The 45,365-nt window shown below is 64.8% G+C and carries 36 protein-coding genes and 1 pseudogene (1 of these 37 cut by a window edge); 21 read left to right on the top strand and 16 right to left on the bottom strand.

Annotation, left to right across the window (positions count from 1 at the left end):
• Positions 1-394 precede the first annotated feature (394 nt).
• Positions 395-1,303, top strand: coding sequence for a hypothetical protein (locus AC2A1N_RS08200; protein ID WP_484371979.1), 909 nt, complete (start codon positions 395-397; stop codon positions 1,301-1,303).
• Positions 1,304-2,105: 802 nt separating this feature from the next.
• Here AC2A1N_RS08200 and AC2A1N_RS08195 read toward each other — a convergent pair.
• On the bottom strand, positions 2,106-2,471 hold the full coding sequence (locus AC2A1N_RS08195) for a hypothetical protein (protein ID WP_100441045.1): 366 nt from the start codon (positions 2,469-2,471) through the stop codon (positions 2,106-2,108).
• A 293-nt stretch (positions 2,472-2,764) separates the two neighbouring features.
• Here AC2A1N_RS08195 and AC2A1N_RS08190 point away from each other — a divergent pair.
• The 3 genes and pseudogenes from AC2A1N_RS08190 to AC2A1N_RS08180 all read left to right on the top strand — a co-directional run.
• Positions 2,765-3,619, top strand: a pseudogene (locus AC2A1N_RS08190) (PA0069 family radical SAM protein); the annotation flags it as partial.
• 373 nt (positions 3,620-3,992) lie between these two features.
• The gene (locus AC2A1N_RS08185) at positions 3,993-7,139 is read left to right on the top strand and encodes a DUF6531 domain-containing protein (RefSeq protein ID WP_484371977.1); all 3,147 of its coding nucleotides are present in this window, start codon (positions 3,993-3,995) and stop codon (positions 7,137-7,139) included.
• Positions 7,140-7,155: 16 nt separating this feature from the next.
• A complete protein-coding gene (locus AC2A1N_RS08180; protein ID WP_484371975.1) occupies positions 7,156-9,375 on the top strand; it encodes an RHS repeat-associated core domain-containing protein in 2,220 nt (739 codons plus the stop codon).
• 717 nt (positions 9,376-10,092) lie between these two features.
• On the opposite strand, the gene AC2A1N_RS08175 is transcribed toward AC2A1N_RS08180, so the two are convergent.
• The 3 genes from AC2A1N_RS08175 to AC2A1N_RS08165 all read right to left on the bottom strand — a co-directional run bounded on the left by AC2A1N_RS08175 (position 10,093) and on the right by AC2A1N_RS08165 (position 13,388).
• Positions 10,093-10,803 (bottom strand): 2OG-Fe(II) oxygenase, encoded by a 711-nt coding sequence (locus tag AC2A1N_RS08175; RefSeq protein ID WP_484371973.1) that lies wholly within the window; start codon positions 10,801-10,803, stop codon positions 10,093-10,095.
• 108 nt (positions 10,804-10,911) lie between these two features.
• Positions 10,912-11,928, bottom strand: a complete 1,017-nt coding sequence (locus AC2A1N_RS08170; protein ID WP_061480468.1) for a class 1 fructose-bisphosphatase — start codon at positions 11,926-11,928, stop codon at positions 10,912-10,914.
• 257 nt (positions 11,929-12,185) lie between these two features.
• A complete protein-coding gene (locus AC2A1N_RS08165; RefSeq protein ID WP_484371971.1) occupies positions 12,186-13,388 on the bottom strand; it encodes an amino acid aminotransferase in 1,203 nt (400 codons plus the stop codon).
• 171 nt (positions 13,389-13,559) lie between these two features.
• On the opposite strand from AC2A1N_RS08165, the gene AC2A1N_RS08160 reads away from it, so the two are divergent.
• On the top strand, positions 13,560-15,653 hold the full coding sequence (locus AC2A1N_RS08160) for a TonB-dependent receptor family protein (protein WP_484371969.1): 2,094 nt from the start codon (positions 13,560-13,562) through the stop codon (positions 15,651-15,653).
• An 80-nt stretch (positions 15,654-15,733) separates the two neighbouring features.
• Here AC2A1N_RS08160 and AC2A1N_RS08155 read toward each other — a convergent pair whose 3' ends face one another.
• Positions 15,734-16,078, bottom strand: coding sequence for a hypothetical protein (locus AC2A1N_RS08155; protein ID WP_053496719.1), 345 nt, complete (start codon positions 16,076-16,078; stop codon positions 15,734-15,736).
• A gap of 146 nt (positions 16,079-16,224) precedes the next feature.
• Between AC2A1N_RS08155 and AC2A1N_RS08150 the strand changes: the two genes are divergently transcribed.
• The 3 genes from AC2A1N_RS08150 (at position 16,225) to ligD (ending at position 20,197) form a co-directional block, all read left to right on the top strand.
• Entirely contained in the window at positions 16,225-16,623 is a 399-nt protein-coding gene (locus AC2A1N_RS08150; RefSeq protein ID WP_049413394.1) for a hypothetical protein, read from the top strand.
• 163 nt (positions 16,624-16,786) lie between these two features.
• On the top strand, positions 16,787-17,707 hold the full coding sequence (gene ku / locus AC2A1N_RS08145) for a non-homologous end joining protein Ku (protein WP_154349999.1): 921 nt from the start codon (positions 16,787-16,789) through the stop codon (positions 17,705-17,707).
• A gap of 3 nt (positions 17,708-17,710) precedes the next feature.
• Positions 17,711-20,197 (top strand): DNA ligase D, encoded by a 2,487-nt coding sequence (ligD, locus tag AC2A1N_RS08140; protein ID WP_484371966.1) that lies wholly within the window; start codon positions 17,711-17,713, stop codon positions 20,195-20,197.
• Positions 20,198-20,272: 75 nt separating this feature from the next.
• On the opposite strand, the gene AC2A1N_RS08135 is transcribed toward ligD, so the two are convergent.
• From AC2A1N_RS08135 to AC2A1N_RS08120, 4 genes are all read right to left on the bottom strand, one after another.
• Entirely contained in the window at positions 20,273-20,665 is a 393-nt protein-coding gene (locus AC2A1N_RS08135; protein WP_242890326.1) for a hypothetical protein, read from the bottom strand.
• 127 nt (positions 20,666-20,792) lie between these two features.
• Positions 20,793-21,821: an alcohol dehydrogenase AdhP gene (adhP, locus tag AC2A1N_RS08130; RefSeq protein WP_242890329.1), complete on the bottom strand. Its 1,029-nt coding sequence runs from the start codon at positions 21,819-21,821 to the stop codon at positions 20,793-20,795.
• Between the two features lie 96 nt (positions 21,822-21,917).
• Positions 21,918-22,556: a bifunctional 4-hydroxy-2-oxoglutarate aldolase/2-dehydro-3-deoxy-phosphogluconate aldolase gene (eda, locus tag AC2A1N_RS08125; RefSeq protein ID WP_065186797.1), complete on the bottom strand. Its 639-nt coding sequence runs from the start codon at positions 22,554-22,556 to the stop codon at positions 21,918-21,920.
• Between the two features lie 111 nt (positions 22,557-22,667).
• Positions 22,668-23,258, bottom strand: coding sequence for a cysteine dioxygenase family protein (locus AC2A1N_RS08120; RefSeq protein ID WP_484371964.1), 591 nt, complete (start codon positions 23,256-23,258; stop codon positions 22,668-22,670).
• Between the two features lie 239 nt (positions 23,259-23,497).
• Between AC2A1N_RS08120 and AC2A1N_RS08115 the strand changes: the two genes are divergently transcribed.
• A complete protein-coding gene (locus AC2A1N_RS08115) occupies positions 23,498-24,553 on the top strand; it encodes a LacI family DNA-binding transcriptional regulator (protein WP_061480459.1) in 1,056 nt (351 codons plus the stop codon).
• A gap of 105 nt (positions 24,554-24,658) precedes the next feature.
• Here the strand turns inward: AC2A1N_RS08115 and phhA are convergent, their stop codons facing one another.
• Positions 24,659-25,552 (bottom strand): phenylalanine 4-monooxygenase, encoded by an 894-nt coding sequence (phhA, locus tag AC2A1N_RS08110; protein ID WP_053496712.1) that lies wholly within the window; start codon positions 25,550-25,552, stop codon positions 24,659-24,661.
• Between the two features lie 125 nt (positions 25,553-25,677).
• Here phhA and AC2A1N_RS08105 point away from each other — a divergent pair, with 125 nt between their 5' ends.
• Positions 25,678-26,163 (top strand): Lrp/AsnC family transcriptional regulator, encoded by a 486-nt coding sequence (locus AC2A1N_RS08105; RefSeq protein WP_005411782.1) that lies wholly within the window; start codon positions 25,678-25,680, stop codon positions 26,161-26,163.
• A gap of 39 nt (positions 26,164-26,202) precedes the next feature.
• Here the strand turns inward: AC2A1N_RS08105 and AC2A1N_RS08100 are convergent, their stop codons facing one another.
• Both AC2A1N_RS08100 and AC2A1N_RS08095 read right to left on the bottom strand, forming a co-directional pair.
• A complete protein-coding gene (locus AC2A1N_RS08100; protein ID WP_061480471.1) occupies positions 26,203-27,195 on the bottom strand; it encodes a patatin-like phospholipase family protein in 993 nt (330 codons plus the stop codon).
• A gap of 235 nt (positions 27,196-27,430) precedes the next feature.
• Positions 27,431-28,447 (bottom strand): TIGR00266 family protein, encoded by a 1,017-nt coding sequence (locus tag AC2A1N_RS08095; RefSeq protein ID WP_061480458.1) that lies wholly within the window; start codon positions 28,445-28,447, stop codon positions 27,431-27,433.
• A 160-nt stretch (positions 28,448-28,607) separates the two neighbouring features.
• On the opposite strand from AC2A1N_RS08095, the gene AC2A1N_RS08090 reads away from it, so the two are divergent.
• Positions 28,608-30,878, top strand: coding sequence for a TonB-dependent receptor (locus tag AC2A1N_RS08090; protein WP_154350002.1), 2,271 nt, complete (start codon positions 28,608-28,610; stop codon positions 30,876-30,878).
• Between the two features lie 131 nt (positions 30,879-31,009).
• Here the strand turns inward: AC2A1N_RS08090 and AC2A1N_RS08085 are convergent, their stop codons facing one another.
• Positions 31,010-31,849, bottom strand: coding sequence for an acid phosphatase (locus AC2A1N_RS08085; RefSeq protein ID WP_242890335.1), 840 nt, complete (start codon positions 31,847-31,849; stop codon positions 31,010-31,012).
• 263 nt (positions 31,850-32,112) lie between these two features.
• Between AC2A1N_RS08085 and AC2A1N_RS08080 the strand changes: the two genes are divergently transcribed.
• Positions 32,113-32,991, top strand: coding sequence for a hypothetical protein (locus tag AC2A1N_RS08080; protein WP_032128674.1), 879 nt, complete (start codon positions 32,113-32,115; stop codon positions 32,989-32,991).
• Positions 32,992-33,002: 11 nt separating this feature from the next.
• Entirely contained in the window at positions 33,003-34,205 is a 1,203-nt protein-coding gene (locus tag AC2A1N_RS08075) for a DUF4785 family protein (RefSeq protein ID WP_242890338.1), read from the top strand.
• Between the two features lie 130 nt (positions 34,206-34,335).
• Here AC2A1N_RS08075 and AC2A1N_RS08070 read toward each other — a convergent pair whose 3' ends face one another.
• Positions 34,336-35,157, bottom strand: a complete 822-nt coding sequence (locus AC2A1N_RS08070) for an ABC transporter ATP-binding protein (RefSeq protein WP_061480469.1) — start codon at positions 35,155-35,157, stop codon at positions 34,336-34,338.
• A 151-nt stretch (positions 35,158-35,308) separates the two neighbouring features.
• Here AC2A1N_RS08070 and AC2A1N_RS08065 point away from each other — a divergent pair, with 151 nt between their 5' ends.
• From AC2A1N_RS08065 to AC2A1N_RS08050, 4 genes are all read left to right on the top strand, one after another.
• Entirely contained in the window at positions 35,309-36,511 is a 1,203-nt protein-coding gene (locus tag AC2A1N_RS08065) for a DesA family fatty acid desaturase (protein ID WP_061480455.1), read from the top strand.
• A complete protein-coding gene (locus AC2A1N_RS08060; RefSeq protein WP_061480454.1) occupies positions 36,508-36,840 on the top strand; it encodes an EF-hand domain-containing protein in 333 nt (110 codons plus the stop codon). Before AC2A1N_RS08065 ends, AC2A1N_RS08060 begins: the two co-directional genes overlap by 4 nt.
• A 19-nt stretch (positions 36,841-36,859) precedes the next feature.
• Positions 36,860-37,672: a bifunctional DNA-formamidopyrimidine glycosylase/DNA-(apurinic or apyrimidinic site) lyase gene (mutM, locus tag AC2A1N_RS08055; RefSeq protein ID WP_061480453.1), complete on the top strand. Its 813-nt coding sequence runs from the start codon at positions 36,860-36,862 to the stop codon at positions 37,670-37,672.
• A gap of 104 nt (positions 37,673-37,776) precedes the next feature.
• Positions 37,777-39,381: an OpgD/OpgG family glucan biosynthesis protein gene (locus AC2A1N_RS08050; RefSeq protein ID WP_061480452.1), complete on the top strand. Its 1,605-nt coding sequence runs from the start codon at positions 37,777-37,779 to the stop codon at positions 39,379-39,381.
• 523 nt (positions 39,382-39,904) lie between these two features.
• On the opposite strand, the gene AC2A1N_RS08045 is transcribed toward AC2A1N_RS08050, so the two are convergent.
• Positions 39,905-40,525, bottom strand: a complete 621-nt coding sequence (locus tag AC2A1N_RS08045) for a thymidine kinase (protein WP_008264720.1) — start codon at positions 40,523-40,525, stop codon at positions 39,905-39,907.
• A 124-nt stretch (positions 40,526-40,649) separates the two neighbouring features.
• On the bottom strand, positions 40,650-41,321 hold the full coding sequence (locus tag AC2A1N_RS08040; protein WP_061479934.1) for an SEL1-like repeat protein: 672 nt from the start codon (positions 41,319-41,321) through the stop codon (positions 40,650-40,652).
• A 99-nt stretch (positions 41,322-41,420) separates the two neighbouring features.
• On the opposite strand from AC2A1N_RS08040, the gene AC2A1N_RS08035 reads away from it, so the two are divergent.
• The 4 genes from AC2A1N_RS08035 to AC2A1N_RS08020 all read left to right on the top strand — a co-directional run.
• Positions 41,421-43,397, top strand: a complete 1,977-nt coding sequence (locus AC2A1N_RS08035) for a UvrD-helicase domain-containing protein (RefSeq protein ID WP_061479933.1) — start codon at positions 41,421-41,423, stop codon at positions 43,395-43,397.
• 107 nt (positions 43,398-43,504) lie between these two features.
• Positions 43,505-44,245: a DUF3592 domain-containing protein gene (locus AC2A1N_RS08030; RefSeq protein WP_197467686.1), complete on the top strand. Its 741-nt coding sequence runs from the start codon at positions 43,505-43,507 to the stop codon at positions 44,243-44,245.
• 20 nt (positions 44,246-44,265) lie between these two features.
• On the top strand, positions 44,266-44,751 hold the full coding sequence (locus AC2A1N_RS08025) for a DUF3592 domain-containing protein (protein WP_484371957.1): 486 nt from the start codon (positions 44,266-44,268) through the stop codon (positions 44,749-44,751).
• Between the two features lie 91 nt (positions 44,752-44,842).
• Positions 44,843-45,365, top strand: the 5' portion of a protein-coding gene (locus AC2A1N_RS08020; RefSeq protein WP_242890352.1) for a GNAT family N-acetyltransferase. The gene runs 2 nt beyond the window's last position; only the first 523 of its 525 coding nucleotides appear in the window; it begins with the start codon at positions 44,843-44,845; the stop codon is cut by the window's right edge — 1 of its three bases falls inside, at position 45,365.

Raw genomic sequence — 45,365 nt, 5'->3', positions numbered from 1 at the left:
CGTAGTCTGCCCCAAAACCAATTGACCGCAGCAGGCTCGAGGTCTGCTGCGGCCTAGGGATGTTTATCAGGGATGGGGTGGATGTCTGCTTATGGCCGAAAGCGGACATCGCCAAGGCAGTGGATTAAGGTTGTTTATCGTGGCATGGGCATGGCACCTTTCGATCCAGAGCGGACATCAGCGTGAGCGCACGCTCTGCACCCTGGTAGCTCTCACTACACATCGGACTGTTAAGTGAACCACAGCCGTCCTAAAATGAGGCCGTATCAAGGGTCTAGTCCTCAAATCACGGGCTGCGGGTACTTCGTATAGCCCGACTCGAGGAGCCGACCATTGTTCATTTAGCACGGCGCAATCATTCTGGGCAGCGGACGGGGACGTGATGAAGCAAGACATGAAGGAAAAGCTCAAAGAAGCCGTGTTTGATGTCGAGCACGCTTTAGGAATGTACGCTTCTGGCTACTGCACCATTCCAGCAGAAGCAATCTATGACAAAGATGCGTTGGCTTCAGTCATGAGCGTAGTCAAAGATTGCCATATCTACCTTATTGGGCTCGTACCCAGGATTGTCCTTGAGAATGCAAAACTAGAGAACGACAAGCTGAGCATTTTTATGAGTGCTCTAGGACAGACTTACGAGGTCAAGTACCCGTGCCCAGAAGGGTGTCGGTTGCAGCTGGTCGATGACATATATCACGTTGTTGATGCATCGGGACGCTTGGGATGGCCAAGTCCTCAGGACCTACAGGCACGACTAAGCTCCATATCGCAGGCGATAGATTTCGACGTGAAGTACATCGGGCAGGCCTACGGAAAAGATGGATCACGCAATGCCTTAGACAGACTGCTGAAGCACGAGACGCTTCAGAAAATTGCCTTGAAAGGCATTCCTGAGACGCACAAGCTAACCCTGCTGCTGTTGACAGTTGTTCCCAACAGTCAGCTCTTCACGTTCTTCAATCCATTCGCCAAGAACAAAGATAATGATGGGACGCGCATTCGCGCGGGGCTGGAGAAGCTATACGAGACTAGTGAGCAAGAACGAATCACTCTCTATGAGGCATCACTTATCCGGTACTTCTCTCCCGAGTACAACATTGAGTTCAAAAACAGCTTCCCGTCCACCAACCTGAAGGTCCTTCAAGCCTGCTACGAGAAGGATTTCAGTGCGGTTGTGGCAGAGATATGCATCGACGAGCTTCCGTTCAGATTAAGATCTGACTGTGTAGCACCGGCGCACTATCACATAGCTAAGCACAACTTGCATAAAGAGAGTGACCGGCGAATATTCTTTGGACTGTAGTTCGGTGAATTCTCTGTCTGCTGCTGGCGGGAAGCTGTCGTGGGCTCGACATGGCAGCAACTGACCCAAAGCGGACATCCATCAGTGCTTGTCCACTGCTCTTGAAATGCGGCCTGGTCTGCTTGCTGGGTCCGGCTATGCCTCGGCTTGTCAGCCGGACCCAGCAGCCCTAAGATCGAGCCGCTGTCAGCGGGGATAGCCCACCATATGGTGGTATGTGGATAAGTCGTGTAACCGGACCCAGGGATCCGGCTACAAGGTAGTTAGGCAGCAGGGGGAGATGGTGGACAGCCGAAGTATCTTTGAAAGACTGACACGACCCGTGCCAATCAATCTCGCAGACCTCCCAGAAGAGTTCGGTATCTACGCTCTTTGGGACCATGAACGACAAATCCGGTGCATCGGTAGCACACCAAAAGCCACCGAGGGATTCCGCACCAGGATTTACAGCAAGCACGCCACTGGCAGCGAAGGTCGCAGCCACAAGTTCACGCAAGCGTATTGCACCGGCCGTATGTGGCGTTACTGCAAGAAGCTTGATCACCCAGCTGCCGCTCGCGAGCAGTCCGCCACAGATGCGGACGCAGCAAAGAAGCTGAGAAACGCCTTTATTCGTAAGCACTGTGGGGCGAGCTACGTATCCATACCTCGTAGCTATCTGCCAGAGCCATACTTCGCAAACCTCACTTCATTGGAGTTCCAGCTTCAGGCTATGGCACCTTCAAGCATGCGGGCGTGGGAGGGTATTGGGTTTCGGCCTCTACCAGAACCGGCACCTCTCGTGGATCGCTTGTTGGCTGAACTACCTCACTTTGCAGCAGGCGCTGAAAGGCAGCATGCCATCTATAAGGCGCATGTGCTTTGCACTGATGTCTAACAATTCATTGATACTCGCCTTCTCAACAAGCTGCGCAATCAATGCGCGCATGAGTGGGGAGATTTCCGCATTGCCCAACAGATAGTTGATACCTACATTGAGCCAATGACAATGAAACATGCGCTCAATGCTGAAAATGAGGTCCAACCGATCCTGTTCCCACCAAGCTGCGCGCCGAAGCAAGTGCTCGTCAGTACCCTTGCGGCGTTGATCACCTTTGCGAACCTGCTCAAGCCCCTTCTCAAAGCGGCCGTCACGGAGGGAACGGGTGACGGCATCTAACGATTCCAAGCCGAAGCCGCCTGATGGCTCGGCTTAGTTCAGGCGTTTGGCGGTGTCCGCTTTTGGCCGGAAGCGTACGCTGACCAAACGATGTTTTAGCCCGGCCACTCACGGGCCGTCGGGCGCTCAACGGGGCCAATACAGTGCCCCTGAGTCCTCGCCGCATTAGTCGGAACGCTAACCTCCCCTTCATTGCCATGGGCTAGGGGGGAATTTCTATCCTGAGCCGCGTTAGCCTTGACAGAGCACCAGTTCGATAGGGGTTGCGCTGAACACTTCCCCTCAAACACATATAGTGCTGGTGTTCCTACTGCTTCGCGCGCCCTTCGCATGCCTATCTGAACCTGTCGCCTGGCCTGGACTTCGAGACCAAGCTGTTCGCCAAGACCAATGCGCCTCAGCTGCTGCGCAAGGAACTGTCGAAACCCGGTTACGTGCCGCAGCCGATCGCGCTGGGCATCAACACCGATGCGTACCAGCCGATCGAGCGCAAGTTCAAGCTGACCCGCCAGCTGATCGAAGTGATGCAGGAAACCAGGCATCCGTTCTCGCTGATCACCAAGAACGCACTGGTCGAGCGCGACATTGATCTGCTCGCGCCGCTGGCGGCGGAGAACCTGGTCAGTGTGCATTTCTCGGTGACCTCGCTGGACCCGCATCTTTCCGCGAAGCTGGAACCGCGCGCATCAGCACCCCATGCACGGTTGCGCGCGATGAAGCGCCTGCATGACGCGGGTATCCCGGTGGGCGTGATGGTGGCGCCGGTGATTCCGTGGATCAACGACAGCGAACTTGAAGCGGTGCTGGAGGCTGCGCATGATGCCGGCGCCAGTACCGCGGGCTACGTGCTGCTGCGCCTGCCGCTGGAAGTGGCGCCGCTGTTCCGCGACTGGCTCGATACCCATCATCCCAATCGCGCCGCGCACGTGATGAGTACCATCCAGCAGCTGCGTGGTGGCAAGGACTACGACAGCCAGTTCGGCACCCGCATGCGCGGCCAGGGTGTGTATGCCGATCTGCTGAACAACCGCTTCAAGCTGGCGCGCAAGCGGTTGGGATTCAATGCGCAGAACAGCCATTGGCCGAAGCTGGATTGCAGCCGGTTCCAGAAGCCGCTGCCGCCGAAGAAGGATTCGCCGCAGGGGTCGTTGTTCTGAGGCCATCTCCGGCAGGAGTGATGGCCGTCGGTGGCGCAGCAGCGCCCACAGTTTCTTGCGGCGGAAAGTGCGTCTCTTTTGTCGCTTTCGGCATCCCAGCCAAGTCGCTGATGACATCTTCTTCGCTGTATCGATGAACAACAGCGGCTCACCCGCATCGCTGCTCTATGCAATGAGCTGAACATCAGATTAATATCCAAGGCCCTCAGCCGCATGCTCAGGCGCGAGTGGAAACCGATCCAGCAATTCGAGGAATACCAAGAGCATGATGCTCCGTTCGACAAGCACGTCCGCCGCCGCCCTTCTGTTGATCCCACTGACGATCACTACAGCCTGCTGGGTACCTGGCGCTTCTGCAAGGAAGGCACCTTGGGTGTTCTACCAGAACAAGGACGGAAACTCCGATATCAAGAATATGGACAGGGTCTACGCCATCCGCCCGCCCAGCGCAGCCGCAATCGCATCAGCGGGCGTGATCTCAATCGGCAAGGGCGTGTCCTACCACTCCGATATCTCCCTGCCTGCCAAAACGGCGCTGGAGCAGGAAACGGATGATCGCCGTGACGACTGCAACGAGCGCAAGGGCAATCCGGTCGTGCTCTACACCGGCAACAAGGTAGAGATTGAGCGTGACTTCACCGTCAATGGGGAAATGGGCCTGTTCCTCGAGCGCACCTACAATCACCACTGGAGCGCCGCAGGTCTGTTCGGCAATCACTGGATCAGCAACTTCGACTACAGCCTGGTATTCTCCAACGCACAGAATACGGCGTGGGCACAGCGGCCGGACGGCCGACGTATCAAGCTGATCTGGAATGAGGCCGAAGCACGATGGAATGAGGATCGTGCCAAGCCGATCGCATATCTGGTGAAGAACAGCGATGGAAGCTTCACGCTGAACAATGAGGAGCTCGGTAGCGAACGCTACAACGCAGATGGCTATATAACCGAACTCCGCAACGAGCAAGGTGTCTACTGGACCTTTGCCTATATCAACAAGTACCTGCAGACCGTCACTCATTCGTCAGGTCGTAGCATCCAGTTCACGTGGAACAATGGTCTGCTGATCCAAGCCAAGGACCCAGCTGGGAACGTCTATCAGTACGGATACACCGCCGATGTCTTCGGGGCAGGTCGCGCCCGCCTTGCAAGCGTAACCCTGCCAGGTGCGCCGCAGACGACCATTACCTATCACTATGAGGACGCGCGCTACCCGGGAGGATTCACCGGGAAGTCGTACAACGGCGTCCGATATTCCACCTTTGCCTACGATGCCTACAAGCGAGCGACGTTGTCGGAGCATGCTGGTGGAATCGAACGGCACACGTTCAGCTACGTGGTCGAAAGCAGTGCGCCGGTGGCCGCCCCCCCTGCGCCAGCCCGGCCCGGTGGCGTTCGCGGCAGCGAAGAGACCGGATGGTGTGAGTACAACCCGCGCCAGGGTCAGATCTGTATTCAACCCCGTTCCTTGCCCGGTGGCCCAATTCAACTCGCCGCTCGTAGCGGATCACAGAGCACGCTCTTGGCGGCAGCCGATGACCGGACACGTCCCATCAAGCTGAAAGTCAGCGAGACGAACCCGCTGGGACGCACCACCACGTATGCCTATGAGGACGGGCGCCAAGTGTCGGTGACCGGAATCAGATCATCCAACTGTCCGGCGAGCTACAAGGAGCGCACGTACGATGCAAACGGAAACCCGGACATTTTTCACGACTTTGTCGACAATCTTACCGACTTCGACTACAGCGCTGACGGCAACCTGCTGAAGAAGAGCGAAGCCATTGGAAGCTCGGCCGAACGCGTCACGCTCTATCAATGGGACACGGCAGGACGTCATCTGCTCAAAGAAACGATTGTTGGCGATAGCGAAACCACCTTCACTTACGATGGCAGGGGCAACATCAGTTCAACGACGAAGCGCAATCTGACGGCGGCCGGTGTAAACGGGCAGGCAAGAACCACGCAATACACCTACACCTATCATGCCAACGGGCTGACCGCCTCCATCAAGGAAGATGGTCCTCTGGCACAGGACGACATCACGTCCACATTCGACACGAAGGGCGATTTGTCCAGCGTCACCAACGCGCTCGGTCACACGGTTAGCTACTCCAACTTCAACGGACTGGGCTTGCCGGGACGCATCGTCAATGCGAACGGTGGTGTGCGGGAGCTGACGTATGACGGCCGCGGCCGCGTTGTGTCCGACAGAACCAGCTCGGGTACCGGCTGGGCGACCACATCCATTGGCTACACCGCTGCAGGTGACATCGCCTCGCTCACCCAGCCCGATGGCGTGACAGTCCGCTACGGCTACGATGCAGGGCGCCGCCTGATACAGGAAGTGCGTACGATGGGAGACGGCAAGTGGGCGTGGACGCGTCATAGCTATAACAATGCTTCCAATCGCACGCGCACTGAGATTTCACAGACAGACTATCCGATGGATACGGTGGTTACTGGAGTGATTGACGAAATCACCCATGATGCGCAATGGAACTGGTTTGTACGCGGCTGGGCCTGCTCCACTGGCTCGGCTGGGTCAATCCAGGTGGACGGTTACGCCGATGGCAACGTCTACCTGGGTAGCACTCAAGCGAGCCTTGCCAGCGAGCCGGGAGTTGCTGCGGCCTGCCAAGCATCAGGGAGCGCCTATAGGTATCAATTGCCCATCTCGCTAGCCCAGAGGCAACAGTTGGGCGGTCAGAAGTTCTCCATTTACGGCCAATCTCCGCAGGGCCGCGGCCAGGACCGACCGCTCGCGAACTCAGGCGTGTTTGCGATTCCGACAGCAAACATCGCTGGTGACATCGGCGGCGTGACCCAGGATGGCAACTGGAACTTCTTCATTGAAGGCTGGGCCTGCTCAGTTGGCGTGGACACCTCGATCGACGTACACGTCTATGCCGGTGGCGCAGCTGGTGGCGGTACATTCGTCGCTTCGGGCCGCGCCAACATGCCGACCGACGGAAACGTTGCCAACGCGTGCCAGGCACGTGGAAATGCCTATTGGTTCAAGATCCCTCTCGACGGCAACGTACGATCAAATCACGGAGGAAAAGCGCTGTACGTGCACGGTATTTCGCCTGTTGGTGGTCCGAACCTGACCATCAATCGCTCGGGTGCTTTCACCGTCCCTGCCGTGATGCGTAGCGCCGAGCTGGTTTCTGCATCGACCCCGGTGCCTCATATCTTCAATGGACAGTCATCCAGCGTGACTTTCCAGTTCCGAAACACGGGCAACGTCATCTGGAATCCAAGCGATACCTATATGGTTCTGAGGACGGTGCGGACCAGCGAGGCTATCGGGCTTTCATCTCCAGTCGCACCAGGCGCCATAGCCACATTCACCGTGATCGTCTCGCCTGTGAACACCGGTAGTGGTGTTGCGCAATTCGAGTATTGGGGACAGTTGGCATCCGGGGCCACAGCCTGGGGGCCGCAAGGGCAGGTGACGGTAAGGGCAGAGAACGACAAGGGCAGTTGCAACCCGAAATTCTGCGAAGAGCCACGCTAAGGAAGGCCAGAAAGACATGTCGGCAATTGCTTTGGCCATGATGGGGCTTAATACCATCGTCTCTTCCGTGAACTATCAGTACGACGAGTTGGGACGCGTGATATCTGAGAGCACTGAGCAGGGAAGAAGCGTAAGGTACGTCTACGATGCAGAGGGAAGAGTCACCCAAGTGACCGATTCGCAGAATCGCGTTACACGAATGACTTACGACCCGCGCGGGCGCCTGATCCAGTCAATCGATGCAGCAGGAGGCACGACTCAGATTGCCTACGATCTTGCGGATCGTCCGATTCGCATTAGCGATCCTCGCAATCTGGTCACCACCTACGAGTTTGATGGCTTCGGCCAGTTGTGGAAGCAGGTGAGTCCGGATACGGGAACAACACAGCATCAATACGATGCTGCTGGCCTGCGGACTGCGACGACGCGTGCAGATGGCAGTATGGTTTCTTTTGGCTACGACGGCCTGGGACGAATGACCTCTGCGAGCGCCGAGGATCGCACGCTGGGCTACAGCTACGACTGGTGTGGTAATGGCAAGGGTCAACTGTGTGGCACATCAGGGCCTGGGACCGCTACCCACTTCGCTTACACACCGAACGGTGAGCTGCAGATACGCCGCGACTTCACTGATCTGTCTGGTCAGAAGACCGACTACAGCACAAGCTATGGATACGATGGCATCAATCGCCTGAGCGAGATCACCTATCCCAATGGTGATAAGGCAACTTACACTTATGGTGGCCAAGGAAAGCCTAACGTCCTGATGGCCACAATCGATGGCACTCAGCGCTCGATCATTTCCCAGGCCAGCTGGAAGGTCACGGGCGCCCACGAGTGGTTGGCCTATGGCAACGGTCTTGCTCGGGGATACAACCATGATCAGGAAGGAAAGCTGACCGCTATGTCGGTCTGGGGACCGAACGGCACCAAGGTCAGCTATTGGGAATATCAGTACAGCCGCGACGGCGAAATAACCGCGATTGTTGATGCTGTCGACCCAAGCATGACACAGTTGATCGGCTACGATTCGCTGAGTCGTCTCACGCAGCTGACTCGCTTCGGCGTTACCAACAATCTGTCCTACGACGCCGGCGGCAATCACGACCGCTACCAAGCAGGTAATCAGCTGACCCAGTACAGCATCGACCCGGGGAGCAATCGGGTGCTGAACTACACCAACCAGGACGGCAGCCGCCAGTACCAGTACGACGCGTTGGGAAATCGAATCAGCGAAACAGCCGGTAGCCGGATCAGTACCTATGAGTACGATGCATTCAATCGCATGAGCCGCAGTAACATCGGTGGCACTGCGACCGACTACGTGCTTAACGCCCAGGGGCAGCGCGTTGCAAAGATCAACCAGAACACCAACAGTCGCTACTTCTACGCCGGCCAGAACCAGCTCATGACTGAGCTGAACAACGGCGTCTGGACGAATTACTTCTGGTTCGATGGAGAACTGGTGGGATTGGCGCGAAGCGGGCAGCACAATTACGTGCATACCGATCATTTGGGGCGCCCTGAGTTCATCACCAGCCCAAGTCAGCAGACCGTCTGGAAGGCGTATAACTACGCCTATGGACGCAGTGTCCAGAAGGATGAGATTGGTGGGTTCAACATTGGCTTCCCGGGCCAGTACTACGACGCGGAAAGCGGCCTCTGGTACAACGGCTTCCGCGACTATGACGCGAGCATTGGCCGATATGTGCAGAGTGATCCGATTGGGCTGGCGGGGGGCATAAACACATACGCATATGTAGGTGGAAACCCAGTTTCCTTCACGGATCCGTATGGGCTCTGTGGAATCAACTACCTTGACCTTGCCATCGGAATTGCCGACATCAACATCGGAAGAATTGAACTTGCCGGTGGTGCCGTCACCGCAATCATAGGCGCCGGGTTGGGATCAGAAGAAGCCATGGCTGCGGGCGCGTTGGCCGGAGGTCTTGGCATGGCAACCATGTATGATGGTGCAACTGGGGTATGGGGCGCTTTTGACGGAAAGAAGCGTGACCCTGCGTTACAAGAGGTTGGTGGAGCTCTTTTGGGATACCACGGAGCTAAGGCGGGGAGAATCGTCTCCGACTGGACGACCATTCGCGGCGGATTCAAAGGCCTGAGGAACGTAATGCGAGGTAAAGCGACTCTCCAAGGAGCTTATGACGCCGCAAAAGCAGGGAAAGAAATGATAGATAGCCAATCGTCCAGCACCGATCCATGCGATTGCAATTGAGATAGGGATGAAGATTCTACTTTGGGCACCTGTAGTTGTATTTTCTTTGCTCTCATTGAGAGCAATGGTTTTTGTCGTCTACCAAGGGCTGAATGGCTCTCCCTTTGAAGAAGAGGAAATCATTGTCGCCGGGATCGGATTGGTCTGCGGCTGGATTGCTTGGGTTATGTACAAGACCCTGATCAGATCATGGAGGAAACCGAAGCCCTAGCTTGGGCTGAAGATTGTGAGCCAGCCAGTCGGTGAATGAACTTTGCGAGCAGCCCGTTGCACTGGGCATGCTCCTAAGCATGCGACCCAAAAGGCCCAGCAGGTGGTGGAGAAGATGTCAACCATGCTTATCGGCTCAGTGTCCGCATTGTCGCATGCGCATGAAATCGCCAGGTCATCAACGAAAGTAGCGGTGGACCTGCATCTCTTTTTGACTGTGCTGGGAAGTAAATCGATAAGGATCATCTACTGGGTAGGCATCGCGTTCTTGTGGATGCTTCCATTGAATTCTCTTCTATTAACGGTCGGTAATCTGATGGCCGGTAATCTCTTGGAGCAGAAGAACTTGTTGGCTTCGGTATGGTCGTGTTCGGTGCAGCTGCAGGTGCGATCCTCTATCGCCGTCGACCTCGCAAGCGTTCTCAACTGGACGAGTACCCTTAGTCAAATCTTCTGCACAAGAATTGCTTAATTTGAGTCTAGTTTCCGGGGGGGGGGGGACACAGCTCATCCTTCCCCAAACAACTTCTGCGCACTCTGGAACAGGATCCAGCTGGTGGCGATGAACTTGTCGCCACCCTGTGGCCGATTGCCGCGATGGGTGTGGGTGAACGCCGTCGGCGCAATCAGCAGGCTACCGGTGCGTGGCGCGATCTTCCGCTCCTGGAACAGGAACTCGGTTTCGCCTTCGTCGAAGTCGTCATTGAGGTACAGCGTCCACAGCACGTGCCGGTGCAGGGTCTCGGCCTGCGCATCCTTCGGGTACAGCTCGCAGTGCCAGTACGGGTAGCCACCCTCGCCCGCGGCATACCACTGCAGGTTGATCGCGCCCGGACGCAGGCAGGTGCGGGCCAGGTCGGCCAGCTGCTGTTGCGGCATGTCGGGGAAGTCCTCGGCAGACAGGCGTCGCGGTTGGCCATTGCTGTCCTGGATCTGCAACATCAGCGGGGCAATCAACGCCTGTGGATAACGGCGTAGATAAGTCAGCAGGCCGTTGAACACCGCAATCTGCAGCTGCTGATCAACATCCTGCCAGCCGTCCAGGCCACTGATGCGCAGATCCTTGCTGTGCTTGAGTTCCGGGAACACGCCACTGCCCACCGCACCGGGCAGCAGGCCACGCGTGGCACGCATGCGCTCGACGATGGCCGCGCAGACCTCACTGGGGACGGCGTTGTGGATGACCTCGATGAAATCGACCGGGCCCTGCTCGTGCATGCGTGCATTCCTTCGGCGGCAACGGCTTGATGGTGCCGTTTGCCGCCCGCGGTGTCACCCTGCGGTCATGTCATCGAACTGCCATGACCGCCGTCAGGCGTTGAGCCGTCAGCCCTTCGCTTCGTCGTGCGCGTGGTGGTAACGCACCGCTTCGGCCACTTCCTCGCGCGAACCCAGGAACACCGGCACGCGCTGGTGCAGCTGGTCGGGCTGGATGTCGAGGATGCGCTCGCGGCCGGTCCAGGCGGCGCCGCCGGCCTGTTCGACCAGCAGGCCCATCGGGTTGGCTTCGTACATCAGGCGCAGCTTGCCGGCCTTGGACGGATCCTTCTTGTCCCACGGGTAGATGAAGATGCCGCCGCGGGTCAGGATGCGATGCACGTCGGCCACCATGCTGGCGATCCAGCGCATGTTGAAGTTCTTGCCGCGCGCGCCTTCCTTGCCGGCCAGCAGATCACTGACGTAGGCCTGCATCGGCGCTTCCCAGTGACGCTGGTTGGACATGTTGATGGCGAATTCCTGGGTGGCCGCCGGAATCTGCATGTTCTCGGTGGTCAGCACGAACTCGCCCTTCTCGCGGTCCAGAGTGAAGGCGTGCGTGCCGTGGCCGACGGTCAGCACCAGCTGGGTGCTGGGCCCGTAGATGCAGTAGCCAGCGGCGATCTGCTTGCTGCCCGGCTGCAGGAAGGCGTCATCGCCCGGCAGCTCGACGTTGGTCGGGCAGCGCAGCACCGAGAAGATGGTGCCGACGGAGACGTTGACGTCGATGTTGGAGCTGCCATCGAGGGGATCGAACAGCAGCAGGAAATCACCGCGCGGATAGATGTCCGGCACCGGCTGGCTGTGGTCCATTTCCTCCGAGGCGCAGGCGGCAAGGTGGCCGCCCCAGGCATTGGCTTCGAGCAGGATCTCGTTGCTGATGACGTCCAGCTTCTTCTGCGCTTCGCCCTGCACGTTGCCGGTACCGGCGTCGCCGAGCACGCCACCGAGGGCGCCCTTGCTGACGGCGATGGAGATGCTGGTGCAGGCGCGGGCGACGACCGCGATCAGCTGGCGCAGGTCGGCATTGATGCGGCCGGCGTGCTGTTCCTGGATCAGGAAGCGGGTCAACGAAGTACGGGACATGGGCGGGCAGGTCTCGGCAGCGGGAAAACGCCTATTGTCGCCCGTCTGGCGGGGGCGTGCGTGAGCGCGGGAAGGCGTAATCGTTTCCAGATGCGTTGCGCTGTCGGCGCCTTCCTTCTGTAGAGCCGAGCCCGCGCTCGGCTGCTCTTCGTCCTTCATGCCGCACAAGCCGAGCGTAGCCCGGCTCCACAGAGACCTGGGCGCAAAAAAACAAAGGCGCCTTTCGGCGCCTTTGTTCAAACCACTGCAGCCTTGCTTCAGCCCTTGGCGACGGTGGCCACGGCCTTGGCGACGTATTCCAGGTTGTTCTGGTTCAGCGCGGCCACGCAGATGCGGCCGGTGCCGACGGCGTAGATGCCGAACTCGTCGCGCAGACGTTCGACCTGCTCACGGCTCAGGCCCGAGTAGGAGAACATGCCGGCCTGTTCGTTGATGAAGCCGAACTGCGGCGCACCGGCAGCGGCCAGCTTTTCGACCAGGCCCTGGCGCAGGGCGTGGATGCGCTCGCGCATCTCGGTCAGCTCCTGCTCCCACATCGCGCGCAGTTCCGGATTGGTCAGCACGCCGGCCACCAGCGCAGCACCGTGGGTGGACGGGCTGGAGTAGATGGTGCGGATCACGCGCTTGACCTGCGACTGCACGGCCTTGGCGTCAGCAGCGGTCGGCGCCACCATCGACAGCGCACCCACGCGCTCGCCATACAGCGAGAACGACTTGGAGTACGAGTTGGCGACGATGAAGCTGTCGATGCCGGCTTCGGCGATGATGCGCACGGCGGCGCCATCCTGCTCGATGCCCTTGTCGAAGCCCTGGTAGGCCATGTCGATGAAGGGGAACAGCTGCTTCTCCTTCAGCAGCTGCGCGACCTGCTTCCACTGGGTGACCGTGAGGTCGGCGCCGGTGGGGTTGTGGCAGCAGGCGTGCAGCAGCACCACGGTGCCGGCTTCCAGCTTGCCCAGGTCGGCCAGCAGGCCGTTGAAGTTGACGCCGTGGGTGGTCGGGTCGAAGTAGGTGTAATCCACCACCTCGAAGCCGGCCGCGCTGAACACGGCGCGGTGGTTTTCCCAGCTGGGGTTGCTCAGCGCAACGGTGGCGTGCGGCAGCAGCTTCTTCAGCACGTCGGCGCCGACGCGCAGCGCACCGCTGCCACCGACGGTCTGTGCGGTGGTGACGCGGCCGGCGGCCAGCAGCGGCGAGTCCTTGCCGAACACCAGCTCTCGCGTGGCCTGCGTGTATGCCGGCAGGCCATCGATCGGCAGGTAGCCGCGCGGTTTGGCGTCAGCGGCAAGCTGCTGCTCGATCTGCTTGACGGCGCGCAGCAGCGGGATGCGGCCGCTCTCGTCGTAGTAGATGCCCACACCCAGGTTGACCTTGGTCGGGCGGCTGTCGGCGTTGTACGCCTCGGTCAGGCCCAGGATCGGGTCGCCTGGGACCAGTTCCACGTTTGCAAAGAAGGACACGGCGGTACTCGTTCGGTAGACGGAAAGGGGGAGGAAGTGCGCTACGCGGTCTGCGGCCTTGCAGCCGGAAACAGCCCATCGTAACAAAGCCTGCCGGGGCTGGCCGCCGCCATCGTCATCCGTGGCCCCGTACCATGGCGTGCGTTGCCGCCTGATCCATCAACCTGAATCATGAATCCCGCCGCACGCCGCCATTGCCTGCCGCTCGCTGCCCTGCTGTTGTCGCCTTGGGCGGCGCTGGCCGAGTCCGCGCCGACCGCCCTGCCCAGCGTGCAGGTGCAGGCCGCACGCGTGCCCGGCATCGACCCGTTCGCGCTGCCGGCCAGCCAGGACACGGTCTGGATCGACGCCGCGCGTCCCGGCGCCGGCGCACAGCTGTCCGAGGCGCTGGCCGGGGTCCCGGGCCTGGTCGCCCGTGACCGCCAGAACTTCGCGCAGGACACCCAGCTGTCGATCCGTGGCTTTGGTGCGCGCTCGACCTTCGGTGTGCGTGGGGTGCGGGTGTTGATCGACGGGGTGCCGGCCACCATGCCCGATGGCCAGGGCCAGCTGTCACACGCCAGCCTGTTGGGCGCCGAACGCGTCGAGGTGCTGCGCGGGCCGTTCTCGGCGCTGTACGGCAACTCCTCCGGTGGCGTGCTGCAGGTCTGGAGCGCGCAGGGCCAGGCCGGCGACCCGTGGCGGTTGCGGCTCAACGCTGGCGCCGACAACACGCTCAGTGTCGGCGCGCAGCTGAAGGGTGCCGGCCAACTGCTGGACTACAACATCGCCGCCAATCACTTCCGCACCGAGGGCTGGCGCGACCACAGCCGTGCCCGCCGCGAATCGCTCACTGCGCGTATCGGTGGCGATCTCGGCGGGGGGCGGCTGGAGCTGCTGCTCAATGCCTTCGATGCCCCCGATGCGCAGGACCCGCTGGGCCTGAGCCGTGCCCAGGTGACGGCCGATCCGCGCCAGGCCACCGCCGTGGCGCACCAGTACAACACCCGTAAATCGGTGCGCCAGCAGCAGGCCGGCCTGCGCTGGACCCGTGAAACCAGGGCGCAGCGTTGGCAGCTGATGGGCTATGCCGGCCAGCGCGCGGTACGCCAGTACCTGCCGATCCCGCCGGCAGCTCAGACCAACAGCCCGTTGCATGCCGGCGGGGTGATCGACCTGGAGGGCGGCTATGGCGGGCTGGACGCGCGCTGGGGCTGGCACGGCGACCTCGCCGGCCGGCCGCTGGATCTGGTGGCCGGGCTCAGCGCCGACCGCCAGCGCCAGCATCGCACCGGCTACGAGAACTTCATCGGCAGCGCTCTCGGCGTGCGTGGGCGGCTGCGCAGAGACCAGATCGACACCGTGCAGAACGTCGATCAGTTCGCCCAGGCGTGGTGGCAGTGGAGTCCACGCTGGTCATTGCTGGCTGGCGTGCGTCACAGCGCCGTGCGCTGCGAATCCGACGATCGCTACATCACCGCCCGCAACCCGGACGACAGCGGCCACCGCCGCTACCAGGCCACCACGCCGGTGGCCGGGATCAGCTTCGCGGCCAGCCCGCAGTGGCGGCTGCACGCGGCGGTGGGCCGTGGCTTCGAGACGCCCACCTTCAACGAGCTGGGGTATCGCGCCGACGGGCAGGCGGGACTGGCGCTGGATCTGGCGGCGGCGCGCAGCCGCAGCCTGGAGGTGGGCAGCAAATGGCATGCACAGGACGGAACCCAGCTCGATATCAGCCTGTTCCGCGCAGATACCGACGATGAGTTGGCAGTTGCCAGCAACATCGGCGGACGTAGCACCTATCGCAACATCGGCCGCACCCGCCGCCAGGGCGTGGAACTGCGCTACCGGCAGCCGTTGGCAGAACAGTTGGAACTGCAGGTGGCCTGGACCTGGCTGCAGGCGCAGGTGCGTGCGCCGTACCAGACCTCGAACACCTGGGTCTCCGCCGGCAGCCGCCTGCCCGGGGTACCGCGCCAGCAGGCGTTTGCCCGGCTGCAGTGGACGCCCGCCGACTGGCAGTGGGCGCTGGAGGCCGCCGCCAGCAGCGACACCGTGGTCAACGACGTGGCCACCGAGCGGGCGCCGGGCTACGCGTTGCTGAACCTGGAAGGTGGCCGTCGCTGGACACTGCCAGGTGGCGAGCTGCGCGCCTTCGCCCGGCTGGAGAACGTGCTGGACCAGGCCTACATCGGCTCGGTGATCGTCAATGACGGCAACGGGCGCTTCTACGAACCGGGACCCAGCCGCCGGGCCAGCGTGGGCCTGCAATGGTCATGGCGTTGAGTGGGTAGTGCCGGCCGCTGGCCGGCATCGCTCCGTGCAGGGCAGCCCAGACGTTGCCGGCCAGCGGCCGGCATTACCCGTCAGTCGGGGGCCTTGGCCGGCACGAACGGCGAGGTCGGGTCGCTGGCCGGGAAGGTCTCCTCCAGCGCCTCGTCCTGGTTGTCGCTGGCGCGCTGCTTGCGTTCGCGACGCTTGAGCGGGCTTTCCTGGCCGCCGCGATGCCGGTCGCCGCCATCCTTGCGGTCCTGGGCGGCCTGTTCAGCCTCGTGCTTCACCGGCAGATGGTCGCCACCGTGCTCGGCGTCGTAGAAAGGTGCACCGGTGCCCCGGTAGTCGGCATTGTCGGCATCGCGCTTGCCGCGCTGTTCACCGGGAATGGGCGGGTGGTTTTCCCGCAACGGGTCTCGGGAATTCTCTCGGCTCATGGTCTGGCTACCTGCGCTCGGGGCTCCCACTACACCGCGCCACAGGTAAAGCCGCCGCGAACCCGGCGTCATGAACATCTCGCTCACCCCCCGGTAACAGCACCGCGCGTATTCCTGCCCACCCGCCCCCGCTGCAGGAGCCGGCCATGCCCCGTCTTGAACGACCCGCACCGTCCGTGTTCAACGCCCTGCTCGATCCGCTCGGCCAGCGCACCGCACAACGCCGCACGCGCCGCCATGAAGATCCGCAGGCGGTGGCGCAGGACTACCTGCAATACATGCTCAGCGACTACGAAGAGCGTCGCGGGCAGAACCACCGCAACTGGCGCGATCTATGCCCGGTCTATGCCTTCGCACTGACCACCCACGCTGCCGACTGGCCGCGCGGTGACGCCGCGGATACGTGCGAGGAACTGGCCGAACACTGGGAACAGATGCGCGGGCAGTCGCGGTTGAGCTGGTCGCAGGCACGGCCGGTGGTGGAAGACGCCTGGCGCGCGCTGGATCATATTCCTGCGGTGGCGGTGAGACCGTTGCTGCAGTAGTGCCGGCCGCTGGCCGGCAACCTCAGGAAACTTCAGGCCGCGAGCTCTGCCGGCCAGCGGCCGGCACTACCGTTCTCCGTAGAACCCACGTGCACGGTATCGACACGGGTGGTTTACACCGCCCATCCGAAGCTGGATGCCCTGCCCCGCCAAAGGTGCGCTCATGGCCCGCCCGATCTGGACCGGCACGCTGTCGTTTGGCCTGCTCAACGTGCCGGTGTCGCTGATGTCAGGCGAACGCAAGGTCGATCTGCAGTTCCGCATGCTCGACTCCCGCGACCGCAAGCCGATCCGCTTCGAGCGGGTCAACGCCGATACCGGCGAGGAAGTGCCATGGAAGGACATTGTCAAAGCCTACGAGTACGACAAGGGCAGCTACGTCGTGCTGGAGGAAGGCGATATCCGGTCTGCGGCACCGGAAAGCCACGAAGCGGTGGAGGTGGAATCGTTCGTGGATGCCGCGCAGATCGACCCGCGCTACTACGAGAAACCCTACCTGCTGGTGCCCGGCAAGAAGGCCGAAAAGGGCTACGTGCTGCTGCGCGAGACATTGCGCAGTACCGGCAAGGTGGGCATCGCCCGGGTGGTGGTGCGTACCCGCGAATACCTGTGCGCGGTGATGCCGCATGCGGACGCGCTGGTGCTGATGATCCTGCGCTATCCGCAGGAACTGGTGGATCCCGAAGATTACAAGCTGCCCACCGGAAAGCTCGCCGATTACCGCATCAGCAGCAGGGAAACGGCGATGGCCGAGCAGTTGATCGAGTCGATGTCCGGTGATTGGGATCCGTCGCAGTATCACGACGAATTCCGCGAGCGCCTGCAGCAGGTGCTGAACAAGCGCATCAAGTCCAAGGGCGGTACCACCCGGGTGGAGGATGAGCCTGTACCGCGCGAGGATGCCACCACCAACGTGGTCGATTTCATGGCGCTGCTGCAGAAGAGCCTGGACGCGAACAAGCGTACGCCGGCGAAGAAGATGGCAACGCGGAAAGCAGCCACCAAGCCGACGGTAAAGAAGGCCGCAAAGAAGGCAACGAAGAAGGCCGCGAAGAAAACCGCTGCACGTCGCAAGGCAGGTTGAGCCATGTCGTTGCACCAGTACCGGCGAAAGCGCCGACTTGGCGGTGGCTTCGGGCAGACACCGGAACCTGACGACACGCCCGCACACGGCAATCCGAAGCGGCGGCCGATCTTTGTCATACAGCTGCACCATGCCACTTCGCGGCACTATGACTTCCGCCTTGAGATGGACGGTGTGCTGAAAAGCTGGGCGGTGCCGAAGGGTCCTTCGCTTCGCGTTGGTGACAAGCGGCTAGCCGTGGAAGTGGAAGACCATCCGCTGTCCTACGCCGGTTTCGAAGGCGATATTCCCGAAGGCCACTACGGCGCTGGCCACGTGGAGGTCTTCGATCACGGCACATGGGCCTGCGAAGGCGATCCACTGCAGGCACTGGCAGCGGGAAAGATCGACTTCGTGCTGCATGGGCAACGCCTGGCCGGCGGCTGGAAGCTGGTGCGCACAGCGATGAAGGGACGCCAGGTGCAGTGGCTGTTGATCAAACGCGACGACGAGGAAGCGCGCGATGCCGAAGCAGATGATCTGCTCCAATCCCCCATGCCGAAACGCACATCCGCAGTGAGCAAGCGCACGATGGGCAAGTCAACGCGCGCCGCACCGGCTGCACGATCGGCGACCCGCAAGGCCGATGCGCGTTGGCATGCGCGAGCACTGAACCTGGACGGCGCGCGTGACACGCCCTACCCGCGTGCCTTCAAGCCACAGCTGACCGATCATCGCGACAGTGCACCGGACGGCGAGCGCTGGTTGCATGAGATCAAGTGGGATGGCTATCGCCTGCTGGCCGATCTGCACGAAGGCAAGGTGACGCTGCGCTCCCGCAACGGCCTGGATTGGACCGGTGATTTCCCCGAGGTGGTACAGGCCGTGCAGGCACTGCCGGTGCGGGATGCGCGCCTGGACGGCGAGCTGGTGGTGCTGGACAAGCAGGGGCGCAGCGACTTCGCCGCGCTGCAGCGCGTGATCGACGGGAGTTCGAAGCAACCGTTGCGCTACATCGTGTTCGATCTGCCGGGTGTGGCCGGCGTGGACATCAGTCGTTCACCGCTGCTGGAGCGCAAGGCGCTGCTGAAGGATCTCATCGGACCCACGCCCGGAACCCTGGCCTTCAGCGAGCACGTGATCGACCATGGCCCGCAGGTATTCGATGCCAGCGGCAAGGCGGGATTCGAAGGCATCGTCAGCAAGCAGGTGGATGCGCCCTACGTGAACACCCGTGCACGCAGCTGGGTGAAGGTGAAGCATGAAGACACCGACGAGTTCGCGATTGTCGGCTACACGGCACCGAAGGGCTCCCGGGTAGGGTTCGGCTCGCTGCTTCTCGCCATGCCGGACAACGGCGGATTGCGCTATGTGGGGCGGGTCGGCACCGGCTTCGACGACGAGAGCCTGCGCGCGCTGCACAAGGCGCTGCAGCCGTTGGCGGTGAAGACGCCTGTGCTGCAGCTGCCGGCGCATGTGCCGTTCCGCGCCGCCAGCGTTCGCTGGGTGAAGCCGGTGACGGTGGCGGAGGTGGCCTTCCGTGGCTGGGGCAAGGAAGGCCTGCTGCGCCAGGCCAGTTTCAAGCGGCTGCGCATCGACAAGCAGAAGGAGGACCTGGGAGTGGCCATATCGAGTGCTGAAGCCGGCGGCGAGGTCCAGATCACCCATCCGGAGCGGGTGGTGTTCCCAAGGCAGAAGTTCAGCAAGGGCGACGTGGCGGACTACTACCAGCGCATGGCGCGCTGGATCCTGCCCGAAATTGCCGGGCGGCCCTTGTCGCTGCTGCGCTGCCCGGATGGCGTGGGCAAGGACTGCTTCTTCCAGAAGCACCATGGCCCCGGCCTGGGGGATGCCGTGCACGCGGTGCCCCTGCAGCAGAAGAGCGGCCGCGAGGACTACGTCTACATCGACGATGTGCGGGGCCTGCTGCAACTGGTGCAGATGAACACACTGGAGCTGCATCCGTGGGGCGCGACCGTGGCCGATCCCGAGCACCCGGATCGCTTGGTGTTCGATCTCGATCCCGGTGAAGGGGTGGGCTGGGCGGAGGTGAAAGCCGGTGCACGCGATGTGCGCGACCGCCTGCAGCAGGTGGGCCTGAAGAGCTTCGTACGCCTGTCCGGTGGCAAGGGCGTGCACGTGGTGGTGCCGCTGCAGCCCAAGGCAGGCTGGGACGAGGCGAAGGCGTTCTGCGAGGCATTCGCGCAGGCAATGGCGCTGGAGCAGCCTGATCGCTATGTGGCGACGATGAGCAAGGCCAAGCGCGGCGGGGTGATCTTCATCGACTGGCTGCGCAACACACGGGGCGCTACCAGCGTGTGCTCGTGGTCGCTGCGTGCACGCGACAGCGCTGGCGTGGCAGTGCCGCTGCGCTGGGAAGAGCTTGCACGCGTCAGTGCGGCCGACGCTTTTCCGATGGCCAAGGCACTGGCGCGCGCGAAGCGGCTGAAGGGTGACCCATGGCAGGGCATCGCGCGGTTGAAGCAGACGCTGCCGCGCATGGACCTGTAGAGCCGAGCCCATGCGCGGCTGCCTGTGTCGATGTGCATGAAAGCCGAGCACGGGCTCGGCTCTACAGGGGCGGCGTTACCTTGCGTCGCGCGAGGGACGACGGCCGAACCACCAGCCGGCCAGCAGTTGCAACGGCAGTGACGCCAGCAGTGAAATGACGAACCAGAACGGGAAATCCGCACCCGCCGTCCACATGGCGTAGCCACAGCCCAGTGCGACCAGCGACCAGATCGAGAAGCCGTGCGATCGCGGCCAGCAGGGCGCGTAATAGGTGGCAAAGGAAACCCCGGCGATGCCACCGAGCACGCTGAAGGTGAGATCCCAGCCCAGTTGCACGCTGTTGTTGTCCGGCGACAGGCCCAGCAACGGTGGCAGCCAGCTGGCGACGCTGCTGACCAGCGCAAGCGACAGCACGCCGCCGATCAGGGCAACGAGGGACAGGAACAGGGTCTTGAGCAGGCCGGGCATGCGCGCATTGTACGGCGGCCACAGAGTGCCCGCGTTGCCGGCCAGCGGCCGGCACTACCGATGAATCGGCATGGCCGCCGCGTCCGTGGGAGAGGGGGACGGAGCGACGGCGGCCATGCACAGGCGGTCAGGCGGCGAAGTCGAGCACCACGCGGCCTTCGATGGTGCCCGCATGCATGCGCGCGAACACGTCGTTGATGTTTTCCAGGCGGTCGGTGCTGACCGTGGCCGCGACCTTGCCCTCGGCGGCGAACTGCAGCGATTCCTGCAGGTCCAGGCGGGTACCGACGATCGAGCCGCGCACGGTGATGCCGTTGAGCACCATGCCGAAGATGTCCAGCGGGAAGTTGCCGGGCGGCAGGCCATTGAGCGAGACAGTGCCGCCGCGGCGCACCATGCCCAGTGCCTGCTCGAACGCCTTCGGCGACACCGCCGTGACCAGCGCACCGTGGGCGCCGCCGATTTCCTTCCTGAGGAACGCGGCCGGGTCGGTGGTGCGCGCGTTGACGATGACCTGCGCGCCCAGCTGGCGGGCCAGTGCCAGCTTGGTGTCGTCCACGTCCACCGCGGCCACGTTCAGGCCCATCGCGCGGGCGTACTGCACGGCCATGTGGCCCAGGCCACCGATGCCGGAAATCGCCACCCAGTCACCGGGCTTGGTGTCGGTGACCTTCAGGCCCTTGTAGACGGTCACGCCGGCGCACAGCACCGGCGCGATCTCGACGAAGCCCACGTCCTTCGGAAGCAGGCCGACATAGTTGGCATCGGCCAGTGCGTACTCGGCGAAGCCGCCGTTGACCGAGTAGCCGGTATTGCGCTGCGTCTCGCACAGCGTTTCCCAGCCACCCAGGCAGTGTTCGCAATGACCACACGCCGAGTACAACCAGGGGATGCCGACCCTGTCGCCTTCCTTGACGTGCCCTACCCCGCCTCCCACGGCCACGACGTGCCCCACGCCCTCGTGGCCGGGGATGAACGGCGGGTTCGGTTTCACCGGCCAGTCGCCCTCGGCGGCGTGCAGGTCGGTGTGGCAGACGCCACAAGCCTCGATCTTGACCAGTACCTCGCCCGCCCCCGGGCGCGGTACCGAGACTTCCTCGATCACCAGTGGCTTGCCGAACTCACGCACGACAGCGGCCTTCATGGTGGAATTCATGTTCGGATCTCCGTAGTGCGCTTGCCCACAGAATGACGCCGGCGCGAGGCCGGCGCTTTGATCACGATCAAACCTTTGAAGATCCGCGAAGCAGGTTCAGCTGGCCAGCACCGAGGCCTCGCGGGCCAGGCGCTCGATGGCGTCCCAGTCGCGGGTCTGCAGCAGCGCCGGGGTGGTCAGCCACGAACCGCCCACGCACAGCACGTTGGGCAGGTGCAGGAACTGCGGCGCGGTCTGCGCGCTGATGCCGCCGGTCGGGCAGAAGCGCACATCGGCGAACGGGCCGTGCCAGGCGGCCAGCAGCGCGGCGCCGCCGGCCTGCACGGCCGGGAAGAACTTGAAGGTGTCCGCGCCGTGCTCCAGGCCCTGGATCAGGTCCGAAGCGGTGGCAGCACCGGGCAGGTACGGCAGGTCGGCATCACGCGCGGCCGCATACAGTGCCGGCGTGGCACCGGGGGAAACGGCAAAACGCGCACCGGCCTGCTTCGCCGCCTGCATCTGCGCGGCGTTGAGTACGGTGCCGGCACCGATCACCGCGTCCGGCACGGCCTCGACCATGGCCTTGATCGCATCCAGCGCCTGCGGCGTGCGCAGGGTCACCTCGATCACCGGCAGCCCGCCACGGAACAGCGCCTGGGCCACTTCGACCGCTTCATTCACATCTTCGGGGGTGTACACCGGGATCACCGGTGCCAGCTTCAACAGCGCGCGCAGGCGCGGATCAGCGCTGGACATCGTCTTGCTCCTTGCCCGCCAGGGCATCGCGGATGCTGCCGGTGCCGGCAGCGCAGCGGCGCATGATGCCATGCGGACCGCGACGGTGCCCTGCTCCGCACTGCGCCGGATTCAGGCCGGGTCGGCCTGCAGCGCCTGGATGCGGCGCTGGTACCAGTCGCCACCGAGCGGATCGAACACCGCCGAGCGCTCCATCTGCGCCTCGTACACGTGTACCGAGATCGCCAGTGCCTCATCGCTGGCATTGCGCAGGGTGTGGTACTCATGCGGGGGGATCAGGCTGCCTGTACTGCCGCAGCCCCCGCGCAGCGCGGCGTGGCGGCGGAAGCGCCAGCGCTCGCCGGCGCACTCCAGCAGCTCGTAGCGGGTGATCTCCAGCTCGCCCAACCACACGCCCTCCACACACCACATGGCATCGTGGTCGTGCAGCGGCGTGCCCTGCCCTGGGCCCCAGCTCATGGCAATCACGCTGTAGCCGTGTTCGCGGCTGTGGTACAGCGGACGTCGCGCGTAATGATCGCTGACCGGCCGATGCACGCATTCGGGCAACTCGATGCGGCTGTCGGTTATGGCTTCCTGCAGCGCCAGCTGCAGGTCGGTCGTGATGCGCTCGGGATCACCGGAGCTCATCGCCGCGTCGACTGCGGCGATCAACCGGTCGCGGCCGCGGAATGACGGAAACGGAGAAGTCTGCAGGTCCATGCCTCGAATGTAGCGGAGCATGGTTAAGGGAATGTTGGCGTTCGCGCGCGTCGCGTCCACATTCAAGGTGAATACGCGCGGAAGAACGATTCAGATGCAGACGCAGTAGAGCGATCACAATGGAACCTTGCGCAGCAGAACCTGTCGAACACGACACGATTCAGATCCGCTGCGACATTCCGCAACTTCGCGCCCGACGGGCGCAAGGCTAGAATTCTCCGACTTACCTGGTTCTATACATGTCAGTGCGAACTATTAGCGATGCCGCGTTGCCGGCATCGAAGGGCAAGGCTGCCACGATCAACGACATCGCACGACTGTCGGGAGTTTCCAAGAAAACGGTTTCAAGAATCATCAACAACTCGCCGCTGGTGCGCAAGGACACCCGCGACAAGGTCGAGGCGTTGATGCGCGAGGTCGGTTACGTGCCCGATCCTCTCGCGCGCGGGCTGGCATTCCGCCGCTCCTTCCTGATCGGCCTGGTGTATGACGACCCGGGTGCCCAATGCATTGTCGACCTGCAGCACGGCGCGCTGGACGCGCTGCGCGGCACCGGCTATGAGCTGGTGGTGCACCCCTGCGACAGCCAGGATCCGGAATGCCCGCAGGGCGTGCGCCGTTTCGTGCAGCAGCAGAAGCTGCACGGCGTGATCCTGGGGCCGCGTGCGTCCGAATCGGCCGCGCTGGCGCAGACCCTCGATGACATCGACTGTCGCTACGTGCGCATCAACGCGCATGCCTCGGAGGATGAGAACCATGCCGTGGTCACCCATGACCGCGATGGTGCTGCCGCTGCGGCGGGCTACCTGCTTTCGCTTGGCCACCGCGACATTGCGGTGATCACCGGACCGGGTGACCGGCGTGCCGCGCGCGAACGGACGCATGGTTTCCTTGATCGGCTGGCGCAGGTCGGCCTGACCCTGCCCGGCGAGCGCGTGCTGGAAGCGGGCGACACCTTCGAGTCCGGCGTGCATGCCGCCGAACGGCTGCTGATGGGCGAGCAACGCCCCAGTGCGATTTTCGCCGGCAACGACGAAATCGCCGCAGGCGTGTACCAGGTGGCATTGCGTGCAGGCATCGCGGTGCCGCAGCAGCTGTCGATCGTCAGCTACGACGACAGCCCGTTGGCATCGCGGCTGTGGCCGCCGCTGACGTCGGTGCGGCGCCACGTCTCCGATATCGGCCGCACCGCCGCCGCCATGCTGGTCCAGGCCGACGTGCCCGACGCGCCGACCGCCGCCAGCGTGCATCCGCAGTTGATGGTGCGCGGGTCCTGCCGGGCCGTGGACGCCTGAGTGCCCTGCCCTCGCCTGCGTCGCTGCAGTGGCGCAGGCAGGCAACAACGAAAACGGCGCACCCATGTGCGCCGTTTTCAGTGCAAAGCCGTGCGCATTGTGTGCTTACACGTCGCCGCCGTCGGCCCAGCCTTCGCCGGTGCCCTTCTGGAACACGCGGTCGTCGCCCTGCACTTCACCGGCCGGCAGATGCGCCTGGTTGGCCAGTGCCGCGTAGATCGGGGTGAAGTCCGGCGAGGTCGCCTGCATGAGCTGTTCGAAGCTGTCGATGACGAAGTAGGTCTTCTGGAAGGTGTCGATGCGGTACTTCGTGCGCATGATCCGCTGCAGGTCGAAGCCGATGCGGTTGGGCGCGGCCGATTCCAGCGAGTACAGCGACTCGCCCTTCGACGACACGATGCCGGCACCGTAGATGCGCAGGCCCTCGGGCGTGTCGATCAGGCCGAACTCCACGGTGTACCAGTACAGGCGGGTCAGGTTCTGCAGCGCATCCGGACCGATCGCATGCGCTTTGACGCCGCCGCGGCCATACGCCTCCATGTAGTCGGCGAACACCGGGTTCATCAGCAGCGGCACGTGGCCGAACAGATCGTGGAACAGGTCCGGTTCGGCGATGTAGTCGATCTGGTCCGGGCGGCGGATCCACCAGGTCACCGGAAAACGGCGGTTGGCCAGATGGTCGAAGAAATCCAGTTCCGGCAACAGGCCTTCAACCCCGACCAGGGTCCAGCCGGTGGCGGCGCCGAGCACTTCGTTGAGCTGGTCGAAGCGCGGAATCATGTGTGCGCTCATGCCCATTTCGTCCTGCGCATCCAGGAACTCCTGGCAGGCACGGCCGACCAGCAGCTCGCGCTGGCGCTGGTACAGCGTGCTCCAGGTTGCGTGGTCGTCGGCGCTGTAGGTGTCCCATGGCTGCTCGACGAGCGCGGTGGTATACACCGGCACGTAGCCCTTGTCGGTCTGCTGGTGTTCGACGCGGCGGGGCTGGGCGAGGTCCATGCGGCACTCCTGGATGGGATACCCACGATGCTAGGGCAGGGGACGCGCAACAGGGTTGCAAAAGTTGCGCCGATTGGCCTTGTTGGCGCAATATCCTTGCGTACTCACCATGTTGCGGGGCAACAATGGCCGGAGAAGTCCAGTTCGATCGCACGGATATACGCCTGCTGGCCGAAATCCAGCGGGATGGGCGCGCCACCAACGCCGAACTGGCGGCGCGGGTTAATCTCTCGCCTTCGGCCTGCCTGCGGCGGTTGCAGCGGCTGGAAAGCGAGGGCGTGATCGTCGGCTATGGCGCGCGGCTGGAGCCACGGCAGCTGCGGCTGGGCCTGCAGGCCTTCGTGCGCGTGCAGCTGGAAAAGCACGACCAGGCCGCCATCGGCCACTTCGTGGACAGCGTGCAGGCGTGGGACGAGGTGGTGGCCTGCCACGCGCTGACGGGCGACATGGACTACCTGCTGCACGTGTACGTGCGCGACCTGGAGCACTTCTCGCGCTTCCTGCTGGACCGGCTGCTCAATGCCGGTGGCGTGGCCGATGCCAATTCCAGCTTCGTGCTGCGCACGGTGAAGGGCTTCCAGGCGTTGCCGCTGTCGCAGCTGGAGTCCTGAGCGACCACCGGGCGGGCCCGGTGGCCTGGCTTCAATGGATCAGCACTTGTCCTTGCGGCCGATCAGCTTGCCCAGGCGCGAGGCTTCCTCGCACTTCGGCGCGGCCACCGGTGCCGGTGCGGCAGCTGCGGCGCGCGCGCGCTGCAGCTGCTGGATCTTCGCGCGGATCTGCGGCATCGCTGCCATCGCGGCCTTTTCGCCTTCCAGGATCGCGGTGCCACGCTGGCTGAAATCGGCGGCACCGATGTCCAGTACCTTCGGGCGGATGACGATGTCGGCGCGCGCCAGTTCCTGCTCGCCCAGGCGCTGGCCCATGATCGAGATGGACTGGTTGACGATGCCCAGCATGTCGGTCGGCGCCTTGCCGCTGGCCTTGCTGGAGATGTCGACGGCGATTACGAAGTCGGCGCCGAGCTGGCGGGCAGCGTCCACCGGTACCGGGCTGACCACGCCACCGTCGATGTAGTTGCGGCCGCCGATCTTCACCGGCTCGAACACACCGGGGATGCTGCTCGACGCGCGCACGGCCTGGCCGACGTTGCCGCGCACGAAGATTGCGCGCTCGCCGGTTTCCAGCTGGGTGGCGACGGCGGCGAACGGCTTTTTCAGGCGCTCGGCAGGACGGTTGGCAACCTGTTCGTTGACGTAGTCCTGCAGCTTCTGGCCCTGCACCAGGCCACCGGAGAACAGGCGCACATCGCGGATGCTGGCTTCATCAAGCGCCACGGCCCTGCTCTGCATCTGGAAGGCATCCATGCCGCTGGCATACAGGGCGCCGACCACGCTGCCGGCGCTGGTGCCGGCGACCACGGCCGGCTCGAAGCCGTTGGCCTCCAGCATCTTGATCACGCCGATATGGGCAAAGCCTTTGGCCGCGCCGCCGCCCAGGGCGATGCCGATCTTCACCGGCTTGGCCTGCGGGACCACGGTCGGCGCAGGCGGTGGCGTGGGGCGGACCGGGTCGCCACCGCAGCCGGCCAGCAGGCCGATCAGGGCGACAGACAGCAGCATGCGGGGGCGGAACAGGCTCATCGGCAGTGCGCGCACGGCGCCGGATTCAGGAAAGGGCGCCAGCATACCGAAGCCGTGGCGGGGCGGGCAGGGTGGGAAATATCGCCCATTCATAAAGGTAGTGCCGGCCGCTGGCCGGCAACCATAGGGAAACCTGGCAACGGTCCATGGGGCTGCCGGCCAGCGGCCGGCACTACCGGGATGCGCGCCAAGGTCCATGAGGTTGCCGGCCAGCGGCCGGCACGACCGGAGGCGGTCAGAAGCGGTTATCGCCATCCAGCATCCGGCCCAGGCCGCCCAGCACCGAGCCTTCGCCGCGGTTCTGGCCGCCGCCCTGCGGTGCGGCCATCCACATGCGGCCGGCCAGGCGTGAGAACGGCAGCGACTGCAGCCAGACCTTGCCGGGGCCGGTCAACGTGGCCAGGAACACGCCTTCGCCGCCGAACAGCATGCTCTTGATGCCGGCTACCCGACGCACGTCCATGTCCACCGTCGGGTGATAGGCCACCACGCAGCCGGTATCCACGTCCAGGCGTTCGCCGGCGGCCAGCTCGCGCTCCACCACGCAGCCGCCGGCGTGGATGAACACCCAGCCGTCGCCCTCCAGTTTCTGCATGATGAAACCCTCGCCCCCGAACAGGCCGGTCATGATCTTGCGCTGGAACTGCACGCCGATCTGCACGCCGCGCGCGCCGGCCAGGAAACTGTCCTTCTGGCAGATCAGGCGGCCGCCGTGCTGGTCCAGCTTCATTGCCAGTACGGTGCCGGGGTAGGGCGCGGCGAAGGCGACCTTGCCCTTGCCATGGCCGCTCTGGGTGTAGACGGTGGCGAACAGGCTTTCGCCGGTCAGTACGCGCTTGCCGGCAGCCATCACCTTGCCCATGAAGCCGCCGCCCTGGTCGCCATTGGCGGCGCCGAACACGGTATCCATCTGCACCGTGGCGTCCTTGAACATCAACGCGCCGGCCTCGGCAATGGCGCTCTCGCCGGGATCAAGCTCGATTTCCACGAACTGCATTTCATGGCCGACGATGCGGAACTCGATGTCGTCGGCGCGGCCGCTGGCGGCGGCGGGGACCGGGGGCGGGGTGTGGGGCATGCCCGGGGCCGCGGATTGCAGTTCGGGCACTTCGGCAATCGAGGTCCATCCGCTCATGCCCTGGCACCAGGCCAGCGCGCGCGGGTTGGCCTGCGCGTAGCGGCGCGCGGCCGGGTCATCGAGCGGTCCGATTCGGTCGGCCTGGGCCGAGGCATGGAAGTACCACTGGGTCATTGCGGCGGCTCCGCGGCGCTGGAAAACCCCGAGTCTAGCGAGCGCCCCGGGGGGCAGGGCGACGGGGCCATGAACGGCCGGCATTTGCGGGGCAGGTGCTGTATTGCAACAATTATCTGGTAGCGCCGTTTTACCACCCCTCCAAACACAGCCTACCGCCATGTCCCCGACCCGCACTTCCCGTGGCCGCCTTCCGGTCGCGCGCCCTCTCGTTGCCGCTCTTTCCGCCCTGTTGCCGTTGGCAGCAGCCGCCCAGGAAACCCCTGCCGCCAAGGATCCGGTTGCCCTCGACACCCTGCAGGTCACCGCGCAGCGCCGTGTCGAGAACGCCAAGGACGTACCGGTCGCAGTCAGCGCGATCCAGGGCGAGAAGCTGGATGTGCTCGGTTCGGCCGGCGATGACATCCGCTTCCTGGCCGCACGCGTGCCCAGCCTCAACATCGAGTCGTCCTACGGCCGTGCCTTCCCGCGCTTCTACATCCGCGGCCTGGGCAACACCGATTTCGATCTCAATGCCTCGCAGCCGGTGTCGCTGGTATACGACGACGTCGTGCAGGAAAGCCCGCTGCTGAAGGGCTTCCCGCTGTTCGACCTGGCCAACGTGGAAGTGCTGCGTGGCCCGCAGGGCACCCTGTTCGGCCGCAACACGCCGGCCGGCGTGGTCAAGTTCGACTCGGCGCGTCCGTCGCAGGATGCCGATGGCTACCTCCGCGTCGGCTATGGCAGCTACAACAGCTGGAACGTGCAGGGCGCCTACGGCGGCCCGCTGACCGACCGCTGGTCGGCACGCGTCTCGGCGATCTACCAGCGCCGCGACGACTGGGTCGACAACACCCGTGTCGGTGCTCCCAACAGTGGCTTCGAAGGCTACGACGAAGCCGCCGGCCGCGTGCAGTTCCTGTACGAAGGCGATGACTTCGAAGCGCTGTTCAACCTGCACAAGCGCAAGCTCAACGGCACCGCCCGCCTGTTCCGCGCCAACATCATCCAGAAGGGTGGCAATTCGCTGGTCGAGAACTTCGACCGCGACAAGGTGGCCAACGACGGCGTCAACTTCTCCGACCTGGAGACCTGGGGGGGCAGCGCGCGCCTGCAGTGGAACCTCGGCTCGGTGACCCTGCACTCGATCACCGGCTACGAGACCGCCGAATCGCTCAACCGCGGTGACATCGACGGTGGCTACGGTGCGGCCTTCCTCGGTGCCGGCAACTACGGCCCGGGCCTGATTCCGTTCTCCTCGGAGTCGGCTGATGGCCTGCCGCACCATCGCCAGTGGACGCAGGAAGTGCGCGTCGAGTCCAACGAGTGGGGCCGCTTCGACTGGCAGGCCGGCGTCTTCTACTTCGATGAAGACGTGACCATCAACAACTTCAACTACGACTCGCTGGCCCCGGGTAATCCGCAGACCGGCCATGTGGTGCAGAACCAGCGCAACAAGGCCTGGGCGGTGTTCGCTTCGGGTGACTTCGACGTCACCGACCGCTTCAAGCTGCGTGCCGGCGTGCGCTACACCCAGGACAAGAAGGACTTCAGCGCCAGCGTGCTGCAGGCGGTTCCGTTCGGCACCCCGGTCAGTGGCCCGTACCTGGCCAACACCGACGTCAACGACGTCAGCTGGGACCTGAGCGGCGTCTACAAGCTGACCGACGACATCAACGCCTATGCCCGCGTGGCCAAGGGTTTCCGCGCGCCGTCGATCCAGGGCCGCCTGGCCTTTGCGCCGGGTCTGTCGCAGGCCGATTCGGAGAAGGTCATCTCGTACGAGGCCGGCATCAAGGCCGATCTGTTCGAGCGCCGCGCGCGCCTGGGCCTGAGCGTGTTCCGCTACGACGTCGATGGCCAGCAGCTGATCGCCGTGGGCGGTTCCAACAACACCGCCACCCTGCTCAACGCCGACAAGACCATCGGCCAGGGCGTCGAGCTGGACCTGGAGGCCTACCTGGCCGACAACGTCCTGCTGACCTTTGGCAGCAGCTATAACGACACCGAGATCAAGGACAAGAACCTGGCGGTGGCGATCTGTGGCGGCGGCTGCACCATCACCGACCCGACCACGGTGATCAACGGCCAGACCTACGCGCTGGTGAACGGCAACCCGCTGCCGCAGGCGCCGAAGTGGATCCACAACGCGACCCTGCGCGTGGGCTTCCCGCTCAGCGATGGCAGCGAGCTGTACGCCTACACCGACTGGGCCTACCGCAGTGCGGTGAACTTCTTCATCTACGAGTCGCCGGAATTCCGCGGCCGTAGTTCGCTGGAAGGCGGCCTGCGCCTGGGCTACAACTGGGGTTACGGCCAGTACGACGTGGCGGTGTTCGGCCGCAACCTGACCAACCAGACCCGCGTGGTCGGTGCGATCGACTTCAACAACCTGACCGGCTTCCTCAACGAGCCGCGCACCTGGGGCGTGGAGTTCACCGCGAAGTTCTGATGCGGTGGCTGCGGTAGTGCAATGAAGAAGGGCCGGCGCAATGCCGGCCCTTCTGTTTCCTGCTTTCTGTAGAGTCGAGCCATGCTCGACTGCCATGAGCCGAGCATGGCTCGGCTCTACAGAGGCATGGCTTACAGCGCGCTCTGCGGGCGGATCTTCAGCACCGCGTTCTCGGTGGTGCAGTCGCGGCTGGAGTGCAGGCCGGCCTTGCGTGCCGCTTCGATCTCCTTGCGTGCGGCCAGCAGGTCCTTGTTGAACGCCGCGTTGTCGTGCAGGCGGGCCACGGCGGCGGCGCCCATGAAGCGGCCTTCGAGGATGTCGCTCTGCCAGTGCACGTTGCACACCAGGCGGCTCTCGCCGTAGTTGCGGCCGCGGGCCTGGATGGCATCGGCGCGGTCCGGCGCGATCTCCGACAGGATCAGTGCCCAGGCCCAGCCGATTGAGGTGTGGCCTGATGGATAGGAACCATTCTTGCGCAGGCCGTCCTCGTCCTTCGGCGAGCAGGTCGGCTCACCGTTGACCATGAACGGGCGCGGGCGCTGGTAGTGGTTCTTGGCCGCCTTGGTGGCGGCGCTGGCGTCGATCCGGCTGCGCTCCAGCAGGCGGTACAGCGCCGGGGTCTTCACCGCATCGACGTCGATGTCGGCGGCGCAGGAGAAGTGGTTGGCGCCCTCGGGGAAACCGAGTTCCGCATCGACGCCGGCCTGGGCGAAGCGCGGGCTGCCACGCAGCGCGCGGGCTTCACGGCTGACCTGTTCGTCCAGGGCGAGGGCGGCCGAACCGGCCACCGGCGGTGCCGGCACCAGATCGAGGCTGGCCGGAACAGCGCTCTTGTCCAGATAGCCCACGGCCTTGGTGGTGATGTTGGCTTCGACGGCGGTCGGTTTGGTGGCCGTGGCAGCACAGCCGGCCAGGGCCACAGCAACGGCGAGGCCGAGCAGCGGGCGGGCGGGGTGGGAAATCAGCGACATGGACGGGCTCCGGAGGAAAAACACCGCGTCATGATCGCAGCCCGTATGCGGCACCGCAGTGGCCATCGGTCATACGGCCAGACCCGGCATGGTCATCACAGGAGATGAAGGAAGAACGTCATCGAAGCGTGCCAGTCTGCTGAATCCGGGCGCAGCGCACGGACTTTCACGCGCCTGCACCGCGAGCATCGACACAACGGTGGTCGAGATGCCGTCCAGTTCCAGCCGGGTCGGGGGGATCCGAAGACAGAGGGAGAGAAGCGATGCGCAGCACCGCAACAGGAAGTACCGTCCTGGCCCTGCTCCTCGGGCTGGCAACCGCCCCGGCGCAGGCCGCCGATGTGGTCGGCGTGGCCTTCGTGCATGGCACCGGCGCGCAGACCAATGCCACCCAGGACTACTGGCAGCCGGCGATCATCGACACCGTGCGCCAGGGCCTGCCCAACAGCAGCAACTACGTCGTCATCAACTGTGACTTCACCCAGTACATGTGGAAACCGGAAGCGGCCGGTTGCCTGGCCAACCAGCTGACCGGCTTCATCGACAGCCGTGGCATCACCCAGCTGGTGGTGATCACCCACTCCAACGGCGGCAACGTGATGCGCTGGATCCTGTCCAATCCGACCTACGACAGCCGCTATCCGAAGATCATCCGCACGGTGCGCAAGGTCAACGCACTGGCACCGTCTTCGGCGGGCACGCCACTGGCCGATGCGGTGCTCAACGGCAATACCTTCGAAACCTCGCTGGGCTGGCTGCTGGGCTACAAGAACGACGCGGTACGCCAGCAGCAGGTGGCCAGCATGGCCACCTACAACGCGCAGAACCTGTACGGCACGGCCGGTCGCCCGGCGCTGCCCAAGCCGTTCCGCGCGGTGGTCGGCAGTGACGTGGAATCGGCGGTGTGGGACAGCAACAGCTACTGCGGTGGCTATGCCGCCAACGTTGGCCTGGAGTTCACCCAGAACTGGTTGTCGTCCTGCTCCGATGGCTTCCTGGAGTGCAGCAGCCAGAAGGCGGCCGGCACCACCTGGTTCACCGACAAAGCGCGCACCCAGGGCGCAGAACCGCTCAGCCACAACCAGAGCCGGCGCGAGTGCTTCGGCCTCGGCACCCTGCTGCGCAACGACCTGACCCAGTGAGGGAGATGACCATGACGACCCATTCCACCCTGCTGGCCAGTGCGGTGCTGGCAGTACTGTCCCTTTCCGCCGCGCAGGCCGCGCAGCCTCTGCAGGCGGCCCGCGCGGGCGATCAGGTGCCTGCCGCATTGGTGGCCGCGCCGCTGCCTGCCGATGAAAGCGAACACGCGCCGTTGTCGTTTGCCTGGGCGCTGGACCCGGCACAGCCGCTGCAGGCGGCCGCGCCATATGCCTCGGTCAGCCGCAGTTACTGGCAGCAGGTCGATGGCACGCAGCTGCAGCGCGGCCTGGACCTGCCGCTGACGGCGCCGGATGCGGTGATCCAGCTGAGTCCGGCCGCAGGAGCCCGCGCGCTGCCGGCCAACACCCTGCAGGTGCGCGACCCGGCTGGCCGCAGCAGCGTGGCCCGCAGTGTCGATGCGCGCGCGCTGCAGGATGCCGGCATGCCGGTGAGTGATGGCAGCAGCATGCTGCGCACCGGTGCGACCAGTGCCGCCGGTGCGTACACCCTGCAGAGCACGCAGGCGCAGGGCCGCTATGTGGTGCAGGTGCTGGAGCCGAACAGCCCGCTGCGGTTGGAGGTGCAGGCCAACCAGGCGCAGGTGCTGGCCGGTGGCAACGTGCAGCTGCAGGCACGCCTGCTGGAAGACGGCGCCACCACCGCGCAGCTGGCATCGCGTCGTGGCGGCCTGGGGGGTGAAGCCCTGCTGGTCGCACCGGATGGCCGCAGTTGGCCGCAGCGTCTGCTGCGCACCACCGATGGCAGCCTGCACGCGCAGGTGCGGATCCCGACCGACGTCGGCACCGTGCAGGGGCTGTGGGAGCTGCAGGTGTTCGCCCAGGCCGATGGCGTGCTGCGCGATGGCAAGGTGGCCTTCGCGGTGGCACGGCCGACCGCGCGTTTCAGTGGCCAGGCAGCACCGGACCCGTCCAGCCGCCAGGTGGCGCTGCCGCTGCAGGTGGCTGCGGCAGGCCGCTACGAGGCACGCGGCACGCTGTATGCCACGGCCCGCGATGGCCGGATGAAGCCGGTCGCGCAGGCACATGCAGCCGCGTGGTTCGATGGCCCAGGCGCCGGCCAGCTGGTGCTGCCGTTCGGCCAGGCCGCGTTGCCGGCCGGTTTTGGCGCACCGTACGAGCTGCGCGACCTGCAGCTGCAGGACCAGAGCCGGATGGCACCGATCGAGTCGCGCGCGCTGGCGTTGCGGTTCTGAGCACGACGGTGGCGGGCCGGGATATCCGGCCCGCTGCATTGCATCCTGTAGAGCCGAGCCGATGCTCGGCTGCTGTTTGTCGTGATCAGGAGCAGCCGAGCATCGGCTCGGCTCTACAACGGCATGCCGATCACCCCGCGTATGCGGTCAGCCGGCCTTCCTGCTCGCAGACGGTGATCGCGCCGCCGAACACCGCCGACAGCGGTTCGTTGCGCAGCAGCTCGGCGCGGGTGCCGTCGGCCAGCACGCGGCCATCGCGCAGCAGTACCACGCGCTCGATCTCGGGAATGATCTCTTCGATGTGGTGGGTCACCAGCACCAGGGTGATGCCCTGCTGCGCCAGCGCCCGCATGGTCGCCACCAGCTGCTCGCGGGCGACCAGGTCCAGCCCGGTGGAGGGTTCATCCAGCAGCAGTGCCTGCGGCCGGTTGACCAGCGCGCGGGCGATCAGCACGCGGCGGGTCTCGCCAGCGGACAACTCGGCGTAGGCGCGGTCGCGCAGGGACAGGGCGCCGGTCATCGCCAGTGTCTCGCCCACGCGTGCGCGCATATCGGCGGTCACTTCGCGGAAGGCCGGCACCACGTAGCTGGCGAAGAAGCCGGACAGCACTGCCTGTTCCACGGTCAGGCCCGGCATGTCGGCCAGGTTGCTGCTGAGATCGCCGGTGACGATGCCCAGCTGCGATCGCAGCCGGTCCACCTGCCAGCGGTTCTGCCCCAGCACCCTTACCGCCACGGAGCCGTCGACCTGCGCCAGCGGGTACAGCTCGCGGGTGATCAGCTTGATGAAGGTCGACTTGCCGCAGCCGTTGGGGCCGAGCAGGGCGGTGTGCTGGCCCTGTGCGATGCGCAGGCTGAGCCCGTGCAGCACCTTCACCTGGCCGCGCACCACGGTGGCGCGGTCCAGTTCGATCAAGGGGGGCAGCTCCGCAACGGGCGGGGCGGCAGTCATGGTGCTGGCGCGTGGATCAAGGCTCGACAACTCAGGTCCCCAACTGTGAACGGTGCCACGGATGGCGATGCGATACATCGCCGCAGGGATGCAGTTTGCAACGCAAGCGCCCATCATGTCTGCCATCCCCGCGTCGATCCGGAGAGCTGCCATGTCTGATGCCCTGATGTCCCTGTTGACCGGTGGTGTGCTCGGCCTCGGCTGGTGGGCCATGTTGGGCGTGCTGCTGGTCTTCACCCAGATCACCATCTTCTCGGTAACCCTGTACCTGCACCGCAGCCAGGCCCATCGCGGGGTCGATTTCCATCCGGCGCTGGCGCACGTGTTCCGCTTCTGGCTGTGGCTGACCACGTCGATGATCACCCGCGAGTGGGTGGCCATCCATCGCAAGCACCACGCCAAGGTGGAGACCGAGGACGATCCGCACAGCCCGGTCACCCGCGGCATCGGCAAGGTGTTCTGGCATGGCGTGGAGCTGTACCGCGAAGCGCGCGGCATGCGCGCGGACATCGAGCAGTACGGGCGCGGCACGCCGGACGACGCGATCGAGCGCCACCTGTATACCCCGCACGCCACGCTGGGGCCGGTAGTGCTGCTGGCGATCAACGGCGTGCTGTTCGGCCTGCCCGGCGTGGCGCTGTGGGCGATCCAGATGGCGTGGATCCCGTTCTGGGCGGCGGGCGTGGTCAATGGCCTGGGCCACTGGTGGGGGTACCGCAACTACGAGTCGGCCGATACCTCCACCAATCTCACGCCGTGGGGGTTCTGGATCGGTGGCGAGGAGCTGCACAACAACCACCATGCCTTCCCCAGTTCGGCGCGCTTCGCGATGCGGCGCTGGGAGTTCGACATCGGCTGGAGTGCGATCCGCCTGCTGCAGGCGCTGCACCTGGCCAGGGTGCTGCGGGTGGCACCGGCCATGGACGTGCGCCCGAACATCGCCGTGCCCGATGCCGAAACGCTGAAGGCGCTGCTGTCGCACCGCTTCCAGGCGATGACCGATTACCAGCGAAACGTGTTCATGCCGGCCCTGCGCGAGGAGGCCGCGCAGGCCGGGGCCAAGCTGCGCCGCCTGCTGCCACGCCGGTTGCGCCGTGGCCTGGTCAACGATGGCCGCTGGCTGAAGCCGGACAGCCGCGCCCAGCTCAGCGCATGGGTGGCGCAGCGGCCGCGCATTCGCACCCTGGTCGAGTACCGCGGGCGATTGGCTGCGCTGCTGGAAGCCCGTGGCCACGACGCCGCCGAGCGCCTGCATCAGCTGCAGGCGTGGTGCCGCGAGGCCGAGGAAAGCGGTATCGCGGCGTTGCAGGCCTACGCCGCACGCTTGAAGGGCTACAGTCTGGTGGGCGCGTGAGGGCAGGGTACGGGCTTCTGCTGGCGGCGCTGCTGCCGGGTGCGGCGCTGGCCCAGGTCACCGACACCGCCAGCTATCTGCAGCGGATGGACAGCGATGGCGACGGCAAGGTCAGCGAGGCCGAGTACGTGCAGTGGATGCTGTATGCCTTCGACCGCATGGACCGCAATGGTGATGGCGTGCTGAGCGCCGACGAGCTGCCCGGCGGCAAGGGCAGGGCAATCCGCCGCGAGCAGCAGCGGCAGGTGATCGTGCAGCGCTTTCATAAGCAGGATGCCAACGGTGATGGCTTCCTGGATGCGCGCGAACTGTCCGCGCCGCCGCGTTGAGCGGGCGTAGAATCGCACCATGCCTGAACTGCCCGAAGTCGAAACCACCCGCCGCGGCCTGGCGCCGCACCTGCAGGGCCGGCGCGTGCATGGCGTGATCCTGCGCCGCGCCGACCTGCGCTGGCCGATTCCACCGGAAGTGGCCGAGCTGCTGCCGGGGCAGCGCATCGAGGACATCCGCCGGCGCGCCAAGTACCTGCTGCTGGATACCGCCATCGGCAGCGCCGTGCTGCACCTGGGCATGTCCGGCAGCCTGCGCGTGCTGCCCGGTGATACCCCGCTGCGGGCGCACGACCACGTCGACATCAGCCTGGACAACGGCCGCCTGCTGCGCTTCAACGACCCGCGCCGCTTCGGCAGCCTGCTCTGGCAGCCGGCTGGGGAGATCCACCCGCTGCTGCAGGGGCTGGGCCCGGAGCCACTGGACGACGCGTTCGACGGCGACTACCTGTTCGACCGCAGCCGGGGCCGCAGCGCGCCGGTGAAGACCTTCCTGATGGACCAGGCGGTGGTGGTGGGCGTGGGCAACATCTACGCCGCCGAGAGCCTGTTCAAGGCCGGCATCAGTCCGCTGCGCGAGGCAGGAAAGATCTCGCGAGAACGCTACCAGCGGCTGGCCGACGCGGTGAAGGAGATCCTGGGCTACGCCATCACCCGCGGCGGCACCACCCTGCGCGATTTCATCAGCCCCGATGGTGCGCCGGGCTACTTCGAGCAGGAGCTGCTGGTGTATGGCCGCGACGGGCTGCCGTGCCCGAACTGCGGGCGCGCGCTGAAGCACGCCACCATCGGCCAGCGCGCCAGCGTCTGGTGCAGCCACTGCCAGCGCTGAGCCGGCGACCAGCGGCAGCTGAACGGGCAGGGCGCGTCTCCGCTGCCCGTTAACGTTTGTCTGCCTATCATGGCTGACCTTCCCTCTGTGCCCGACGCGCCTGCATGCAACGACGCGACTTCATCCGCAATGCCTCCCTCGCCCTGGCTGCATTCGGCCTGCCGTCCCTGCCCGCGTGCGCGGCCAGCAGGAGCGGTCAGATGGGCCTGCGCCGCCTCGGCCAACCGCAGCCGTTCGACTTCGCCACCCTGAAGGGCCAGGCGCGCGCGCTGGCACAGGCGCCCTACAAGAGCCACAAGCGGGTGTTGCCGGGCCGCCTGGAAGGCCTCGACTGGGACCAGTACCAGTCGATTGGCTACCGCCAGGACCATGCGCTGTGGGCCGACCAGCCTGGCAAGTTCCAGGCCAAGTTCTTCCACCTGGGCCTGTACTTCCATTCGCCGGTGCGCATGTTCGACGTGGTCGACGGCAAGGCGCAGGAACTGGCGTATGACGGCGCGGCGTTCAACTACGGCAAGAGCGGCATCAAGGATGGCGAGCTGCCGGCCGATCTGGGCTTCGCTGGCTTCCGCCTCAACACCCGCAAGGACACCGACCGCGACTTCGCCGCCTTCCTCGGCGCCAGCTACTTCCGCGCCGTTGGCAAGGAGGGCCAGTACGGCCAGTCGGCGCGTGGGCTGGCGATCGATACCGGCATGGGCAAGCCGGAGGAATTCCCGGACTTCATCGCCTACTACCTGGAGCAGCCGTCGGCCGATTCGGACACGATCGTGGTCTATGGCCTGCTGGATTCGCCCAGCGTTACCGGTGCCTATCGCTTCGCGATCACCAACGGTGACGTGCTGCTGATGGACATCGACAGCGCGCTGTACCCGCGCAAGACGATCGAGCGGTTGGGCATCGCCCCGTGCACCAGCATGTACCAGGTGGGCGAGAACGACCGCCGGATGGGCTGGGACTGGCGCCCGGAGATCCACGATACCGATGGCCTGTCGCTGTGGACCGGTGCCGGCGAGTGGATCTGGCGGCCGCTGCTGAACCCGCGCAACCTGCGTTTCAACATGTTCGTGGACCGCAACCCGCGCGGCTTCGGCCTGCTGCAGCGCGACCGCAATTTCGACCATTACCAGGACGATGGCGTGTTCTACGAGAAGCGCCCGTGCCTGTGGGTGGAGCCGAAGGGCGAATGGGGCGAAGGCTCGGTGCAGCTGGTGGAGATTCCCACCGTGGACGAGACGTTCGACAACATCGTGGCGTTCTGGAACCCGAAGGAAAAGCCACAGCCGGGCCAGGAGCTGCTGGTCGGTTACCGCTTGTACTGGGGCGCCGAACCGCCGGCGCGCCCGCCGCTGGCGCACTGCGTGGCCAGCCGCACCGGCCTGGGCGGTGTGGTCGGCAAGAAGCGCGAGTACTTCAGCTGGCGCTTCGCGGTGGACTTCGAAGGTGGCGAACTGGCCAGGCTGATCGACAAGGCCGAGGTCGAAGCGGTGGTGGAAGCCAGCCGTGGCCGGGTCGAGATCGTTTCGGCGCGCCCGCTGCGCGAGATCAACGGCTATCGCGCGATGTTCGACCTGGTGCCGCCGGAAGGCAGTACCGAGCAGATCGACATCCGCCTGTTCCTGCGCAGTGGTGGCAAGACCCTCACCGAGACCTGGCTGTACCAGTACACCCCGCCGCCGGCCGGTGCGCCGGAGCGCACGCTGTACTAAGAGGGGGGGGCAGGGCTTGCAGCCCTGCACCTGCTGACGTCAACGTCAACGTCAAAAGCGGGCATTCCGTGGGATGGCGGGGTGGGTCCGGTTGAGGGGGGCGGCGTAAATACGTCCATGTAGCCTCGGTCGCGCCATCCATGGCGCTCACGCCCCCTCAACCGGACCCACCCCGCCTTCGACAGATCGCCGCGATCTGTCGGAGCACGGGGTCGGATCCCGTTGCTGCGCAACGGGCTCTGACCCCAGATGAATTTCGATAGATGAATTTCGATATCTGACAGATGTGCCGACCAACGGTCGGCACCCACCAACAGCCGCGTGAAACTGTCAGAGGTGGGGCGGTGTGGGTGGGCAGGACCGTTGGCGCCATGGATGGCGCCATCGAGCCCCCAGGGACGGGTTTACGGCGTGTCCTGCCCACCCACACCGCCCCGCCATCCCGCGGAATGCCGCTTTGGCTTTGGCCGTTGCCGTTGCGTTGAGCAGGTGCAGGGCTGCAAGCCCTGCAAAAGAACACCCCTTACAGCGGCAGGGGCGCCTGCGCCGGGTCGATCCGCCCTTCGCCGCGGGTGATCTTCTTGAACTCCGCGCGGCTGACCGATACGTAGCGGTCGTTGCCACCGATCTCCACCTGCGGGCCGTCCTGCACGGCGTGGCCATGCTCGTCCACGCGCACGGTCATCGTCGCCTTCTTGCCGCTGTGGCAGATGGTCTTGATTTCCTGCATCTCGTCGGCCCAGGCCAGCAGGTACTGGCTGCCTTCGAACAGCTCGCCGCGGAAGTCGGTACGCAGGCCGTAGCACAGCACCGGAATGCGCAGCTGGTCGACCACCTCGCTGAGCTGCCAGACCTGGGCGCGGGTCAGGAACTGCGCCTCGTCCACCAGCACGCAGCCCATCGGGCCGTTGGCTGCCAGATCCTGCTCCACCCAGCGCTGCAGGTCGGTATCGCGGTCGAAGGCCATGCCGTCAGCGCGCAGGCCGATCCGCGAGGCGACCACGCCGGCGCCGGCACGGTCGTCCAGGCGTGGAGTCAGGATCGCCACCCGCATGCCGCGCTCGCGGTAGTTGTGCGCGCTTTGCAGCAGGGTGGTGGTCTTGCCGGCGTTCATCGCCGAGTAGTAGAAGTAGAGCTTGGCCATCGGCCAATTCTAGTCGCCACCCGGCCCGCCGTCGCGGATCGGCCGTGGCCGGGCGATCACGTGCCGGCTGTCGCGTACCCCGGTGCCAGCAGCGCCGAGGCAACGATGGCCTGGCAGGCGTGGCTCATTGCCCCGATCTGGCCAGCTCCTCGTCCTGCCATTGCCGGTAGGCCACCGGGTCCCAGTAGCGCGCCAACTGGTGCTTTTCCGGTTGCAGCACACGGGCCCCCGCATCGCCACGGCCCTGGCTGCGCATGGCGCCGTTCCAGCCGGCGCGGCTGCCGGTCTGCCGCATGCTGCCGGCCCGCAGTTCACGTTCCAGCCGCGGCGTCGCGGCCGGATCGCCGAACTCGGCATACAGCGCGCGGCCCTCGCGCACCGCGCGCTCGCGCTCGTCGGCGGACAGCGCCTCCCAGAAGCGTTCGCGCTGTACCACCAGCCACTCGGTGCCGCGCTCGGCCGCCAGGTCCATCCATGCATAGCCCAGGGCGCGGTCGGCCGGACCGCCTTGCCCGTTCCAGAGCATGTCGGCCAGCGCTGCCTGTGACAGCTTGTCGCCGTAGCGCGCGGCATTGCGGAAGTCGTTGCGGGCTTCTTCGTGGCGGCCCCGTTCGCGGGCCTGCATGCCGAGCCCACGGAAGCGCAGGTCCGGATGGTAGACGAGGAACTCGTGCGACTGCAGCACGATCGCTTCATAGGCATCCGTGCGCGGCGGCGGGCCGGACCCGGCCGCAGGCACGGCCAGCAGGCCCAGCAGGGTAGCCACCAGCGGGCGGGCGATGATGTTCAAGGACATGGACCACGCTCCTGTGTTCCGGTGTCGACTCAATACCTTACGGCCAGGTGTCATGCAAGTCAGGTCGGCCCGCCGGCACCCCGCTACAATCCTGTCCCCATGCACGGTCTCAATCCCCCCCAAGCCGCCGCCGTCCTGCACATCGAAGGCCCCTTGCTGGTGCTCGCCGGCGCCGGCAGCGGCAAGACGCGGGTGATCGTGGAGAAGATCGCCCACCTGATCGGCAGTGGCCGCTATCCGGCGCGCCGCATCGCGGCGATCACCTTCACCAACAAATCGGCCAAGGAAATGCGCGAGCGCGTGGCCAAGCGCCTGCGCGAGCAGGACGCTGACGAGGTGACCATCTGCACCTTCCATGCGCTGGGCCTGAAGTTCCTGCAGATCGAACATGCCGCCGTGGGCCTGAAGCGCGGCTTCTCCATCTTCGATGCCGATGATGCCGCCGCGCAGATCAAGGACCTGATGCACGGCGCCAAGCCCGATGACATCGAGGACATGAAGAACCTGGTGTCGCGCGCGAAGAACGCCGGGCTGTCGCCCGAGCAGGCGATGGCCGCCGCACGCAGCAACCGCGAGAAGGAAGCGGCCAGCGTCTACGAGCGCTACCAGCTGCGGCTGACCGCGTTCAATGCGGTCGATTTCGATGACCTGATCCGCCTGCCGGTGCAGATCCTGGAAGAGAACCCCGAGATCGCCCTGGCCTGGCGCGAGCGCATCGGCTACCTGCTGGTGGACGAATGCCAGGACACCAACGACGCGCAATACCGCCTGCTCAAGCAGCTGGCTGGTGAGAAGGGCAATTTCACCTGCGTGGGTGACGATGACCAGTCGATCTACGCCTGGCGTGGCGCCAACCCGGAGAACCTGCAGCAGATGGGGCGTGACTACCCCACGCTGGAAATCATCAAGCTCGAGCAGAACTACCGCTGCTCCAACCGCGTGCTGCGCGCAGCCAATGCGCTGATCGCCAACAACCCGCACGAGCACCTGAAGAAGCTGTGGAGCGACCAGGCCGACGGTGAGCGCATCCGGGTCTGGGAATGCCGCAACAGCGAACACGAGGCGGAAAAGGTGGCCGCCGAGATCGCCTTCGTGGCGCAGTCGCGCAACGTGCCGTGGAGTGACTTCTGCATCCTGTTCCGCGGCAACTTCCAGTCGCGGCCGCTGGAAAAGGCGATGCAGCTGCTGCGCATCCCCTACCACCTGACCGGCGGCACGATGTTCCTGGAACGCCAGGAAGTGAAGGACACGCTGGCCTGGCTGCGGCTGCTGGTGAACCCGGATGACGACACCGCGTTCATGCGTGCGGTGCAGTCGCCCAAGCGCGACGTCGGTGCCGGCACGCTGGCCAAGCTGGCCGAGCTGGCCCAGGAAAAGGACATGCCGATGGCGCATGTGGCCGAAACCATCGGTGCCCTGCAGCAGCTGCCACCGCGTGCGGCCAACAGCCTGGCGCGGTTCACCGACATCCTGCGCGACCTGCGTGCACAGATGCGCCAGGTGACGTCCGGCGACATGATCCGCAAGGTGGCCAAGGAATCGGGGTTGCTGAGCGAGCTGCGCCAGCAGGCCAAGGAAGAGGCCAGCTACCAGCGTCGCGCAAACAACATCGAGGAACTGGCGCAGTGGTTCGAGGGCGGCCCGCGCGGTGCAACCGCCGCCGACCTGGCCGGCCAGCTGGCGCTGCTGTCGCGCAGCGACAAGGACGAGGGCGGCAATCAGGTGCGCATGATGACCCTGCACGCTTCCAAGGGCCTGGAATTCCCGTACGTGTTCATCGTCGGCTGCGAGGACGGCGTGCTGCCGCACCAGGTCAGCCTGGACGAGGGCAACCTGCAGGAAGAACGGCGCCTGCTGTACGTGGGCATCACCCGCGCCAAGATCCAGCTGTGGATGAGCTACAGCAAGCTGACGCGCAAGTTCGGCGAACACGTACGCCTGAAGCCGAGCCGGTTCTTCGAGGAGATTCCGGCCGAGGAGATCCAGCGCGACGGTGCTGACCCGGTGGCCGATGCAGCGCGGAAGAAGGAGCGCGCGACGGCGGGGTTGGCCGCGATCGAGGCGCTGTTCGATTGAGGATCGAAAAGCCACTAAAGTGGTATTCCAATCCGTCCGATTGACGCTTCTGGCCTTGAGCCTGCATCGGGTTAAGACCTAGTGTGAGCGCACCCGAAGTGCGCGCCGTGTCCTTCATCGTGTCCAACGACATCCATCCTGTTCTCACCCGTACCTTCCTCGGGCTGGGCCTGGTCCTGCTTGTTTCAGCGCTTCTGGCCTACGTTGGGGCCAGGCGCTTCCTCGATGCGGCGGTCATTGCCGATGGCAGGATCACCCATGTGGATGCCGTCAGCGTTGATCGCGGTGGTTCGCGCACTTCAGGGGTGAAGTTCCTGTACTGGGTGGACTTCACTACCAGCAGCGGGCAAGTGATGCGGTTCTTCGCAGGTCGTACCCGCCATCGTGCCTACATGACGGGCGATCATGTAGATGTGCTGTACCTGCCGGACCGCCCGGACAAGGCCCTGGTGCGTTCGCTCTCATCACCCTGGGGCCTGAGCGTCATACTGGGAGTGACCGGCGGCCCATTCCTGCTGGCGGTGGGATTTATGCACCTGCCGCAGGTGGCGAGGGCATGGCGGCGCAGGCAGCTCCTTCGCCACGGGACACGGGTGCAAGCCAAGGTCCGGGCGATCAAGCGCGATCGCGGAGTATTTTCGGGGGGAAGGCATCCGTTCGTCATCGTCTGCGCCTGGCGCGATCCTGAAACCACTCGATGGCATGTCTTCCACAGTGCGTATCTCTGGGCCGATCCCCGTGCACAGGTGAGTGGGCGTGAACTGGATGTCCATGTCATGCCGGGCAATCCGCGCTACTACCATGTCGATACCTCCTTCATTCGATCAGCGCCGGCACCTGCACGCTGATCGATCAACCCGGCAGCACCATGCCCACCCTCCTCAGATGTTTTTTGCTGTTTTTCTTTGCCGTGGGCCTGCTGATCCTTCTGGCCGCCGCCTGGCTGTTCGTGGACGTCCAGCGTTTCGCGCGCAAGGCCGTTTCCGTAACCGGAACGGTGGTGGCCGTCCAGGCAGAGGATGCCCGGTCGGAAATGGAGGGGATGCCCGCACGTGACATCACCCTGCATCGCCCGGTGGTGAGGTTCCAGACCGCACAGGCGCAGATGATTCAGTTCACCGCGTCCTTTGCTACCGGGGCACCACTGTACGTGGTCGGCGAACAGGTACAGGTGCTGTATCCCGGCGGCATGCCTTCCAAGGCTCGTATCCAGCACCCGGGATTGCGCTGGGGCGCACCGCTGCTGTTGGCGCTGATGGGCATGGGGTTCTGCCTGATCGCCGCATGCGTCCATCGCCTGTGCGTGCGCTACTGGCCGATCCTGTTCGGCCCGCGTGACGGGGCATGTGGCTAGGCTGGGCATCGTAGTGGCCCACTTGGCCTGAGCGTGCTGCACGGCGGGCGCTGGCGTTGCAGAATCGAGGTATTCCTTCCGGAGCCCACCCATGCATCCCATCGAAAGCGAACGCCTGCGGCTGCGCCGCCTGGAACCAGACCGGGATGCTGCGCCGATGCTGGTATTGCTCAATGATCCAGGCTTCGTGCGTTTCATCGGTGATCGCAACGTGCACAGCGAGGAACAGGCGCGGGAGTACATCGCGCTGCGGGTGCTGCACAGCTATGCGTTGAACGGGTTCGGCATGTATGCCATCGAGCGCTTGTCCGATGGCGCGTGGCTGGGCAATGCCGGGCTGGTGCGGCGTGATGGCCTGCCGGGGCCGGACATCGGCTATGCGGTGCTCTCGGAATTTGCCGGGCAGGGCTACGCCGGTGAGGCGGCGCGTGCGGTGTTCGCGCATGCACGCGGAGCGCTGGGCCTGCAGGATCTGTATGGCATTACCGATCTGGACAACGTGGTGTCCGGGAAGATCCTGCTGGGCCTGGGCATGCAGGAGCGCGGAGTCATCCAGCTGCCGGGCGTGGACAGCCCGAGCCGGCTGTATGCCACGCCGGGAGCGGCGGAGGTCT

This window comes from Stenotrophomonas maltophilia group sp. SKK55, from assembly GCF_057179845.1.
The sequence above is the reverse complement of the archived record's forward strand: the minus strand, read 5'-3'. Positions and strand labels throughout refer to the sequence as shown.

Coding starts and splice junctions, on each gene's coding strand:
- phhA (WP_053496712.1), bottom strand. CDS start 25,552: ATGGACCTCGCCCAGCCCCGCCGCGTCGAACACCAGCAGACCGACAAG.
- AC2A1N_RS08180 (WP_484371975.1), top strand. CDS start 7,156: ATGTCGGCAATTGCTTTGGCCATGATGGGGCTTAATACCATCGTCTCT.
- AC2A1N_RS08175 (WP_484371973.1), bottom strand. CDS start 10,803: ATGCACGAGCAGGGCCCGGTCGATTTCATCGAGGTCATCCACAACGCC.
- AC2A1N_RS08105 (WP_005411782.1), top strand. CDS start 25,678: ATGGCCGGAGAAGTCCAGTTCGATCGCACGGATATACGCCTGCTGGCC.
- mutM (WP_061480453.1), top strand. CDS start 36,860: ATGCCTGAACTGCCCGAAGTCGAAACCACCCGCCGCGGCCTGGCGCCG.
- AC2A1N_RS08115 (WP_061480459.1), top strand. CDS start 23,498: ATGTCAGTGCGAACTATTAGCGATGCCGCGTTGCCGGCATCGAAGGGC.
- AC2A1N_RS08050 (WP_061480452.1), top strand. CDS start 37,777: ATGCAACGACGCGACTTCATCCGCAATGCCTCCCTCGCCCTGGCTGCA.
- adhP (WP_242890329.1), bottom strand. CDS start 21,821: ATGAATTCCACCATGAAGGCCGCTGTCGTGCGTGAGTTCGGCAAGCCA.
- eda (WP_065186797.1), bottom strand. CDS start 22,556: ATGTCCAGCGCTGATCCGCGCCTGCGCGCGCTGTTGAAGCTGGCACCG.
- AC2A1N_RS08040 (WP_061479934.1), bottom strand. CDS start 41,321: ATGTCCTTGAACATCATCGCCCGCCCGCTGGTGGCTACCCTGCTGGGC.
- AC2A1N_RS08070 (WP_061480469.1), bottom strand. CDS start 35,157: ATGACTGCCGCCCCGCCCGTTGCGGAGCTGCCCCCCTTGATCGAACTG.
- AC2A1N_RS08170 (WP_061480468.1), bottom strand. CDS start 11,928: ATGTCCCGTACTTCGTTGACCCGCTTCCTGATCCAGGAACAGCACGCC.
- AC2A1N_RS08100 (WP_061480471.1), bottom strand. CDS start 27,195: ATGAGCCTGTTCCGCCCCCGCATGCTGCTGTCTGTCGCCCTGATCGGC.
- AC2A1N_RS08135 (WP_242890326.1), bottom strand. CDS start 20,665: ATGCCCGGCCTGCTCAAGACCCTGTTCCTGTCCCTCGTTGCCCTGATC.
- ku (WP_154349999.1), top strand. CDS start 16,787: ATGGCCCGCCCGATCTGGACCGGCACGCTGTCGTTTGGCCTGCTCAAC.
- AC2A1N_RS08065 (WP_061480455.1), top strand. CDS start 35,309: ATGTCTGATGCCCTGATGTCCCTGTTGACCGGTGGTGTGCTCGGCCTC.
- AC2A1N_RS08160 (WP_484371969.1), top strand. CDS start 13,560: ATGAATCCCGCCGCACGCCGCCATTGCCTGCCGCTCGCTGCCCTGCTG.
- AC2A1N_RS08075 (WP_242890338.1), top strand. CDS start 33,003: ATGACGACCCATTCCACCCTGCTGGCCAGTGCGGTGCTGGCAGTACTG.
- AC2A1N_RS08095 (WP_061480458.1), bottom strand. CDS start 28,447: ATGACCCAGTGGTACTTCCATGCCTCGGCCCAGGCCGACCGAATCGGA.
- AC2A1N_RS08035 (WP_061479933.1), top strand. CDS start 41,421: ATGCACGGTCTCAATCCCCCCCAAGCCGCCGCCGTCCTGCACATCGAA.
- AC2A1N_RS08120 (WP_484371964.1), bottom strand. CDS start 23,258: ATGGACCTGCAGACTTCTCCGTTTCCGTCATTCCGCGGCCGCGACCGG.
- AC2A1N_RS08080 (WP_032128674.1), top strand. CDS start 32,113: ATGCGCAGCACCGCAACAGGAAGTACCGTCCTGGCCCTGCTCCTCGGG.
- AC2A1N_RS08155 (WP_053496719.1), bottom strand. CDS start 16,078: ATGAGCCGAGAGAATTCCCGAGACCCGTTGCGGGAAAACCACCCGCCC.
- AC2A1N_RS08045 (WP_008264720.1), bottom strand. CDS start 40,525: ATGGCCAAGCTCTACTTCTACTACTCGGCGATGAACGCCGGCAAGACC.
- AC2A1N_RS08085 (WP_242890335.1), bottom strand. CDS start 31,849: ATGTCGCTGATTTCCCACCCCGCCCGCCCGCTGCTCGGCCTCGCCGTT.
- AC2A1N_RS08150 (WP_049413394.1), top strand. CDS start 16,225: ATGCCCCGTCTTGAACGACCCGCACCGTCCGTGTTCAACGCCCTGCTC.
- AC2A1N_RS08200 (WP_484371979.1), top strand. CDS start 395: ATGAAGGAAAAGCTCAAAGAAGCCGTGTTTGATGTCGAGCACGCTTTA.
- ligD (WP_484371966.1), top strand. CDS start 17,711: ATGTCGTTGCACCAGTACCGGCGAAAGCGCCGACTTGGCGGTGGCTTC.
- AC2A1N_RS08090 (WP_154350002.1), top strand. CDS start 28,608: ATGTCCCCGACCCGCACTTCCCGTGGCCGCCTTCCGGTCGCGCGCCCT.
- AC2A1N_RS08025 (WP_484371957.1), top strand. CDS start 44,266: ATGCCCACCCTCCTCAGATGTTTTTTGCTGTTTTTCTTTGCCGTGGGC.